The 46,850-nt window shown below is 59.9% G+C and carries 37 protein-coding genes; 18 read left to right on the forward strand and 19 right to left on the reverse strand.

All coding sequences use genetic code 11. From position 1 onward, the window contains the following. Positions 1-1,305, forward strand: a 1,305-nt coding sequence (gene pyk / locus ACIF4X_RS12515) for a pyruvate kinase (RefSeq protein ID WP_397482347.1), incomplete at its 5' end; no start/stop codon positions are given. A gap of 265 nt (positions 1,306-1,570) precedes the next feature. Here pyk and ACIF4X_RS12520 read toward each other — a convergent pair. From ACIF4X_RS12520 to ACIF4X_RS12530, 3 genes are read right to left on the reverse strand one after another with little or no spacing between them, the layout of a single operon-like run. After that, positions 1,571-2,320, reverse strand: coding sequence for an enoyl-CoA hydratase-related protein (locus ACIF4X_RS12520; RefSeq protein ID WP_397482348.1), 750 nt, complete (start codon positions 2,318-2,320; stop codon positions 1,571-1,573). 29 nt (positions 2,321-2,349) lie between these two features. Then, the gene (locus ACIF4X_RS12525; protein WP_397482349.1) at positions 2,350-3,285 is read right to left on the reverse strand and encodes an iron-sulfur-binding ferredoxin reductase; all 936 of its coding nucleotides are present in this window, start codon (positions 3,283-3,285) and stop codon (positions 2,350-2,352) included. After that, positions 3,278-4,384, reverse strand: coding sequence for a diguanylate cyclase domain-containing protein (locus tag ACIF4X_RS12530; RefSeq protein WP_397482350.1), 1,107 nt, complete (start codon positions 4,382-4,384; stop codon positions 3,278-3,280). Before ACIF4X_RS12530 ends, ACIF4X_RS12525 begins: the two co-directional genes overlap by 8 nt. Before the next feature lie 579 nt (positions 4,385-4,963). Here ACIF4X_RS12530 and ACIF4X_RS12535 point away from each other — a divergent pair. From ACIF4X_RS12535 to ACIF4X_RS12565, 7 genes are all read left to right on the forward strand, one after another. Beyond that, the gene (locus tag ACIF4X_RS12535) at positions 4,964-6,487 is read left to right on the forward strand and encodes a fumarate hydratase (RefSeq protein ID WP_397482351.1); all 1,524 of its coding nucleotides are present in this window, start codon (positions 4,964-4,966) and stop codon (positions 6,485-6,487) included. A gap of 202 nt (positions 6,488-6,689) precedes the next feature. Then, entirely contained in the window at positions 6,690-11,207 is a 4,518-nt protein-coding gene (locus tag ACIF4X_RS12540) for a SpvB/TcaC N-terminal domain-containing protein (protein WP_397482352.1), read from the forward strand. Further along, complete coding sequence (locus tag ACIF4X_RS12545; RefSeq protein ID WP_397482353.1) at positions 11,204-13,927, forward strand: RHS repeat-associated core domain-containing protein; 2,724 nt, start codon at positions 11,204-11,206, stop codon at positions 13,925-13,927. The genes ACIF4X_RS12540 and ACIF4X_RS12545 overlap by 4 nt, the downstream gene beginning before the upstream one ends. A gap of 16 nt (positions 13,928-13,943) precedes the next feature. After that, entirely contained in the window at positions 13,944-16,589 is a 2,646-nt protein-coding gene (locus ACIF4X_RS12550; RefSeq protein ID WP_397482354.1) for an RHS repeat domain-containing protein, read from the forward strand. Positions 16,590-16,673: 84 nt separating this feature from the next. After that, positions 16,674-18,434 carry an ATP-binding protein gene (locus tag ACIF4X_RS12555; RefSeq protein ID WP_397482355.1) on the forward strand — a complete coding sequence of 587 codons (1,761 nt, stop codon included), beginning with the start codon at positions 16,674-16,676 and terminating at the stop codon, positions 18,432-18,434. Beyond that, complete coding sequence (locus ACIF4X_RS12560) at positions 18,434-19,762, forward strand: sigma-54-dependent transcriptional regulator (protein ID WP_397482356.1); 1,329 nt, start codon at positions 18,434-18,436, stop codon at positions 19,760-19,762. Before ACIF4X_RS12555 ends, ACIF4X_RS12560 begins: the two co-directional genes overlap by 1 nt. A 384-nt stretch (positions 19,763-20,146) precedes the next feature. Continuing rightward, positions 20,147-21,466: an MFS transporter gene (locus ACIF4X_RS12565; protein WP_397482357.1), complete on the forward strand. Its 1,320-nt coding sequence runs from the start codon at positions 20,147-20,149 to the stop codon at positions 21,464-21,466. Positions 21,467-21,612: 146 nt separating this feature from the next. Here ACIF4X_RS12565 and ACIF4X_RS12570 read toward each other — a convergent pair whose 3' ends face one another. After that, complete coding sequence (locus ACIF4X_RS12570) at positions 21,613-22,368, reverse strand: hypothetical protein (protein WP_397482358.1); 756 nt, start codon at positions 22,366-22,368, stop codon at positions 21,613-21,615. A 341-nt stretch (positions 22,369-22,709) separates the two neighbouring features. Here ACIF4X_RS12570 and ACIF4X_RS12575 point away from each other — a divergent pair, with 341 nt between their 5' ends. Both ACIF4X_RS12575 and ACIF4X_RS12580 read left to right on the forward strand, forming a co-directional pair. Beyond that, positions 22,710-22,985 (forward strand): hypothetical protein, encoded by a 276-nt coding sequence (locus ACIF4X_RS12575; RefSeq protein ID WP_397482359.1) that lies wholly within the window; start codon positions 22,710-22,712, stop codon positions 22,983-22,985. Between the two features lie 274 nt (positions 22,986-23,259). Continuing rightward, a complete protein-coding gene (locus tag ACIF4X_RS12580; RefSeq protein ID WP_397482360.1) occupies positions 23,260-23,889 on the forward strand; it encodes a flavin reductase family protein in 630 nt (209 codons plus the stop codon). Positions 23,890-23,893: 4 nt separating this feature from the next. Here the strand turns inward: ACIF4X_RS12580 and ACIF4X_RS12585 are convergent, their stop codons facing one another. Together ACIF4X_RS12585 and ACIF4X_RS12590 are read right to left on the reverse strand one after the other, a co-directional pair. Further along, positions 23,894-24,136, reverse strand: coding sequence for a hypothetical protein (locus ACIF4X_RS12585; protein WP_016985292.1), 243 nt, complete (start codon positions 24,134-24,136; stop codon positions 23,894-23,896). A 44-nt stretch (positions 24,137-24,180) separates the two neighbouring features. Further along, on the reverse strand, positions 24,181-24,534 hold the full coding sequence (locus ACIF4X_RS12590; protein WP_397482361.1) for a putative quinol monooxygenase: 354 nt from the start codon (positions 24,532-24,534) through the stop codon (positions 24,181-24,183). A 397-nt stretch (positions 24,535-24,931) separates the two neighbouring features. Here ACIF4X_RS12590 and ACIF4X_RS12595 point away from each other — a divergent pair, with 397 nt between their 5' ends. Then, entirely contained in the window at positions 24,932-25,861 is a 930-nt protein-coding gene (locus ACIF4X_RS12595) for an AraC family transcriptional regulator (protein ID WP_038366799.1), read from the forward strand. Positions 25,862-26,072: 211 nt separating this feature from the next. On the opposite strand, the gene ACIF4X_RS12600 is transcribed toward ACIF4X_RS12595, so the two are convergent. The 6 genes from ACIF4X_RS12600 to ACIF4X_RS12625 all read right to left on the reverse strand — a co-directional run bounded on the left by ACIF4X_RS12600 (position 26,073) and on the right by ACIF4X_RS12625 (position 33,488). Continuing rightward, the gene (locus tag ACIF4X_RS12600) at positions 26,073-27,128 is read right to left on the reverse strand and encodes an ABC transporter ATP-binding protein (protein ID WP_397482362.1); all 1,056 of its coding nucleotides are present in this window, start codon (positions 27,126-27,128) and stop codon (positions 26,073-26,075) included. 13 nt (positions 27,129-27,141) lie between these two features. Continuing rightward, the gene (locus ACIF4X_RS12605) at positions 27,142-27,990 is read right to left on the reverse strand and encodes an ABC transporter permease (protein WP_311882821.1); all 849 of its coding nucleotides are present in this window, start codon (positions 27,988-27,990) and stop codon (positions 27,142-27,144) included. Continuing rightward, positions 27,987-28,895, reverse strand: a complete 909-nt coding sequence (locus ACIF4X_RS12610; protein ID WP_397482363.1) for an ABC transporter permease — start codon at positions 28,893-28,895, stop codon at positions 27,987-27,989. The genes ACIF4X_RS12605 and ACIF4X_RS12610 overlap by 4 nt, the downstream gene beginning before the upstream one ends. A gap of 186 nt (positions 28,896-29,081) precedes the next feature. Next, complete coding sequence (locus ACIF4X_RS12615; RefSeq protein WP_093430534.1) at positions 29,082-30,185, reverse strand: ABC transporter substrate-binding protein; 1,104 nt, start codon at positions 30,183-30,185, stop codon at positions 29,082-29,084. Between the two features lie 217 nt (positions 30,186-30,402). Next, a complete protein-coding gene (locus ACIF4X_RS12620; protein WP_397482378.1) occupies positions 30,403-31,851 on the reverse strand; it encodes an aldehyde dehydrogenase family protein in 1,449 nt (482 codons plus the stop codon). Further along, the gene (locus ACIF4X_RS12625) at positions 31,851-33,488 is read right to left on the reverse strand and encodes a 5-guanidino-2-oxopentanoate decarboxylase (RefSeq protein ID WP_397482379.1); all 1,638 of its coding nucleotides are present in this window, start codon (positions 33,486-33,488) and stop codon (positions 31,851-31,853) included. The genes ACIF4X_RS12620 and ACIF4X_RS12625 overlap by 1 nt, the downstream gene beginning before the upstream one ends. A 137-nt stretch (positions 33,489-33,625) precedes the next feature. On the opposite strand from ACIF4X_RS12625, the gene ACIF4X_RS12630 reads away from it, so the two are divergent. Then, complete coding sequence (locus tag ACIF4X_RS12630) at positions 33,626-34,507, forward strand: LysR substrate-binding domain-containing protein (protein ID WP_397482364.1); 882 nt, start codon at positions 33,626-33,628, stop codon at positions 34,505-34,507. 196 nt (positions 34,508-34,703) lie between these two features. On the opposite strand, the gene ACIF4X_RS12635 is transcribed toward ACIF4X_RS12630, so the two are convergent. Then, positions 34,704-35,318, reverse strand: coding sequence for an NAD(P)-dependent oxidoreductase (locus ACIF4X_RS12635; RefSeq protein WP_397482365.1), 615 nt, complete (start codon positions 35,316-35,318; stop codon positions 34,704-34,706). A gap of 45 nt (positions 35,319-35,363) precedes the next feature. Beyond that, positions 35,364-36,242 (reverse strand): MBL fold metallo-hydrolase, encoded by an 879-nt coding sequence (locus tag ACIF4X_RS12640; protein WP_397482366.1) that lies wholly within the window; start codon positions 36,240-36,242, stop codon positions 35,364-35,366. Positions 36,243-36,355: 113 nt separating this feature from the next. Here ACIF4X_RS12640 and ACIF4X_RS12645 point away from each other — a divergent pair, with 113 nt between their 5' ends. Both ACIF4X_RS12645 and ACIF4X_RS12650 read left to right on the forward strand, forming a co-directional pair. Next, positions 36,356-37,261, forward strand: coding sequence for a LysR family transcriptional regulator (locus tag ACIF4X_RS12645; protein WP_397482367.1), 906 nt, complete (start codon positions 36,356-36,358; stop codon positions 37,259-37,261). Positions 37,262-37,391: 130 nt separating this feature from the next. Continuing rightward, entirely contained in the window at positions 37,392-37,568 is a 177-nt protein-coding gene (locus ACIF4X_RS12650; protein WP_008085463.1) for a hypothetical protein, read from the forward strand. 133 nt (positions 37,569-37,701) lie between these two features. Here the strand turns inward: ACIF4X_RS12650 and ACIF4X_RS12655 are convergent, their stop codons facing one another. After that, entirely contained in the window at positions 37,702-38,586 is an 885-nt protein-coding gene (locus tag ACIF4X_RS12655) for a helix-turn-helix domain-containing protein (protein ID WP_397482368.1), read from the reverse strand. Between the two features lie 186 nt (positions 38,587-38,772). Here ACIF4X_RS12655 and pobA point away from each other — a divergent pair, with 186 nt between their 5' ends. Together pobA and ACIF4X_RS12665 are read left to right on the forward strand one after the other, a co-directional pair. Further along, positions 38,773-39,957 carry a 4-hydroxybenzoate 3-monooxygenase gene (pobA, locus tag ACIF4X_RS12660; protein ID WP_397482380.1) on the forward strand — a complete coding sequence of 395 codons (1,185 nt, stop codon included), beginning with the start codon at positions 38,773-38,775 and terminating at the stop codon, positions 39,955-39,957. 79 nt (positions 39,958-40,036) lie between these two features. Next, positions 40,037-41,554, forward strand: a complete 1,518-nt coding sequence (locus ACIF4X_RS12665) for an MDR family MFS transporter (protein WP_397482369.1) — start codon at positions 40,037-40,039, stop codon at positions 41,552-41,554. A gap of 86 nt (positions 41,555-41,640) precedes the next feature. Here ACIF4X_RS12665 and ACIF4X_RS12670 read toward each other — a convergent pair whose 3' ends face one another. The 4 genes from ACIF4X_RS12670 to ACIF4X_RS12685 form a co-directional block, all read right to left on the reverse strand. After that, positions 41,641-42,489, reverse strand: coding sequence for a cache domain-containing protein (locus ACIF4X_RS12670; protein WP_397482370.1), 849 nt, complete (start codon positions 42,487-42,489; stop codon positions 41,641-41,643). A gap of 130 nt (positions 42,490-42,619) precedes the next feature. Further along, positions 42,620-43,474, reverse strand: coding sequence for an ATPase (locus tag ACIF4X_RS12675; RefSeq protein ID WP_397482371.1), 855 nt, complete (start codon positions 43,472-43,474; stop codon positions 42,620-42,622). A gap of 116 nt (positions 43,475-43,590) precedes the next feature. Continuing rightward, positions 43,591-44,583: an NAD-dependent epimerase/dehydratase family protein gene (locus ACIF4X_RS12680; protein ID WP_397482372.1), complete on the reverse strand. Its 993-nt coding sequence runs from the start codon at positions 44,581-44,583 to the stop codon at positions 43,591-43,593. 97 nt (positions 44,584-44,680) lie between these two features. Next, on the reverse strand, positions 44,681-45,580 hold the full coding sequence (locus ACIF4X_RS12685; protein WP_397482373.1) for a LysR family transcriptional regulator ArgP: 900 nt from the start codon (positions 45,578-45,580) through the stop codon (positions 44,681-44,683). 96 nt (positions 45,581-45,676) lie between these two features. Here ACIF4X_RS12685 and ACIF4X_RS12690 point away from each other — a divergent pair, with 96 nt between their 5' ends. Continuing rightward, entirely contained in the window at positions 45,677-46,078 is a 402-nt protein-coding gene (locus ACIF4X_RS12690) for an ACT domain-containing protein (RefSeq protein ID WP_397482374.1), read from the forward strand. 5 nt (positions 46,079-46,083) lie between these two features. Next, positions 46,084-46,686: a LysE/ArgO family amino acid transporter gene (locus tag ACIF4X_RS12695; RefSeq protein WP_397482375.1), complete on the forward strand. Its 603-nt coding sequence runs from the start codon at positions 46,084-46,086 to the stop codon at positions 46,684-46,686. The last annotated feature ends 164 nt before the right edge of the window (positions 46,687-46,850 follow it).

The raw sequence follows: 46,850 nt of genomic DNA on the forward strand, positions 1-46,850 counted from the left end.
AAGCTGGTGCGTGACCTCGCTGCCAAGCACGGTCGCTTCGTCGCCCTGCTGGGTGACCTGCAAGGCCCGAAAATCCGTATCGCCAAATTCGCCAACAAGAAGATCGAGCTGAAGATCGGTGACAAGTTCACCTTCTCCACCAGCCATCCTCTGACCGAAGGCAACCAGCAAGTGGTCGGCATCGACTACCCGGATCTGGTCAAGGACTGCGGCGTGGGCGACGAGCTGTTGCTCGACGACGGCCGTGTGGTGATGCGCGTTGATACCCAAACTGACGATGCGTTGCATTGCACCGTGACCATCGGCGGCCCGTTGTCCGACCACAAAGGCATCAACCGTCGCGGTGGCGGCCTGACTGCTCCGGCCCTGACTGAAAAAGACAAGGCCGACATCAAGCTCGCCGCAGAAATGGAAGTCGACTACCTCGCGGTGTCCTTCCCGCGTGACGCCGCCGACATGGAATACGCCCGTCAACTGCGCGACGAAGCCGGCGGTACTGCCTGGCTGGTAGCGAAGATCGAACGCGCAGAAGCCGTGGCCGACGACGAAACCCTCGACGGCCTGATCAAGGCGTCCGACGCGGTGATGGTTGCCCGTGGTGACCTCGGTGTGGAAATCGGCGACGCCGAACTGGTGGGCATTCAGAAGAAAATCATTCTGCACGCACGCCGCCACAACAAGGCTGTGATCGTCGCGACCCAGATGATGGAGTCGATGATCCAGAACCCGATGCCGACCCGCGCCGAAGTGTCCGACGTGGCCAACGCCGTACTCGACTACACCGACGCCGTGATGTTGTCTGCCGAATCCGCTGCCGGTCTGTACCCGCTGGAAGCGGTGCAAGCGATGGCGCGCATCTGCGTCGGCGCTGAAAAGCACCCGACCGGCAAGACCTCCAGCCACCGTATCGGCAAGGAATTCACCCGCTGCGACGAAAGCATCGCGCTGGCGACCATGTACACCGCCAACCACTTCCCGGGCGTTAAAGCGATCATCGCGCTGACCGAAAGTGGCTATACCCCGCTGATCATGTCGCGTATCCGTTCTTCGGTGCCGATCTACGCGTTCTCGCCGCACCGTGAAACTCAGGCGCGCGCAGCAATGTTCCGTGGCGTGTATACCGTACCGTTCGACCCGGCTTCGCTGGAACCGCACGAAGTCAGCCAAAAGGCGATCGACGAGCTGGTCAAGCGCGGCGTTGTGGAAAAAGGCGACTGGGTCATCCTGACCAAGGGCGACAGCTACCACACCACCGGCGGCACCAACGGCATGAAGATCCTGCACGTGGGCGACCCGCAGGTCTGAGTGACGCGCTGAAAAGCAAGAGCCCCGGCATGTGAATGCCGGGGCTTTTTGTTGTCTGCGTTGAATCGAAAGCCTCTCACCCTAGCCCCCTCCCAGAGGGAGAGGGAACCGATCGAGGGATATTGCAGAATTGCACCGACCTGATAGCTCTGCGCTGAATCCGACCGGTTCTTCCAGGTCGATGTAAAACGCATCACACCTCGGTTGGCTCCCTCTCCCTCCGGGAGAGGGCTGGGCGGGCGGCGTTCCGATGAGGGTTGGCTTTTCAATGCCGTTTGATAAACCCGCTCAATGCAGCCAACGCTTCCGGTGACCTGAGCCGCTGGGTAAACAAAGCACCCTCCTCCTCAATCACCTTGCGAATCAACTCGCGATCCGGCGCCCTCATCAATTGCTTGCTGATACGTACCGCTTCAGCCGGCAGTTCGTCAAACCGCAGCGCCATTTCCCGCGCCTTGCTCAACACCGCATCGCCGCTGCCGAGCGCCTCGGTGGCAATGCCCCACGCCGCTGCTTGTTCACCGGTAAAGCCTTCGCCGAGCAACAACAACTCCGCCGCTTTGGCCTGCCCGAGCAGACGCGGCAGAATCAGGCTGGAACCAAACTCCGGACACAATCCAAGATTGACGAACGGCATACGCAACCGCGCATCGCGGGTCACATAGACCAGATCGCAATGTAGCAACAACGTGGTGCCGATGCCCACCGCCGCGCCGGCTACAGCGGCAATCACCGGTTTGCGGCATTCGAGCAGGTTAAGCATGAAGTGAAACACCGGACTGTCGAGGTCGCTTGGCGGTTGCTGGATAAAGTCGGCGATGTCGTTACCGGCGGTGAAGCACTCGTTACTGCCGGTGATCATCACGGCATTGATCTCAGGATCGCTATCGGCCTGTTTCAGCGCCTCCGCGAGACGGCTATACATGGCCCGGGTCAGGGCGTTTTTCTTGTCCGGGCGATTGAGGCGCAGGGTCAGCAAACCGCGTTCGCGTTCCAGCAGGATGGCATCGGTCATGGCGTGTCTCGCGTCTGAAATATCAGCGCTCAACCACGGCTCAAAAATACGTCGGCCAGCAGTTGGTTGCGCGGCAATCCGGCCAGGTACAGACGCCGGGCGAAGGCGTCGACACTGGCCGTCGAGCCGCAGACTAAGGCCAGGGTTTGCCGGGAAACAAGGCGCAGTTGCGCCAAAGCGGCGGCTGACTCGGCCGCCGTCCACAGCTCGACGCTGAGGTTTTCCCGCTGTGCGGCCAGTGCTGCAAGGGGTTTGGCCAGATAGTGCTCGCGCTCGTCATGGGCCACGTGAATGACACGGATGGCGCCTTGGTGATCCTGGCGCAAGGCTTCGCGCAACACACCGAACAACGGACCTAAACCGGAGCCGGCGGCCAGTAACCACAGCGGCCGGTTATGCCAGTCCGGGTCGTAGTGCAAGGCGCCGCCGCGCAGTTCGCCGAGGCGGATCGGGTCGCCGATCTGCAAGCGCCGCGCGGCATCGCTGAATTCACCGGGCTGACGGCAGTCGAGGTGGAATTCGAGAAAGCGGTCTTCTTCCGGCAGGCTTGCCAGCGAATACGGCCGCGCAATGTGATTGATCCACAGCACCAGGTGTTGCCCGGCGCTGTAGCGCAACGGCCGCTGCGGGGTCAGACGCAAACGCAGGACGCTGTCGCTGAGCCAGTCCAGCGCTTCGACCACCGCTGGGCGACCGTCGGTGATCGGGTCGAACGTATGCACCTGCAAATCTTCGACGACCTGACACTGACAGGCCAGACGCCAGCCTTGCTGACGCTGTTCGGCGCTCAAGGCGTCCGGCCGATTGTCGGCGGGCAGGCCTTGCACGCATTGCACCAGACAGGCATGGCAACTGCCGGCGCGGCAACTGAAAGGCACAGCGACGCCATTCTGATTGAGGGCATCGAGCAGATTGCTGCCCGTGGTCACTGACCATTGTCGCTCACCGACGCGAAGTTCAGGCATCGACGTTCTCCCAAGCGGCCGCACAACGATTGCGTCCGTCACGCTTGGCCCGATACAGCGCCTGATCGGCGCGTTGCAAGGCCTCGTCCAGATCATCGCCCAACGCCAACAGTGTCATGCCGGCCGACAGGCTGAGGTTGCGCACATTCAGGCCGACCAATTCGACGTCGGTAAAGGCGATGCGCAGACGCTCGCAGCAAGCAGTCAGCCGTTCGGCATCGCAATCAGGCAGCAGCACGACGAATTCCTCACCACCATAACGCGCCAGCACATCGCCGTCGCGCAGGCATGCTTGAGCAACGCCGGCGAAGGCCTGCAACACCTGATCACCCGCCGCGTGACCGTGCAGGTCGTTAATGCGTTTGAAGTGGTCAAGGTCGATCAGTGCCAGACCGTGCACGATGTCGTCGTCCATTGCATTGAGCTCACGCGAGGCCAGACGCAGAAAATGCCGACGATTGAACAGCCCGGTCAGCTCATCGGTGGCGACCAGATCTTCCAGCTGACGCATCATCCCGCGCAGGGTGTCCTGATGTGCCTGCAAGGCAAACCGGCGCTGCCGCTGGCGTTGTCGCGAGACCTGGACGAAGCGCGCGTAAAGCACCAGCCACGCCAGCACCATCGCCAGAATGCACACCTGCAAGGCGGCAAGCGCCGGTTCGCGCAAGCGGAAGTGGTAGCCGTCCCACAACGTGATCGCGCAGAAGCTGAAGAACACCAGCAGCGCGCAACGAACAAACGCCCGTCGACTGAGATGGAACAGGCCGAACAGCAGGATCAACACGTAGAACACCAGAAAGGCGCCGCGGGCTTCATCCAGATGGGCGATCAGCCAGGTCTGCCAGCCGAGACCGATCAATACCTGCGCTTCGGTCAGACTGGGATCGGCAAAGCGCAGGTTGCGCCCGCTCCAGAACAGCGCGAACAGCACCGACTGGCTGATCACCACCAGCGCACTGCCGACGGCCACAGAAGTCAGGGACTGCTCGTAATGACCGGTGAAAAACGCCAGCCACAGCAGCAGCAAAGCCAATCCATAGGTGGCCGCAGCGAGGGCAAAGCGTTTGAGCAAAAGACGTTGAATGGCGTTATGGGTCAATCGTTGACTCACCGTGCGATAGGAGGCTGACCGAGTGTCCTACTCTACAGACCGGCTGCCACTTTAGAGGCGTAGTCGATAAATGACCACCGATTTTCGGGCTCGAAATTTGACGTCAAAAGTGTGGCCTGCGTATACCGCCAAAAGCCCCTCACCCTAGCCCTCTCCCAGAGGGAGAGGGGACTGACCGCGTTGTTTATCCGAGTTGCACCGACCTGAAACATCGCGCCGAACTCAAGTCTGGAAACGGAAAAAATCAGCTTCCTTTTCCTGAGCCGGACTTGGTTTTTGAACAACATGAAGATCGGCTCCCTTTCCCCCTCGCCCCCCTGGGGGAGAGGGCTGGGGTGAGGGGGTAGATCTTGAAGTGCCAACCCGCTGTCCGATATTCGCCCAACCATGCGACCAACGAATGACTGCCGGCGCGTGTACGCCCCACCGAGGCGCGGTATACTGCCGCGCCTTTTTAGCGTCGCGCCAGCAGCCCCGGCGTGCCTTGAAAGGTGCTTGCGACCGACCGATGCACCCAAGCCGCAGGCACCTTATTGAATGTTCCCGTCTTTTAGAGGAGCGCGACTCATGACCGTGATCAAGCAAGACGACCTGAGTCAGAGCGTTGCCGACGCCCTGCAGTTCATTTCCTATTACCACCCCGTGGATTTCATCCAGGCGATGCACGAAGCCTACCTGCGCGAAGAATCGCCAGCGGCCCGTGACTCTATGGCACAGATCCTGATCAACTCGCGTATGTGCGCCACCGGCCACCGCCCGATCTGCCAGGACACCGGTATCGTCACCGTGTTCGTGCGCGTCGGCATGGACGTGCGCTGGGATGGCGCCACCATGGGCCTGGACGACATGATCAACGAAGGCGTGCGCCGCGCCTATAACCTGCCGGAAAACGTCCTGCGTGCCTCGATCCTCGCCGACCCGGCGGGCGCTCGGAAAAACACCAAGGACAACACCCCCGCCGTAATTCACTACTCCATCGTCCCGGGCAACACCGTGGAAGTGGACGTGGCGGCCAAGGGCGGCGGTTCCGAGAACAAGTCGAAAATGGCCATGCTCAACCCGTCCGACTCGATCGTCGACTGGGTATTGAAGACCGTTCCGACCATGGGCGCCGGCTGGTGCCCACCGGGCATGCTCGGCATCGGCATCGGCGGCACCGCCGAGAAAGCTGCGGTCATGGCCAAGGAAGTGTTGATGGAATCCATCGACATCCACGAACTGAAGGCCCGTGGCCCACAGAACCGCATCGAAGAAATGCGTCTGGAGCTGTTCGAGAAGGTCAACCAGTTGGGCATCGGCGCCCAGGGCCTCGGTGGCCTGACCACCGTGCTCGACGTAAAAATCATGGACTATCCGACTCACGCAGCCTCGCTGCCGGTGTGCATGATCCCGAACTGCGCCGCCACCCGTCACGCGCACTTCGTGCTCGACGGTTCCGGCCCGGCTTCGCTGGAAGCGCCGCCGCTGGACGCCTACCCGGAAATCGTCTGGGAAGCCGGCCCGTCGGCCCGTCGCGTCAACCTCGACACCCTGACCCCGGAAGACGTGCAGAGCTGGAAGCCGGGCGAAACCGTCCTGCTCAACGGCAAAATGCTCACCGGTCGCGACGCGGCGCACAAGCGCATGGTCGAGATGCTCAACAAGGGTGAAACCCTGCCGGTCGACCTCAAGGGTCGCTTCATCTACTACGTTGGCCCGGTTGATCCGGTCGGTGACGAAGTGGTTGGCCCGGCTGGCCCGACCACCGCAACGCGGATGGACAAGTTCACCCGGCAGATCCTTGAGCAGACCGGCCTGTTGGGCATGATCGGCAAATCCGAGCGCGGCCCGACTGCGATCGAAGCGATCAAGGACAACAAAGCCGTGTACCTGATGGCGGTCGGCGGCGCGGCTTACCTGGTTGCTCAGGCGATCAAGAAGTCGAAAGTGCTGGCGTTTGCCGAACTGGGCATGGAAGCGATCTACGAGTTCGAGGTCAAGGACATGCCGGTCACCGTTGCGGTGGACAGCAAAGGTGAATCGGTGCATATCACCGGTCCTGCGATCTGGCAACAGAAGATCAGCGAGAGCCTGGCGGTAGAAGTGCAGTAAGCCCTTCGCCTGCATGAAAACGGCCGGTTCATCCTCAGGGGTGACCCGGCCGTTTTTGCATGGGCAAACCGATCGCGATAAAAAACCTGCCGAAGCACACAAAATGATCTTGCGCACCTGTCAGATCTGACAGGTTCATTTCAACGCTGTTCTTGTTAGCGTCAGTCCATTCACGCCCACCCCGCGCGCAATGGATTCGAGCATGCCTGATCAACAAGAGCTGAGCATCACCACACCCTCGATCGCCAAAAGCGCATCGATCGCTACCATCGGCAAAAGCTGGGGCGCGGTGGGGCCGACCGGAGCGGCATCGTTCGAACTGCCGATTCCGACGTCTGCCGGGCGGGGCTGGGATCCGCAGTTCTCGCTGACCTACAGCAGTCAGAGTGGCAACGGTCCGTTCGGTCTGTCCTGGCACTTGGGTGGCGCGGGTCAGATCAACCGTAGAACCAACAAAGGCGTGCCGCGCTACACCGATCACGACGAGATCATCGGGATCGATGGCGAAGTGTGGATGCCGGAGCTGGAGGAAAACGGTGAACTCAAGTTCCGTGAGGAAAGTGTCTACAACGGCGTCGACATCGGTCCGCACAGAGTCGTGCGCTACTGGCCTCGAGTGGAAAGCGATTTTGCCTTGCGCGAGCGCTGGCAGCGGCAGACTGGAGAAGCCGATCCACCGATATTCTGGCTGATACACGGCGCTGACGGCTCGCTGCACCTTTACGGTAAAACCGCAGCGACACGCATCGCCGACCCCGACGCACCTGGACGAATCGCCGCATGGCTGCTGTGCGAAAGCATGAACGCCCGCGGCGAACATATCTGCTTCGAATACAAGGCCGATGATCAGGATCCCGACCCGCTGCACGACTACCGCGCCCAGCGCTATTTGCGCCGCGTGTGCTACGGCAACTTCACCGCCAGCAGCAATCTGTACAGCTGGACGACGGATAATCCCGCCGACCTCGATTGGCACTTTCATCTGTTGTTTGATTACGGCGAGCGCAGCACGTCACTGACCGACATTCCGGCGTACGACGGTGAAGCACTGAAACCCTGGACGGTCAGACCGGACAGTTTTTCAACCCATGGTCGAGGTTTTGAGCTGGGTACCCGCCGACTCTGCCAGCAAGCATTGCTGTTTCATTACTTCCCCGAGCAATCGACAGACCAACCGAAACTGGTGCGCCGCCTGCTATTGGAATATCGCCAGGCGCAGGAAGACCAACAGTGGACCTACAGCCAGATCAGCGCGGCGCACTATCAGGCCTTCGATGCCCAAGGCATTGTCGAAAACACACCACCGGTCGAGTTCGACTACGCCCCCTTCGAGATCAGTAAAACCCCGGCCCGACTCTTCGAACTCGATGTACAGCCGGGTATCGAGGACGGTGGTTTTTACCAGTGTGTGGATCTGTATGGCGAGGGTGTACCGGGTTTTCTGTGTCGCTATGATCAGGCCTGGTACTACCGCGAACCACGGCGTGCGACCGAGGGCACCGATGAGATCGGCTACGGGCCCTGGATCGAGCTGGCCAAGATTCCAGTCGCTGATCGCAATCGTCCGGTCCAGCAACTGCTGACCGACCTGACGGGTGACGGTCGGCTCGATTGGGTCACCGCGCAACCGGGTATCAGTGGTTTTCGCACGCTGACAGAACAACGCACGTTTGCCGACTTCGTGCCCTTCGGCAAATTCCCACCGGAGTTTTTCAACACCCTGTCGACACTCGGTGACTTGAGTGGCGATGGCTTGAGCAGCGTGGCGTTGATCGGACCTGACTCGGTGCGGCTCTATGCCAACGTGCGCGAACAGGGCTTTGCCGCACCTGAAGAGGTGCTTCATGAACCCGACGACGATCGCTTGCCACTGTTCAGCAATTCGCCGACAGAACTGGTGCTGTTGGGCAACCTGCTGTGCAGCGACATGCCCGAGCTGTGCCGGATACGCCACGACGAAATCCGTTGCTGGCCGAACCTGGGCCATGGCCGCTTTGGCAAGGGTCGCAAGATCAGCGCATTGCCGTTCAGCTATGAGCAATTCGACTCGTCACGGGTACGCCTTGCCGACCTCGACGGCTCCGGTGCCGCGTCGCTGATTTATCTGAAGTCAGAGGCCTTTGATATCTACCTGAATCGCGGCGGCAATGGCCTGGAGCAGACACCGATCAGCGTGCCGTGGCCCGACGGCGTGCGCTACGACCGTTTCAGCCAGGTGAGTTTTGCCGACCTTCAGGGGTTGGGCTGCGCCAGCCTGATCCTGACGGTACCGCATGTGCAGCCGCAGCACTGGCGCTACGATTTCGTTTCGGCCAAACCGTATCTGCTGACCAGCAGCAATAACAACATGGGTTGCAGTGCCAGCGTGGTCTACCGCAGTTCGGCGCAAGAATGGCTGGATGAAAAACGCCGCTTGCCCACCCATAGACGCTTTCCGGCTTGTCACCTGCCGTTCCCGGTTGCAGTGGTCAAAAAACAGCGCCAACTGGATGAAATCACCGGTAACTGTCTGACACAGACTTTTACGTGGCGGGAGGGTTACTACGACAGCCGTGAGCGCGAGTTCCGTGGTTTCGGCCTGTTGCAGCAAACCGACAGTGAGAGCGCCAGCGACGATGAAGGCGAAGGTTTCAGCGAGCCGATGCGGGTCTTCACCTGGTTTCATACCGGGCAAGCGATGGACCGGTCGCGCTATGGATATTTCAATCAGGATGCCCAAGCGGTAGCACTGGGCACCACCCTGTTCAGTCGCCATTTCCCGGAAGACGACGTCGATCAAATCATTCCTCCGCACACTGAAGACACCCGATACCAAAGCGCCCGGGCACTGGTCGGCCGCCCTGCACGCATCGAAACCCATGCCGATGCAGACGTGGATGCCCTCGAAATCGCCACACCTTACGCAATCGAAGAGTTCCGTTATCTGGTGCGCGAAGTGCGCGAGCAAGGTGCTTATACCGCGGCCGTATTGCTGCCGCTGGTGGTCGAGCAGATCAGCTATCAGTACGACGGCTTCGTCGAGGATCCACTCTGTCGCAATCAGGTAAACCTGCACTGGAACAGATACGGCCAGCCGACGCATTCAATCACGGTGAGCTACGCCCGGCGGCTCACCGAAACCGATGAGCCACCCTTCGACGATCCTGATGAGAAGCAGTGGTGGTACGACGCCCATGACCCGGCCCAACGCTCGTTCTACCTGAATGAAAGCCGGGCAACGTTCATCGATATCGACACGGACGTGCAGCATTGGCGCCTCGGGTTGCCCTGGCAACAACGCGGTAATGCGCTGGTCCTGGCCAAAGGCAACCTGCCTACCGGGCTAACGCCTGCGCAGGTGTCCTATGAGTGCCTGATGGAACATGGAGATTCGCCGCACTGGAATGCCGAACGGGTGCTGACTACGCAGTCCGTACAGCGTTACCTGAGTACCGACGGCACTTTGCAGGACGACGGCATTGCCGGCTTCGAAGCCCTGGCCGGTCCACTGGAAGTGGCACAACTGGACAAGACCGCGCTGGACGCTTACAGCGTGCTGTCGAATTTCGACGTGAGGGCAGAACTGGCAGCGATTGGTTACATACCGATGCCGTTTCTGTTCTGGATTCACCCTTTGGGCAGTGCAGAACAGGATCTGTGGTCGGCGAATTTCGGTTACGCCGAATATGCCAGTCTCGACGGGTTCCACCAGGTACTGCGCTATCGCGAAACCCTCAGCCATGGCTACACACGCGCCGAATACGACACGTATGCGCTAGCGGTCAAACACGTAGAACTACCGGATGGCTGCACCACGCGAATCGAGTACGACTACCACGCGCTGCAACCGGTGAAAATCATCGATGCCAACGACAACATTCACGAAGCGATCTACGAACCCTCCGGTCAGCCGTTGGCCACCAGTTTTTACGGCACCGAGAACAACAAGCCAGTGGGTTTCAAGCCGCTGAGCGACTTCATACCTGCGCAAGATCGGCGTCCGGCAACGGCGATTGCCAACCCGCCCGCCGCCGTACAAGAAGCCGCGACTACCCTGCGCAAGGATCTGTTCAGCTGGATGGGGCAGACCGCCAACGACACCCGCGCCGCCCGCGCATGGATTGCCCAGGGTTATCTGCTGCCCAGCGGCCACATCCGGGCCAGCGCCCGTCGCCAACTGGCCCAACGCAGTGGCGCCCTGACGCCTGATGAACAGGCATTGCACGAGGCTATCGCAGCGGTGCATCGCGAACCGGTTCACAGCGTCATTCTCAGTGCTGACCGCTACCCCGATGATCCGGTGCAGGCGCAGATCCAGATCAGCAAAGCCTGCGTCGACGGTTTTGGCCGTCCCCTGCAAACCCAGCAACTGGCCGACCCGGGCAAGGCCTATGCGGTGGACGCCGACGGCTCGCTGATCGTCGAGAATGGCCAGTTCAAAGAGGTCGATGCCGACCCGCGCTGGCGGATCAGCGAGCGGGTCGAATACAACAACAAGGGCTTGCCGGTGCGTCAGTTCCGCGCGTTTTTTGCCGATACCCATAGCTACGTCAACGATCAGTCCCTGCGCACACTGGGCAATCACGACCGTATTTTCTATGACACCCAGGGCCGAACAATCCGCGTGGTCAATGCCAAGGGCGATTTTTCCCGAGAGACGTACCACCCTTGGTACCACGCCAGCGAAGACTTCAACGACACCGCTGAACCGGCATCACCCACAAAGGCACCACGGTCATGAATGCCAACGTGCATCGACGCACACCCGCGCTGGCGGCGAGCGATGCGCGTGGTCTGCCGGTGCGGCAGATCGGGTACTTGCGTAGCGCCGCCAATGACACGCCTGAAGCGCTTGTCAGCCGTCAACAGCATGACCTCGCCGGACGCCTGGTCGAGCAATGGGACCCGCGCCTGTCAGCGCCTTGCCAGACCACGGTTTACAGCCTGAGCGGCGCGGTATTGCAGTCCGACAGCGTCGATGCCGGCTGGCGTCTGACGCTACCGGGGCTGGCCGGTGAGCCTTTGCAGCGTTGGGATCAGCGTGACCATCATTGGCGCACGACCTTCGATGAGCAGCTGCGGGTGATCGCGGTCGATGAAAATGGCGAACCCGGTGTTGATGTTTTTGTCTACGCCGACGCCTCGGCAGAGGTGGGGTACAACCAGTGCGGACAGTTGCTGGAACAGAAAGATCGTTCCGGCTCACTGCTGACGGACAGCTTTTCCCTGGCCGCTGAGCCGCTCAGGGAAACCCGCACGTTCCACGATGAGCAAGCATTCACCAGCAAGCAAGTGTTCAGCCCGCTCGACGCGCTGCTGGAACAGACCGACGCCGGCGGGCATCGGCGACGCTCGCTCTACGGCCTGGCCGGGCAACTCAAACAAGCGGATCTACTGATCAAAGACACGTCTGACTGGCAACCGGTGTTGCTGGACGCGCAGTACAACGCCAATGACCAGATCATCGAGCAACTGGCGGGCAATAGAGTCCTCAGTCAGTGGGCATATGACCCGGCGGACGGTCGTTTGCACACCCAGTCCAGCCGCAAGGATGGCGGCGGCAGCCTGCAAGATCTCGAATATTTCTACGACCGCGTCGGCAACATCACCCGCATCGAAGACCACGCCTTTCAACCGCGCTACTTCGCCAATCAACTGATCGACGGGCACCGCGATTTCACTTACGACTCACTCTATCGGCTGACCAGCGCCACCGGTTACGACGACGCTCCGCCCTCGGACATTCCCGGCCTGCCGCAACCGAGCGACCCAGGCAATCGCCTCAACTACAGCCAGACGTATCAGTACGACCATGGCGGCAACCTGATCGAACTGTGTCACGTTCGGGCCGGCAATAATTCCACCCGGCAAATGCGCATCGACCCGAAGAGTAATCGTGGGGTGCGCTGGAATACAGGCGAGCCCGAGCCGGTGTTCGACGATCTGTTCGATCGCCATGGCAATCAACTGACCGTACAACCGGGACAACCGTTGCAATGGAACGCCCGCGATGAACTGGCGGGCGTGACCCTGATCCAGCGCGAGAGCGGCCTCAATGACGCCGAGCACTACCGCTACAGCCAGGGCATGCGCGTGTTCAAACGCCACGAAATCCACACCCCCACGGCCGAACATTTCCATCAGGTGCGCTACCTGCCGGGGCTGGAAATCCGCACCCGCGACAACGGCGAAGCACTGCATGTCATCAGCCTCGGCAACGCCCGCTGCCTGCATTGGGAAGCAAACAAACCTGACGGGATCGACGACGATCAACTGCGCTACAGCCTTGAAGATCACCTCGGTTCCTGTGTGCTGGAACTGGATCAACAGGCGCAACTGATCAGCCAGGAAGGTTATTACCCCTTTGGCGAAACAGCATGGATGCTGGCTCCGTCAGCGATTGAAGTGAGCTACAGGTTCATTCGCTATTCGGGCAAGGAGATGGATGTCAGCGGGTTGTATTACTACGGCGCGCGATATTACGCGCCGTGGTTGCAACGCTGGGTCAGCGCCGATCCGGCGGGGGATGTGGATGGGTTGAACCTGTATGGGTTTGTAGGCAACAATCCAATGAGTTACATCGATACTAGTGGTACGACAAGAACACCATCGCAGCTCAAAGATGTCATCGCCGAAGAATCGAAATTTCTTGCTCATATTCCAGGCGGAATGAGTGAAGTACAGAGTACGTTGGCGGATTTGACCTCTCCTAAAACCTTTCGAATAAAACTTATAAAAAACTTCATCTATCTTGCAGGACGAGCGACTGTAGGTTTCTTCAGCGGTTATGGTACGACCAGTATGCTTCCATCAAGTATGCCAGGAGAACTACAAGGCTTGACCGTAGGCAACGAGACCGCCGACTACGCGAATAGGGCCTACTCAAACATCACATCACAGCTGAACGCATCTATTCTTCCGCGACACTCGGATCTGGATGTGCAATTACTACACGATCAAAGCTCTGGAAAGACCGCCAGCCCCTTGGACAGATACTCTGTAGCGCCAACGACCTGGCAGGAAAGATCTGAAAATATTAGAGCGTTGTTCAGTTTTGGACGTGATTCGGTTGGCGGAGCCCTGATTCCCGGAGTCTCTGAACTCGCTGAGCTTTTCCAACTATCGAAGGACACGACCAAAGCCGAGCAACTACTGAGCAAATTCGAATTAGATGTGTATGACTCAATGCTCGACAGCCTGCGCGAGGGCATTGTCCGTTCATCAGAGGCCATTAACGTCGCGTTCAACGAACTGGGGGTCGAGCAGGTATATACGAACTCTATCAATTACCTGAAAGACCTTGGACAAGGACGGGTCGCCGCTTCGAATTCAAGGATGATTGAACTCTCGGCAATCAGACTTTCAACAGAAAGTGCACTGCGCAGCGTAGACCAAACCAAAGCCGTACTCGCCAGATATCGAGTCTACGCAGCGGAAAAAGCTGTTAAGCGGGCAGCCTGAGGCCATGAGGACGCACATGGACTCATTGCATTCAGGCACCCCGACCCTCCATAGCTGGGATCCGCGCAAGCTGCCGGTCAGAACAGTGGGTTACTTGCGCACTGTGACCAATGATGCATCCACTGCCCTGGTTTCCCGTCAACATCATGACCCAGCAGGATGGTTGGTCGAGCAATGGGATCCGCGTCTGTCTGTCCCGTGTCTGACCACGGCTTATCGTCTGGACGGCGAGGCATTGAAGATCGAAAGCGTCGACGCCGGCTGGCGCCTCAATTTGCCGGGGCTGGCCGGTGAGCCGTTGCAACGCTGGGACGCGCGCGATGCACATTGGCGCACGACCTTCGATGAGCAACTGCGGGTCGTCGCAGTCGCGGAAAACGACGAAGCCGAGGTGGATGTTTTCACCTACGCCGATGCCAAGGCTGACGCGGGGCACAATCAGCGCGGCCATCTGCTGGAACAGCAAGACCGTTCGGGTTTATTGCGCACCGAAAGCTTCGCCCTCACCGGCCAGCCGCTGACAGAAACCCGCACCTTTAGCGATGGCCAGGCGTTCACCAGCCAGCGGCGATTCAGCCCGCTCGGCGCGGTGCTGGAGCAAACCGACGCCGGCGGTCATCGACAACAGTCGCGCTACGGTCTGGCCGGGCAGCTCAAGCAAACGCACCTGCAAATCAACGGCAAGAGCGACTGGCTGCCGGTGCTGCTGGATGCGCAGTACAACGCCGCCGATCAGATCATCGAACAACTCGCCGGCAATCAGCTACGCAGTCAGTGGACCTACGCCCCGGCGGACGGCCGTTTGCACACCCAGTCCAGTCGCAAGGACAGTGGCGCTGTCCTGCAGGATTTCGAGTATTTTTACGACCCTGTCGGCAACATCACCCGCATCGAAGACCACGCCTTTCAACCGCGATACTTCGCCAACCAGCTTATCGACGGCCATCGCGATTTCACTTACGACTCACTCTATCGGCTGACCAGCGCCACCGGCTACGACGACGCCCCGCCCTCGGACATTCCCGGCCTGCCGCAACCGAGCGACCCAAGCAATCGCCTCAACTACAGCCAGACGTATCGGTACGACAACGGCGGTAATCTGATCGAACTGCGTCACGTACGAAACGGCAATCCATTTACTCGACAGATGTGCATCGACCCGAACAGCAACCGCGGCGTGCGCTGGAAAACCGGCGACGATCTGCCGGACTTTGACAGGTTGTTTGATCGCCACGGCAATCAACTGGAACTCAAGCAAGGGCCGACGTTGCACTGGAACGCGCGCGATGAGCTGGAAAGCGTGCCGCTGGTGACTCGAAAAAACAGCAACAACGACGCCGAGCATTACCATTACAGCCAGGGCCAGCGCGTCTTCAAATGCCATGAATGGTTTACCGACACGACCCGTCACTTTCATCAGGTGCGTTACCTGCCCGGCCTGGAAATCCGCACCAAAGACAACGGCGAAGAACTGCACGTCATCATCCTTGGCAATGCAAGTTGCCTGCACTGGGTCAGCGCAAACCCCGACAGTATCGAAAACACTCAACTGCGCTATAGCCTGAAAGATCACCTCGGTTCCTGTGTCATCGAGCTCGATCAACAGGCAGACGTGATCAGCGAGGAAGGCTATTACCCCTTCGGCGAAACAGCGTGGATGGCCGCACGACACGAAGTCGAAGTGCGCTATAAATTCATCCGTTATTCGAGCAAGGAGATGGATGTCAGTGGCTTGTACTACTACGGCGAGCGCTACTACGCGCCGTGGTTACAGCGCTGGATAAGCGCCGACCCGAATGGCGACGTAGACGGCCTGAACCTGTACGCCATGGTTGGCAACAATCCACTCCTGTACGTCGACAGGACCGGCGGCAAAAGAGCCGTATTCGAATTGCTTGGCGACTTTCTCGGGATGCTGGACAAGGCTCAGACAGCGGCGAACCAGATACATAATCTGGCGACTGAATTCGACGGGCTTGTTCCGGAAAACGCCGACATCAACGAGCTGCGTGCAAGTATGACTTTCGGCAAATTCCTCAAGTCAAAACACGGCATCAAATCGGTCCTCAAGGGGGTCGCTGCGGGAGGTACGGTAGTCGGGCTCTTGGGCAGCGTCGTACCGGGTGCCGGAAATGCCATCGGCCTGGCAGTCGGTGCGGTTGTCGGAGCGGTGGCGATGCCTTTGTTACGCTACCACTTCTTCAAGAAAGGTTTGAAGTTGGCGCAAACGCTACACACCCAGGAACTCAAGGACGGCCTGAACACACTCGGCGAGACTGTTTCAAACGGGGTCGAAACAGTAAAGGATCTGGTCAATGGCGGCTTCGCCCTGATCGACGGCATCAAAACCTTCACCAATAACCTCAACGCCTACTCTGAGGATATTCAGCAAAGGTTCTACAAACAGTTGGACTCACTGGATGACGAAAAACAACGTCAAGTCATGAAGCTGGCAAGGACTGGAGTCGACCCGTTCGATGCCATCGACAGGATAAAGGAAACAGCTCAGACAGTACTCGACGTGCGTAGCGAAGCCGAAGGGGTTACCGAACGTCTGCAGCAACTGGAACAATCAATCGCAGAAGAACCGAGACCCAGACCGGTCCCGAAACCACGGCTGAATCTTCAGCGTCGACGTCAAATACAGGAAACGTCCGTATGACCAATGTGGCCCGCGCGAACAGCACGCCGGGCTAGCTCGGCGCATGCTATCGTGCCCGCCCGACCTGCCACCCGTTCGCCCAGCATGCTGCCGACTTCCCGTACCCTGCGTCTGTCGTTGTATACCCTGCTGATCATCGCCGGCGCGGCACTTGCCGCCACGCTTGCGATCCGCCACGCCGAACGTCAGGCGCTGGAGGAGGACGCCGCCCGCGCCAACCAGCAACTGGCGTTGTACGCCAACTCTCTGCACACCCTGATCGATCGCTACCGCGCCCTGCCGGCGGTGCTCGCGCTGGACCCGCAATTGCGCTCGGCGCTGGCCGGGCCGGTCGCTGCCGACGAACAGGCGGCGCTGAATCTCAAGCTGGAAAAGATCAACGGCGCGGCGCAATCCTCGACCCTCGAACTGCTCGACCACACCGGCCTCGCCGTGGCGGCGAGCAACTGGCGTCTGCCGAGCAGTTACGTCGGCCACAATTACGGTTTCCGTCCCTACTTCAGCCAGACCCGCACCCAGGGCACCGGGCGTTTTTATGCGGTGGGCGTGACCAGCGGAATTCCCGGCTACTTCCTCTCCAGCGCGGTACTTGGCGATAACGACGAGTTCCTCGGTGCGATGGTGGTCAAGCTGGAATTCCCGGAACTGGAACGCGAGTGGAGCCAGGGCAATGACACGCTACTGGTCAGCGATGCGCGCGGGATCATCTTCATCGCCAATCAGCCCGGCTGGCGTTATCGCGCGCTGCGGCCGTTGGGCGCCCGCGACATGGATGAGATCAAAGCCACCCGCCAGTACGACAAACAATCACTGCTGCCGTTGACCCATTTGTCGCTGCGCCGCTTCGATGACAACAGCGATCTGCGCCGTGTCGAAGGCCCCGAGGGCACAGCGGATTATCTATGGGAATCGCTGCCCCTGAGCGCCGAAGGCTGGACCCTGCACCTGTTGCGCCATCCGCAAGTGGCCTTCGAAGACCTGCGCAACGCCGGGCTGGCTGCCGCCGGTGTATGGCTGGCATTGGTGTTTCTGTTGTTGTTTCTCAACCAGCGCTGGCGCCTGTCGAAAATCCGCCAGCGCAACCGCGAAGAGCTTGAACAGTTGGTGGAAGAACGCACCCGTGATTTGCGCACCGCGCAGGACGGTCTGGTGCAATCGGCCAAACTCGCCGCGCTCGGTCAGATGTCCGCCGCGCTGGCCCATGAAATCAACCAGCCGCTGACCGCTCAGCGCATGCAACTGGCGACCCTGCGCCTGCTGCTCGACCACGGTCGTGTCGACGATGCCTATAAAGCGTTGAAACCGGTGGACGAAATGCTCACGCGCATGGCCGCCCTCACCGGCCACCTCAAGACCTTCGCACGCAAAAGTCCCAGCGGCTTGCGCGAGCGGCTGGACCTGGCGACGGTGGTCGATCAGTCGTTGCAGCTGCTCGATGCGCGACTGCGCGACGAACAGGTCAGTCTGGTGCTGCACCTGGCCCGTCCGGCGTGGGTGCGCGGTGATGCGATTCGACTTGAACAGGTACTGATCAACCTGCTGCGCAACGCCCTTGATGCGATGCAGGGCAAAGCGTGCAAGCGTCTGGAAATCCGTGTGGAAGCCGATGAGCAACTATGGCGTCTGAGCGTCAGCGACAATGGCGGCGGGATTGCCGAAGACCATTTGGGCCAAGTGTTCGATCCGTTCTTCACCACCAAACCGGTGGGTGACGGCCTGGGCCTCGGTTTGGCGGTATCCTTCGCTATCGTGCATGAATCCGGCGGACGTCTGAGCGCCGAGAATGGCGACAGCGGCGCAGTGTTCAGCCTGACTTTGCCGATCGATCTGGAGGCACACATCTGATGCTCAATTCGGTAATGGTGGTCGATGACGAAAGCAGCATTCGCAGTGCCGTCGAGCAGTGGCTGAGCCTGTCCGGGTTCGAAGTTCAACTGTTCAGCCGCGCCGAAGACTGCCTCGCTGCCCTGCCCGCGCACTTTGCCGGGGTGATCCTCAGCGACGTGCGCATGCCCGGCATGGGCGGCCTGGCGTTATTGGCCGAAGTGCAGAAACGCGATGCCGATCTGCCGGTGATTCTGCTCACCGGCCATGGCGACGTACCGATGGCGGTCGAGGCGATGCGCGACGGCGCCTACGACTTTCTGGAAAAACCGTTCAGCCCGGAAACCCTGCTCGGCAGCTTGCGCCGGGCGCTGGACAAACGTCGTCTGATTCTGGAAAACCGCGCCCTGCACGAGCAAGCTGATAACCGAGCAAAGCTCGACGCGACGTTGCTCGGCGTGTCCCGTGGTTTGCAGACGTTGCGTCGGCAAGTGCTGGACCTGGCGGCGTTGCCGGTCAATGTGTTGATCCGTGGCGAAACCGGCAGTGGCAAGGAGTTGGTCGCGCGTTGCCTGCATGATTTCGGCCCGCGCGCGGCCAAGCCGTTCGTGGCGCTGAACTGCGCGGCGATTCCTGAGCAGTTGTTCGAGGCCGAGTTGTTCGGTCATGAAAGCGGCGCGTTTACCGGCGCCTCGGGCAAGCGCATCGGCAAACTCGAATACGCCGATGGCGGAACCTTGTTTCTGGATGAAATCGAAAGCATGCCGCTGGCGCAACAGGTCAAACTGCTGCGCGTGCTGCAGGAGCAGAAGCTTGAACGGCTGGGTTCGAACCAGAGCATTCGTGTCGACCTGCGGATTGTAGCGGCGACTAAACCGGATCTGCTCGACGAGGCTCGGGCCGGACGTTTTCGCGAGGATCTTGCCTATCGCCTCAACGTCGCCGAACTGCGTTTGCCGCCATTGCGCGATCGCCGCGAAGACATTCCGTTGTTGTTCGACACCTTCGCCCACAATGCCGCTGAACGCTTGGGGCGTTCGTTTCCACCCTTGAGTGGCGCGCAATTGAGCCATCTGCTCAGCCACGACTGGCCGGGCAACGTGCGCGAACTGGCGAACGTTGCCGAACGTCAGGTGCTGGGGCTGGATGAGCCGGCGCCGGGGATCGATCCGGGGCAATCGTTGGCGGCGCAGCAGGAGGCGTTCGAGGCGCAGTGTTTGCGTGCGGCATTGACTCGGCACAAGGGTGATGTGAAAGCGGTGCTTGAAGAGTTGCAACTGCCGCGTCGTACGTTCAATGAAAAGCTGCAGCGGCATGGGTTGAGTCGGGAGATGTTTCTGGCTGAGTGAGGCTGACTCGGGATTTTTGGGTGTGGCTGAAATCCATCCCCCTCACCCCAGCCCTCTCCCCAAGGGGGCGAGGGGGAAGGGAGCCGATCTTCATGCTTTTCGAAACCTGAGTTCGACTCGGTATCTCAGGTCGGCGTAACTATCAAAAGCACCTCGGTCAGTCCCCTCTCCCCCTGGGAGAGGGCTAGGGTGAGGGGCTTTTGATCTTCGCCCCAATAAGCGGAAATCCGCTCATCAAACCAAATCCTTCGGCGATATCCCGCTCAGCCGCGCCTGATACCCCCTCTAAACCGGCCCTCCCCCCGTTGGCACACCTCCTGCTATAGCCCTCGCAGGCTGCGTTCCAACGCGCTCCACAAAAACAATTAAACGAAGGATCCTTCAATGGATAACTCCAACGCCCTGCCACTTGGGTCGGCTGCCGTGCCCGCCAAAGAAAGAACCACCGCCAGCCGGATCAAATCGATCTTCAGCGGTTCCGTCGGCAACATGGTCGAGTGGTACGACTGGTACGTGTATGCCGCCTTCTCCCTGTATTTCGCGAAAACCTTCTTCCCCGCCGGTTCCACCACCGCCCAACTGATGAACACCGCCGCGATTTTCGCCGTCGGCTTTCTGATGCGCCCGATCGGTGGCTGGCTGATGGGCATGTACGCCGACAAGGTCGGACGTAAAAAAGCCCTGATGGCCTCGGTCTACCTGATGTGCTTCGGCTCGTTGCTGATCGCCCTCAGCCCGAACTACGAAACCATCGGCATCGGTGCGCCGATCCTGCTGGTGTTCGCGCGACTGCTGCAAGGCCTGTCGGTCGGTGGCGAATACGGCACCTCGGCGACCTATCTCTCGGAGATGGCGACCAAGGAACGTCGCGGCTTCTTCTCCAGCTTCCAGTACGTGACCCTGATCTCCGGCCAGCTCATCGCGCTCGGCGTGCTGATCGTGCTGCAGAACGTGCTGACCACTGAACAGCTGTACGCGTGGGGCTGGCGTATTCCGTTCGCCATCGGCGCGCTGTGTGCGGTCGTGGCGCTGTACCTGCGTCGCGGCATGGAAGAAACCGAGTCGTTCACCAAGAAAGAGAAGTCCAAGGAAAGCGCCATGCGCACCTTGATGCGCCACCCCAAAGAGCTGTTGACCGTGGTCGGCCTGACCATGGGCGGCACCCTGGCGTTCTACACCTACACCACCTACATGCAGAAGTACCTGGTGAACACTGTCGGCATGAGCATCTCCGACTCGACCACCATTTCTGCCGCCACGCTGTTCCTGTTCATGTGCCTGCAACCGATCATCGGCGGCCTCTCGGACAAGATCGGCCGTCGTCCGATCCTGATCGCCTTCGGCGTGCTGGGGACGATCTTCACCGTGCCGATCCTGATGACCCTGCACACGATTCAGACCTGGTGGGGCGCGTTCTTCCTGATCATGGCAGCGCTGATCATCGTCAGCGGCTACACCTCGATCAACGCCGTGGTGAAAGCCGAACTGTTCCCGACCGAAATCCGCGCGCTGGGCGTCGGCCTGCCGTACGCACTGACCGTGTCGATCTTCGGCGGCACCGCCGAATACATCGCGCTGTGGTTCAAGAGCATCGGAATGGAAACCGGTTACTACTGGTATGTGACGGCGTGCATCGCGGTGTCGTTGTTGGTGTATGTGACCATGAAGGACACCCAGAAGCATTCGCGTATCGTCACTGACTGATCGGGTTTTCACAGCCACTGCAACGGTGGCTGTTCTGGCCCCATCGCTGGCAAGCCAGCTCCCACAAGTTTCGCGTCGTACACAAGGTCTGTGAACGGTGCTGTCATTGTGGGAGCTGGCTTGCCAGCGATTGGGGCGACCCGGTATCAGGTCATTTCGGCAACCTGCGGTTTGCCATAGCGCTTCTGCGCATAAGACGCGCCGACAATCATCACCAGCAAAATCCCCGCCAGCACCGCAGAAGAACCGATGGTGCCAAAGTCCAGCCCACCCTTCTCATGGGGTTTGGTCATCAAGTCACCCAAGGTCGCGCCGAATGGCCGGGTCAGCACGAACGCCACCCAGAACAACACCACCGTGGAAATCCTGGTGAAGTATTTCAGCAGCACGACTGCCGCGATGGTCGAGCCAATCAGCAGCGCGCCACCGGCAAAACCCAGCCCTGAATCGTCAGCCAGGTAATCGCCCAGCGCGGTGCCGAGGGTGTTGGAAAACAGAATCGCCATCCAGTAGAACATCTCGCCACGGAAGGTCTGCACCTTGCTGACGTTGAGCGAATCACCGCTCAGGCGCCACGCGGCGAAGATCGCCAGCAGAATGGCGATAAGGATCATCGAGCCAGTGGCGTAACCCAGTCCGAGGGTGCGATCCATGAAGTCCGACATGGTCGTGCCGGCGGTGCTGGTCGACAGGATCACCAGCCAGTACAGCAATGGCTTGTAAGTCTTGGCCATCAACTGGGTGATCAGCGTCATCACGAACACACTGATCAGGATCAACGAGCTCATGGCGTAACCGACGTTGAGGGTCATCGACAGCAAATCCCCCGCGGTTTCCCCCAGGGTCGTCGCGCAGATTTTCATGACCCAGAAGGCCAAAGTGATTTGAGGAAGTTTATTCATCGCGAGGAAAGCTCCAGTGTGTGACGGCCGGTTCTTGGTTTTCTGGCCACGGGCAGACTGGCGTTGCAACGGTGAAAAAGCGGTCGGTAAAGTATGAAAAATCTGTCACACGGCGCAAAACAGCGATTAATCGCTAATTAATGCTGCCCCTGCATTCTGCAATCACCTGATCGATGACCTGCGCGACGCTCGCTCCGACGACGAAAGCGAATTGAATGCGTCGCCCTTAACATCAAGTTAATCGATAGTTTTTAGCATTAATTTGCGCTTTTTAATCAATTTAGTTGGCGTAGCATTAAACCCATGCAAGACACACCGCCAACGAATCTGGAGCAACCGACATGAAAACCAAACTGATCCTCGCCCTGGCCCTGTCCGTACTGGCTGCCAATACCTTCGCTGCCGACGGCTCGGATCGCACCAAATCCGCCGACTTCATCAGCGGCGCCAGCGCCGCCATCGAAACCAGCCACACCGGTACTTACGCTGCTGATGGTTTTGATAAAACCAACATTGGTAAAGCCGTGGCTGCTGATGGTTTCGATAAAACCAACCTGGGTAAAACCGTCGCTGCTGACGGCTTCGACAAGACCGGTACCGCCGCTGCCATCAGCTAAATATCAGCAGTCCTCCCACAGCCCGGCTTCGGCCGGGCTTGGTTATTTCTGGGGCATGACATTTTTTATAAAACCGACACAAAACCCTGTGGGAGCTGGCTTGCCAGCGATGACATTTTGTCATTCAAAGTCATTGTCGACTGACAGGCCGCCATCGCTGGCAAGCCAGCTCCCACAGGTTTTCCATTGGATGGAATATCAGTGACTGACTGGAAATTGTTTGACGGCACTTGCACTATTGCCCACTGACTCATGCCCTCCAGGAACTTCAGACATGCCCGATGACATCCATTTCTACGAACCCGCCAACGGCCACGGTCTGCCCCACGATCCGTTCAACGCCATCGTCGGCCCGCGCCCGATCGGCTGGATTTCTTCGCAGGATGCCAACGGCCAGCTCAACCTGGCGCCGTACAGCTTCTTCAACGCCTTCAACTACATTCCGCCGATCATTGGTTTCTCCAGCGTCGGGCGCAAAGACAGCCTGAACAACATCGAGCAGACCGGCGAATTCGCCTGGAACCTCGCCACTCGCCCGCTGGCCGAGCAGATGAACCAGAGCTGCGCGATGGTCGCGCCTGAGGTCAACGAGTTTGAGTTGGCTGGATTGACGACGGTGGCGTCAAAAGTGATTTCGGTGCCACGGGTGGCCGAAAGCCCGGTGTCCTTCGAGTGCAAGGTCACGCAGATCATCCAGTTGCAGCGCGCCGATGGTGAAACCGTGCCGAGCTGGCTGGTCCTCGGCGAAGTGGTCGCCGTGCATATCGCCAAGTGGCTGTTGAAGGACGGCATCTACGACACCGCCGCGGCAGAACCGATTCTGCGCGGCGGCGGGCCGGCGGATTACTTCCAGCTGGGGCCTGAGGCCCTGTTCAAGATGTGGCGTCCGGGCGCAAACAAGTAACGCGTTACCAGATCAACTCGGCGTCATCAGTGACACCTTTGAGGTTATCCAGCTCGTTGATGGCAGCCTCGTCGGCAGCGATGGCGCCGGGGAAGACCTGATCATTCAGCAGTTTGTGAAAGCGTGGTGCACCGCCATCGACCAAAGCCTTGACCGCGATTGCCGCGTGATAGCCCTTGTTGCCGCCCAACTCGACGGGAACGACTGCGGAAACTGCTTCGAAGTGTTCGAACTCTTTACGTGCCATGTCACACATCCCGGCTCAGACAAATTAAGCCGGACATTAAACCCTCAACCGACGAGTTTGTGTACCGGCGCCGGGCATTGACCGAGGGCTTGTGCCGCCGACACGTCCTTGAACGTGTGGAAGTCGAGGCTGTTGACCACCAATTCCTGCACCAGCTCGACGAAGATTTCCATCGACGGGCTGTTGAAATAGTTGGTCATCATTTGCTGGCTGCTCCAGAAGCCAGAGACCAGCCACAACTCGGCATCACACTGCGAATGCTGCAGGGCAAAGCTCAGGCAACCGGGGGCGGCGCGGGACGGCTCGATCAACGCACTCAGGCGTACACCGAGTTCCGCCGAACGCCCGGCGAGCGCTCGAACGAAGGCCATATGACTGACGGGAATCTGCTTGGACATGTTCAACCCTCCCAGGGAGTCGCGTGGCAGCCGGGGGACGGGCTGCGACAGGATTAAAGGTTAAGGGCCGCACACACTGCGCCGTTAGTCGATTCCTGCCGCCGCGTTGCACAATCCTGCGAGACTGCACCCAAGACCTGTAACAACCTGTAAACCTGTGCAACACGTCTGTCATACGCGTTTTGTGTAGGAGTTGCCGAAGGCTGCGATCTTTTGATTTTGCTTTAAATATCAACAGATCGCAGCCTTCGGCAGCTCCTACAGGGTTGAATCGCGACAGGCGCGGAAACACCCCGGGGCAGAATCAGGCAAGCATTTCGCAGGATGTGTCTACCGCTCGCGCTTGCACAAACATATGCTCTGCTCCATTCCACCTCCCCTGCCGAGGATGCCGTGCATGACGTCATTCGATCGTTTTCAAGCCGAACCCACCGCTGACATGGAAAAACAGCGGGCGGAACTGGCGGCGATCATCCGCCGCAACACCACCGACGATGGCAGCTACGAGACCGCCATTGGTTCGCTGTTCATGTCGCGTCACACCCGATCCCACGACTTCGCCCCGGTGCTCGCGCAACCGGCGCTGTGCATCATGGCGCAGGGACGCAAAGAGGTGCGGCTGGCCGATGAGTACTTCAATTACGACCCGCTGAATTACCTGGTGGTGTCGGTTTCGATGCCGTTGAGCGGGCGCGTGGTTAACGTTTCGCCGGAAGAACCGATCCTCGCCGTGCGCCTGGATATCGACCCGACAGAAATCACCGCACTGATCGCCGACGCCGGCCCCATGGGCGTGCCGACCCGTCCGACCGGGCGTGGTTTGTATGTAGAGCAGATCGACAGTTCGATGCTCGATGCCGTGCTGCGTCTGGCACGTTTGCTCGATGCGCCGAAAGACATCGCCATGCTCGCACCGCTGATTCGCCGGGAGATTCTTTATCGCCTGCTGCGCAGTCCGCAGGGACATCGCTTGTATGAAATTGCAATTGCCAACAGTCAGAGCCATCGCATCAGCCAGGCGATCAAATGGCTTAACGGCAACTTTGAACAGCCGCTGCGCATTGATGATCTGGCCAAGGAAGTGAACCTCAGCGTCTCGACTCTGCATCACCGGTTCAAGGCGATGACGGCGATGAGTCCGTTGCAGTATCAGAAGCAGTTGCGTTTGCAGGAAGCGCGGCGCTTGATGTTGGCGGAGGGGCTGGAGGCTTCGGCAGCGGGGTATCGCGTGGGGTATGAAAGTCCGTCGCAGTTCAGCCGCGAGTACAGCCGCCTGTTTGGCGCGCCGCCGTTGCGGGATCTGGCGCGGTTGCGGCTTTCGGTGTGACCTTTTCGAAGCCCCTCACCCTAGCCCTCTCCCAGAGGGAGAGGGGACTGATTGGGGGATATTGAAGAGGTACACCGACCTGAAAGTGCTTTACCGAATCCATAATCGACTCGGTCTCTCAGGTCGATGGATAGCGCCAGACACTTCGGTCTGCTCCCTCTCCCTCCGGGAGAGGGCTGGGGTGAGGGGCGATTTGGAGTCAGCCCCCAATCTAAGCCCCCAACACCCGACAAGCCTCCGCCGGCAACGTCACCGACACCGGATGCCCGATCCCCAATCCGATCCCCTGACACGGCGTACTCAACGCCGTAAACGTCACGCCGGAACACTCCACCGTGGTCTCGATGGTCGCGCCGATATCGCGCACAAACGTCACTTTGCCAAGCAACCGATTCCCCGCCGTCGCTTGCGGTGCCGACAGTTGCAGGTCTTCCGGGCGAATCAGCATTTTCACTTTCTGCCCGACGACAATGCTGCTGCAGATCGGCACTTGCAGCGCATCACCACCCGGCAGGCTGACCTTGCCGTCGCCCAGTGCCGTGGCCGGAAAGATGTTGCCCGAACCAATGAAGTCAGCGACAAACTCGTTGGCCGGATGCCGATAGATTTCGATCGGCGTACCGATCTGCTGCACCTTGTGCTCGCCCAGCACCACGACGATGTCGGCCATGGTCATCGCTTCGCGCTGGTCGTGGGTGACCATGATCGTGGTGATATTCAAGCGCTGTTGCAGTTGGCGAATTTCCACCTGCATCGACTCACGCAGCTTGGCGTCGAGCGCCGACAGCGGCTCATCGAGCAGGAGGATTTTCGGGTGCGAGGCAATCGCCCGGGCAATTGCCACGCGCTGGCGCTGGCCGCCGGAGAGTTTTGCCACCGGGCGATCGATCATCGCCTGCAACTGGATCAGCTCCAGCAATTCCACCACCCGTTTCTGCTGATCAGCCTTGCTGACGCCGCGCAACTTCAGCGGGTAGGCGATGTTCTCGCCGACGGTCATGTGTGGGAACAGCGCCAGCGACTGAAAGACCATGCCGAAGTTGCGCAGGTGCGCCGGGGTCTGGCCGATGTCTTCGCCGTCCAGACGAATCTCGCCACCGCTGAGGGTTTCCAGCCCGGCGATCATCCGCAGCAAAGTGGTTTTGCCGCAGCCGGAGGGGCCGAGGAAACACACCAGTTTGCCCTCCGGCAAATGCAGGTTGACGTCTTGTACCGCGCACGCCGAGCCGTAGAATTTCTCGACGTTTTCCAGAATCAGACCAGTCATGTTGCACCTCAAATCAAAAGGAAACGCCACCCTCGCCCACCAGCTTCTCCAGCGCCCAGATCAGGACGAAGTCGATCAGCACGATCAGCACGGCAAACGAGAACACGGTAGGGTCGAGCGATGACACGGTGCGGCTGTACATCCAGATCGGCACGGTCATGACGTCGATGGTGTAGAGAAAATAGGTCACGGTGAATTCGTTGAACGAGACGATGAACGCCAGCAGCATGCCCGCCAGAATCCCCGACTTCATCAACGGCACCACCACATCGACAATCGCGCGCAGCGGCGAGGCACCAAGCATCCGTGCTGCTTCCTCGACTTCACTGCCGATGGAAAGCATCGCCGCGGTGCAGTTCTTCACCACAAACGGCAAGGCCAGAATCACGTGGGCAATCACCAGCCGCGAGGTGGTCATGTGGAACGGCAGGCTGTCGAACACCAACAACAACGCCAGGCCCAACACCACCATCGGAAACACCAGCGGCAGCGACATCAGTTGCAGCGCCACGGCTTTGCCACGGAACTCGCAGCGGGTCAGCGCATAAGCGGCGGGCACCGCAATCAGCGTGGCAAAAACCATGGTCAGGCACGATACCAACAGACTGGTGGCCATCGCCTGGCCGAGGCTGAGCACGTCGCTGGCATCCGGCGACACGAAGGTGTGCCAGGCCGCTTTGTACCATTGCAGGCTGTAGCTGCTCGGCGGGAAGTCGAGGTTCGACGCGCCGCTGAACGACATGACGATCATGGTCAGGATCGGCAACACCGCCAGCAGTAAAATGAAGCCGGAGAGGATGCCGGCGAATTTGCCGGTTTCGCCGGGCAACAGCGCCATGCGCTTGTTGGTCAGGGCACTCATTGCGAAGCCTCCAGCAGACGCCGACGACGGCCAGTGATGTATTCAGAGAGCGTCATGATCGCCAGCGTGGTGACAATCAGCACCACCCCGGCAGCAGACGCGGCAGGCCAGTTCATCAGCGGCGCGATCTGGTCATGCACCATCACCGCGAGCATCGGCACGCGCCGGCCACCGAGCAGCAACGGCACCACGAAGCTGCTGGCGTTGTAGGCGAACACCAACGTTGCGCCGGTGATGATCCCGGGCAAACTCATCGGCAACACCACTTGGCGGAACACCTGAAAACGGCTGGCGCCGAGGGTCGCCGCAGCCTCTTCGTAGGTGCGGGCGACACCGCGCATGGCGCTGGCGATCGGCAGCACGGCGAGCGGAAACGCTGTTTGCACCAAGCCCATCAGGACGCCGTTCTGGTTGTACAGCAACATGATCGGCCGCTTGATCAGGCCGAGGCCCATCAGCGCCTGATTGAGCATGCCGGCGGGGCCGAGAATCACCAGCCAGCCGTAGCTTTGCAGCAGCAGATTGACCAGCAACGGCAGCAGCACCGCAGCGAGAAAAATCCGCCGCAGGAACGGCGAGGTCAGCCGCGACATGGTGTACGCCACCGGGATCGCCAGCACCACGGCAATCACCGCGCTGATCAGCGCCAAACGCAGGGTCAGCAGCAAGGACTTCAGGTAATAGGGTTCGAGCAACTGGGCGTAGCTGGCCAGGCTGAAACCTGTCCACTCGGCGCCTTTGGTGCCGACGCTCATGCGCAGCACCAGCAGGCTGGCGGCAATCAGCACGCCGAGAAACAGCATCGACGGCGTGAGGAAAAGCCACGCCCGCGCGGTCGGAGAAACGCCGCGCGCCGCGCGCACGCCAGCGACACCGACCGGTTGGGTCAGGGATTGATGTTCCATAGCAATGATCTCGTCAATGGAAAAACAACTGACAAACACAACTCTCCAAACCACCGAGCCCCTGTGGGAGCTGGCTTGCCAGCGATAGCAATCTGTCAGTGACATCATTGTCGACAGGTAGGCCGTCATCGCTGGCAAGCCAGCTCCCACAAGGGTTTTTTGGTGTTTTGAAGGTTTGTGTTCGGCTCAGGAAGAAAAAATTTCCGTATAGCGACGAATCCATTGGTCATGCACGGTGGCCAGGAAGGCGTTGTCGTGCATGATCGCCTTCTCGGCAATCTGCTCCGGCGTGAGGATGAACGGGCTCTTGCGCGCTTCGGCGGAGATGATCGCCTTGGCGTTGACCGGGCCGTTGAAGATGTCCTCGGCCATCTTGCCCTGCACCAGCGGATCGAGGGAGTGGTCGATAAACGCGTAGGCCAGATCGGTATCGCCCGGACGATTCTTCGGCATCACCGAGAGCATCAGGTCGGTGTAGAACCCTTCCTTCATGCCGAAGGTAGCGCCGAGGCCATAGTTCGGATCGCGAATCTGCTTGGGGAAAAATGCCGGTGCATAGAGGCCGCCCATGTCCAGCGAACCGGTGCGGAACAACTCGGCAATCTGGTTCGGATTTTCACCCAACGTCACCACGCGATCCTTGAGTTCGGCGAGTTTCTTGAAGCCTGGCTCGATGTTGTGTTCGTCACCGCCGGCCAGTTTCGCGGCGATGATGATCAGGTCCATTGCTTCGGTCCAGTTCGGCGGCGGCAGGAAAATATTCGGCGCCAGATCGGCGTCCCACAGCGCGGCGTAACTGCTCGGTGCCTCTTTCTGCGTGCGGGTGCTGTAGACCAGACTGTTGCACCACAACAGGTAACCGATACCGTGGCCATTGGCGCCAGTGCGGTATTTTTCCGGGACGTCGACCAGGTTGGGAATGCGGTTGAGGTCGGGTTTTTCCAGCAATCCGGCGGCGGCCAGACCTTCGGCGCCGACACCCGCCAGGGTGATGATGTCGTACTGCGGACGGTCACCACCGGCCTTGAGTTTGGCGACCATTTCCGAGGTGCTGCCGGTGCGGTCAGCGATGACTTTGGCGCCGGTCTTGGCTTCGAACGTGGCGGCGATGTTGCGCAGTGCGGCGAGGCCGGTGTCATCCGACCAGGTCAGCAAGCGCAGGGTCTTGCCGGCGAACCGCGTGTCGCTGGCACTCGCCCGGATGAAGGGCATGCTCAGGGCGGCCGCCGCCACCGAGGCGACGCCGACGGTTTTAATGAATTGACGCCTGTTCAGATCGTGCTCGCCCATGACGGACTCCCTTTGTTCTTTTAAGTATGAGGTTGGTCGCAACCGTTGCATCCGCGCGGCCGGATCCGCGCCAAGCCCCGTTTTACAAGGGCTTGAGCGCTGCCGACGGGTTCATCCTGAGGTCGTGCAAAACACCTGACTATCGATAAAAACTCATTGAAGCCATGACGCCGACGCATGCCTCGTTGCGAGGCATGCGCTGACCTTTTTCGGGCGTTCAGAGCGCCCGGATCACGTGTTTGATTTCCTGAAATGCGGCCAGGCCCCACGGCCCCAATTCGCGGCCGATGCTGCTCTGCTTGTAACCGCCCCACGCGGTTTGCGGGAAGATCACTTGCGGCGCGTTGAGCCACACCAGCCCCGCCTGCAGGGCGTTGGCGACTCGGTCGGCCGTTTCGGCGTTACGCGTCACCACACTGGCGACGAGGCCGAACTGGCTGTCGTTGGCCAAGGCGATTGCTTCGGCTTCGCTGCTGAAACGGCGCACGCACAGCACCGGGCCGAAAATCTCTTCGCACCACAGCGCACTGTCCAGGGGCACGTCGGTGAACACCGTCGGCTGCAAAAAATAGCCGCGCGGCAAATCCGCCGGACGATTGCCGCCACAAAGCAGCTTCGCCCCAGCGCTCAGACCGCGATCGATGTGCCCGAGCACACGCTGGTATTGCGCCTGATTGACCAGTGCGCCCATCTCCACGTCCGGGTCGAACGGATCCGCCACGCGAATTGCTTGCGCACGCTTTTGCAAACGCTCGAGGAATTCATCCGCCAGTTCATCGGCCACCAGTACGCGACTGGTGGCCGAGCACATCTGGCCGGCGTTGAAGAAACCGCCACCGCAGGCCAACTCGACCGCCAGCTCCAGATCGGCATCGTCCAGCACCAGCAGCGAGGATTTGCCGCCCAGTTCCAGGCTCACGCCCTTCACCGTTTCAGCAGCGCGCTGCATCACTTGGACACCGACGGCGTTGCTGCCAGTGAACGAGATCTTGGCAATACGCGGATCCGCCGACAGCGGCGCGCCCACCGCCAGACCGGTGCCGCAGACGACGTTGAACACACCGTTGGGCAGGCCGGCTTCGGCGATGATCGCCGCCAGCTCCAGCTCTGGCAGCGGCGTGACTTCCGACGGCTTCAGCACCACGCAGCACCCTGCGGCCAGCGCCGGGGCGAGTTTCCACGCGGTGGTGACCATCGGGAAATTCCACGGCACGATCAGCCCGACCACACCGCACGGCTCGCGGCGCAGGCGTGCGCTGAAATCATCGCTGGGCAGCAGCACGTTGCTGTCCTGCTTCGCGTCGAGGCCTTCGGCGAGTTCGGCGTAATACTCGAACGTGGCGATCACGTCGTCGACGTCGATGGCCGCTTCGAACTGCGGTTTGCCGTTGTTGCTCGATTGCAGGTTCATCAAATGATCGCGACCGTTGCGCACGCCATCGGCGATATTGCGCAGGATCGCGCCGCGTTCGGCACCGCTGGTTTGCGACCAGTCCCTGAACGCTGCAGTGGCAGCAGCAACCGCTTGCTCGACCGCTTGCTCGTCACCGCCATTGACCGTGGTCAGCAGCGCTTCGGTGGCCGGGTTGATCACCCGCAGATGTTCGCGGCCGGCCGACCATTGGCCATTGATGTAGAGACCGTCGAGTGTGGTTGGAAAACTGATCATTGGGCCACCGCCTGCATCCACTGGTTCTGGTCGATTTCGATCACGGTCGGGCCTTGGCGATCGGTCGCCGCACGCAGTGCGCCACGCAATTGTTCCACCGAGCTGATCGCTTCGGCAGCGCAACCGAGGGCCCTGGCCACACCGATAAAGTCCGGGGTGTAGATGTCGACACCGACCGGCTCAATGGCGCGGTTGACCATGTATTTCTTGATCTCTTCGTAGCCCTGGTTATTCCACAACAGGACGATCACCGGCGTGCGCGCTTCGACGGCGCTGGCCAGTTCCGGCAAGGTGAATTGCAAACCGCCGTCGCCGATCAGGCACACCACCGGTGGCCGCGCGCCTTTGTCGAGCTGTCCACCGAGCCAAGCGCCAATCGCGGCCGGCAACGCATAGCCGAGGGTGCCGTAACCGGTCGACGAGTTGAACCAGCGACGCGGACGCTCCGGGTTGAAGGTGAGGTTGCCGGTGTAGACCGGTTGCGTGGAGTCGCCGACGAACACCGCGTCCGGCAATTCATGCAGCACGGTTTCGAGGAAACGGGTTTGCGCCAGCGTCGGGGCATCCCAGTTCGCGGCCAGGTCCTCACGCAGACGCGCCGCGCGCACCTGGCCCCAATCGTTGCGGCGCTCGGCCAAAGGTTTGTGCGACAAGGCGCTGAGCAGCGCTTGCGCGGCGTTGCGCGAATCGGCAACCAATGCGACGTGTGGCGGATAGTTACGCACGGTCTGATCAGCGTCGATGTCGATGCGCAGCAGTTTGCCGGGAATCTCGAAGCCGCCAGCGAAGGTCACGTCGTAATCGGTTTCGGCCAGTTCAGTGCCGATCGCCAGCACCACATCGGCATCGGCAACCAGCGCGCGAGTGGCGATGAGGCTTTGTGTCGAGCCGATCAGCAGCGGATGCGTCGACGGTAACAGGCCTTTGGCGTTGATGGTCAGCGCCACGGGAGCATCGAGCAGTTCGGCCAGTTCGGTGAGTTCGGCTGCAGCATCGATTGCACCGCCACCGGCGAGAATCAATGGCCGTTGAGCACCGGCCAGCAACTCACTCATGCGGCTCACCGCAACGGGGGCGGCACCGGCGCGGTCGATGTTGACCGGAACACTGGCGAGCAGTTCATCGGCGTCTTCGACCAATACGTCCAGCGGGATTTCGATGTGCACCGGACGCGGGCGCCCGGCCTGGAACAACGCGAATGCGCGAGCGAGCACGCCCGGCAATTCCGACGCCGACATCAGCGTGTGGGAGAACGCCGCAACGCCAGCGACCAATGCGCTCTGGTTCGGCAACTCGTGCAGCTTGCCGCGCCCGCCGCCCAACTGGTTGCGGCTCTGCACGCTGGAGATCACCAGCATCGGGATCGAATCGGCGTAAGCCTGGCCCATGGCGGTGGTGATGTTGGTCATGCCCGGCCCGGTGATGATGAAGCACACACCCGGTTTGCCGCTGGTGCGCGCATAACCGTCGGCCATAAAGCCAGCGCCCTGCTCATGCCGTGGGGTGACATGGTTGATGCTCGAACGGGCCAGCCCGCGATACAGCTCCACGGTATGCACACCGGGAATGCCGAACACCTGCTCGACCCCATAATCTTCGAGTAACTTGACCAGTACTTCGCCACACGTCGCCATGTCGTTGCCCTTCTTGTTCGTTTGAGACACAAGGCCCATGCGGGCCTTCGATGGGCTCATTGAACGGTCGGCAGGTAGCGGCAACAATCGATTAAAAGTCATACTAGCCATGTCCTCACGTCATACCTTGGATCCACATGAAACGACTGCCTCCCCTGCCCGCCCTGCATACGTTTCTGATCACCGCGCAGTGCTGCAACTTCACCCGGGCCGCCGAGCAGTTGCACATCACTCAGGGCGCGGTGAGCCGGCAGATCGCCGGGCTGGAAGATCATCTGGGGTATGAATTGTTCATTCGTCTGGCCCGGGGTCTGGAGCTGACGGCTGAAGGACGTGAGTGGCTGCCACAAGTGGAGAAGGTCTTCGGTCTGATTACCGAGGCCACCGAGCAAATCGGTCTCAAGCGCGAAACCCTGCAACTCAAGGCGCCGAGCTGTGTCATGCGCTGGCTGGTGCCGCGCCTGCTGCAATGGCAAAAGGAGCGCCCGGATGTGCCGGTCAAACTGACCACCACGTTGGCCCATGGCGTGGATTTTCAACGTGAGCAATTCGATGCAGCGGTGATTTATGGAACACCACCGGATAACTCGTCGACTGCGCTGCATCTGTTCGATGAACAACTGACCCCGGTCTGTTCACCGGCACTGTTGAAAGGCCCGCCAGCGTTGTCCGAAACAGCCGATCTGCAACAGCACTTGTTGCTGCATCCGACTCCCGACACTCAGGACTGGAAGGTGTGGCTGACGGCGGCCGAGTTGCAGCTGAATAACGTGAACATGGGCCAGCATTTCGAAACGCTGGATCAGGCGATGTCGATGGCGTCGCATGGGACGGGGGTGGCGATTGGCGATTGGTCGTTGATCGGCGATGACCTGCGTGCCGGGCGGCTGGTGATGCCGTTTGAGTTGAAGGTGAAGACGGGGTTGGCGTATTTCGTCGTGGTGCCTGCCGGAACCGAGCCTTCGCCGCAGCTGGAAGAGCTGATGATCTGGCTGGTTGAGCAGGCGCATTTGCGGTGAAGCCTTTTCCCTCACCCTAACCCTCTCCCAGAGGGAGAGGGGACTGATTGGGGGATGCTCTAGAAATGCGCCGACGTGAAATTACTGTGTTGAATCCATAATCGACTTGATCGCTCAGGTCGATGTACAACGCCAGACACCTCGGTCGGCTCCCTCTCCCTCCGGGAGAGGGCTGGGGTGAGGGGAAAGCTTTAATTCAATACCCGACAGTAAACCGCTGACGCGAATGCTTCGGCGTTTCCACTTCGTCGATCAGCGCAATCGCGTAATCGGCAAAGGTGATCCAGCTACGTCCTTCAGCGCTCACCAGCAAATGATCCTTGCCGACACGAAACTTGCCGCTGCGCTCACCTTCGACAAACTCCGCCGACGGCGAAAGGAACGTCCAGTCCAGCGCCTGCTCCTGACCCAACGCCTCAAGAAACGCCGCACCCGCACTGGCCTCAACTTTGTACTCCGCCGGGAAACCCGCACTGTCGATCACTCGCGTGTCGTCCGGCAGCAACAACGAACCGGCACCGCCGACCACCAGCAAACGCTTCGCTCCCGCCTGCTTCACCGGCCCGACAATCGCCGCCGCAGGGACGGTGGCGAAATGTGCGGCGGTGATCACCACATCGTGACCAGCCACCGCGTCTTGCAACGCTGCTGAATCCAGCACATCGACATTTTTGCTGACCACACCGGCACGCGCGCCGATCTTCGAGGTGTCGCGTGCGATAGCGGTAACACTATGGCCACGACGCAGGGCTTCTTCCAGCAGTTGGCTACCGGCGCGGCCGGTGGCACCAATGATTGCGATCTTGCTCATGACATTCTCCAGTTGGCTTGAGAGTGCTGCGTTTTCAGAATCGGCTTACCACTGCATTTCACCCTTGGCGACTTTCGCGCTCAGCTCCAGCGAGCTTTCCTCGCCGAGTGTCGGGTAGCGTTTTTTCATCGCCTTGATCAGTGCGACGGAATCTTTGGCCTTGGCGGTTTCCACGTCGAAAGCTTTAATGTAGTCGGCGGTGAATTTCACGCTGGCCAGCGAACGGCTGCTGTTGCCAAGGTAATGACCCGGCACCACGGTGTTTGGCTTGAGGGTTTCAATCGAGCGCAACGTTTCCAGCCAGTCGGCGTGGGATTGCGCGGTCTGGGTGTCGGCCATCCACACGTGGATCTTCTCGGCGACAACCACGCCACCGACCACGGCTTTGAGCGACGGAATCCACACAAAGCTGCGATCCGGCTGCTTGCCCTCAAGGCCGACCACCTGCAACTTCTGCCCTTCGAGCACCAGGCTGTCGCCCTTGAGCACGCCCGGCACGATGGTCTTCGCCGGAACGTCGGCGCCCATTTTCGGGCCCCAGAATGCCAGTTTGCCGGCGACGGTTTTGTTGATGTGGTCGACGGTCGGCTGCGAAGCCAGCACCTTGGCGTCAGGGAACGCCTGGGTCAGCGTGTCGAGACCGAAGTAGTAATCAGGGTCACCGTGACTGATGTAAATGGTGGTCAGGTGCTTGCCGCTGGCGCGGATTTTTTCCACGACTTGTTCAGCCTGGGATTTGCCGAATTGCGCATCGACCAGGATCGCGTCTTTCTCGCCGCTGACCAGCACCGAGGTCACCGGGAAAATCGCGTTGGTTCCGGGGTTGTAGACGTCGAGGGTCAGGTTGGCTGCCGCTGCATGCGCGGCGAAACCCAGGGAAGCGCTGGCGAGCAGAACGCGTTTGAGTGTGGTGAAGCCGATCATGAGTTGCTCCGGTGTCCGAATGCCTTCTTGGCGATGGGACAGAGCTTAGTTGCCTGACTCAGTACAAAAAATGCGATGCTTGAACATAGTTTGTTTCTGAAAGCGGGCAAATCATGGATCGTCTCCAAGCAATGCGGGTATTTGTCACCGTGGTGGATCTGGGCAGCCAGTCGGCCGCAGCCGATCATCTGGACCTTTCGCGACCGGTGGTTTCACGTTATCTGGCAGAGCTGGAAGATTGGGTTGGCGCACGCCTGATGCACCGCACCACGCGCAAATTGAGCCTGACCGCCGCCGGCAGTGAAATTCTGCCGCGCTGTCGGCAAATGATCGAACTGTCGACAGACATGCAAGCCGCCGTCAGCGAACCCCATGATGCCCCGCGCGGGTTGCTGCGGATCAGCGTCAGCACCTCGTTCGGCCAGGCGCAACTGGCCGATGCGATGGCCGCTTACGTCAAACGTTATCCCGGTGTCAGCATCGACATGCAAATGCTCGATCGCACGGTGAATCTGGTGGATGAGCGCATCGATCTGGCGATTCGCACCAGCAACGATCTCGACCCCAACCTGATCGCCCGACGCCTGACCGTTTGTCGCTCGGTGGTGTGTGCCGCGCCAGCGTATCTGCAAGAACACCCGGCGCCGTTACAGGTCGAGGAGTTGAGTCGACACAACTGCCTGACGCACTCGTATTTCGGCAAGAGCCTGTGGCATTTCGAGGAGGATGGCGAACCAGTTTCGGTGCCGGTGCAAGGCAATATCAGCGCCAACGAGGCCAGCACATTGTTGCGTGCGACGCTGGCGGGCGCGGGGGTGGCGATGCTGCCGACCTATCAGGCCGGCGTGCATATTCATAGCGGTGAACTGGTGCGACTGCTACCGAATGCCGAGCCGCGGCAGATGAACATCTACGCGGTGTACGCCTCGCGCAAACACATGCCGGCAGCGTTGCGCAGCATGCTGGATTTTCTGGTGCTCAGATTCCCCGAAAACCCCGAATGGGATACTGGATTCTAAAAATCAAAAGATCGCAGCCTTCGGCAGCTCCTACATGGATCGGTGTAGGAGCTGCCGAAGGCTGCGATCTTTTGATCTTGTTCTATGCTGAAAGTAATACCGCAGGGTATGTCGTTCAGAGGTCTATGCCATGAACATCAAAACAAGAAGGTACTTCGCGATTTTCATTACCTGCGCCGCCACCCTGGCGCTGTACGGCACCGCTGCCTGGCGGGTCGAACAGCTGCGACAGCTGCCGCGCGAGTATGCGAGCTGCAACTTCGAGCGGTGCATTCCGCACAATGCCACATTGAACGCGCTGCGCTGAGGCTTAGGTTGACTCATTACCTGTGGGAGCTGGCTTGCCAGCGATTGCGGTCTGACATTCAGCATTGAAGGTGACTGGGCCATCGCTATCGCTGGCAAGCCAGCTCCCACAGGTTTTTGCTGTGGTTATGAGATTAATGCTCGGCCTTCAGGCTGTCGCGGAAAGCCTTGGGTGATATCCCCACCCGGCGCCGAAACAGCCGCGTGAAGTTGGTCGGATCGGAAAACCCCAACAATTCCGACATCTCGTAAATCGTCATGCTGGTGTAGGTCAGCAAGCGCTTGGCCTCCAGCAACTGCCGTTCATGCATGATCTGCAACGCCGGCTGTCCCGCCAGCTCACGGCAGGTGCCGTTGAGGTGCGATACCGAAATGCCCAGTCGATGGGCCAGGTCTTCGACTTTCACGTGCTGGCGATAAGTCTCCTCCACCAACTGAATAAAGCCATTGAGGTATTCCCGCTGACGTTGCGGGCGCTGACTGGCTTTGTGGCGCACGATGGCCTGGCGGCTGACCCAGACCATGATCACGCTGACCAGCGAATGCATGAGCATTTCCCGCGCCGGTTGATGGCCGTTGTACTCGGCCTGCAACGCCGAAAACAGGCTGTTGAGATATTCACCGTCGTGGCCGGCAGGGTAGTTTTCCGCCAGGGCCAAGGCATGCACCGCCTCACCCAGTTGCGCCTGCAAGTGATTGATCAGCGGTGTAGCGAGGGTAACGATGAACCCCTCGACGTCTTCGGAAAAACGAAAGCCGTGCACCGATAACGGTGGCAGCACTTGAATGGCCGGGGTCTGGAGTTGCGTGCGTTGCCCTTCGATCTCAAGCTCTGCCTGACCTTTGAAGACGAAGAGTAATTGGCACAAATCAGCATGGCGATGGGGTTTGATTTCCCATTCATGTTCGCGACTGCGGGAGGAAATGGTTTCACAGTGCAGCAAGTCGGGGGTCGGCCAGTCCAGGCTTTCACCGTAGAGCTTGAACACTGGAATCGAAGGCAGCTCAGGCTTGTTCATCACTTCAATCCAGGCCTCGGGGTTGTGGGCGATAATCGCACCGATTGGCAGAATGTACAGGTATCGGCTCAGTTTTCACCTTCAATTGACAGACCCGCAAGGGAAAAATGCAAGCACTCGATCCATAAAAATCATTCACCGGTCCTGGCCGCGTGAAGCTTGCGAGTCATAAAAACAATGAAAACGCTGAAAACCCAAGTCGCCATTATTGGCGCCGGTCCGTCCGGATTGCTTCTCGGCCAGTTGTTGCACAACGCCGGCATCGACACCCTCATCATCGAACGTCAGACACCCGATTATGTCCTCGGCCGCATCCGCGCCGGTGTGCTTGAACAGGGCATGGTAGAGCTGTTGCGTCAGGCTGGCGTGAGTCAGCGTATGGACGCAGAAGGTCTGGTTCACGGCGGTTTCGATCTGGCTCTCGACGGGCGTCAGGTGCACATTGATCTGCACGCATTGACCGGCGGCAAGACCGTGATGATCTACGGCCAGACCGAAGTCACCCGCGACCTGATGGCCGCTCGTCGGGACGCTGGCGCGCCGACCATTTACCAAGCACGCGATGTCGTTCCTCATGGCATGAAAAGCGACGAAGCTTTTGTCACCTTCGAAAAGGACGGCGAAACCTTTCGCGTCGATTGCGACTACATCGCCGGTTGCGATGGTTTCCACGGCGTTGCTCGCCAGTCGATTCCGGCCGATAGCCTGAAAGTGTTCGAGCGGGTTTATCCGTTTGGCTGGCTGGGTATTCTGGCCGACACGCCGCCGGTGCATGACGAATTGGTCTACGCCCGCCATGAACGCGGCTTTGCCTTGTGTAGCATGCGTTCGGCCACCCGCACCCGCTATTACCTGCAAGTGCCGGCGGATGAAAACGTCGATGACTGGAGCGATCAGCGCTTTTGGAATGAGTTGAAAAATCGCCTGCCGATAGAGCTTGCCGAAAAACTGGTCACTGGCCCGTCGATTGAAAAAAGCATCGCGCCGCTGCGCAGCTTCGTGGTTGAACCGATGCAGTATGGGCGGATGTTTCTGGTCGGCGACGCTGCGCATATCGTCCCGCCGACCGGCGCCAAGGGTTTGAATCTGGCGGCGAGTGACGTCAGCACGCTGTTCAATATTCTGCTGAAGGTGTACCGCGACGGGCGTACCGATCTGCTCGAAAAGTATTCGGAAATCTGCCTGCGCCGCGTCTGGAAAGCCGAACGTTTTTCCTGGTGGATGACCTCGATGCTGCACCGCTTCGATGATCACGACGCTTTCAGCCAACGTATCAGTGCCTCGGAACTCGACTACTTTGTCAGTTCAGAAGCAGGGCGAAAAACCATTGCAGAAAATTACGTCGGACTTCCTTATGAGGCTATCGAATAGCCTGCTACCGACTTACACTGGCGAGCATCCCCGCTCGCCTGACGATCTGCGGGACTCTCACTGCCCGCAGGTTTTGCCCGTGACCAATCTCAATCAACCTGAAACGCCCAAACCGGCCATTCGCAGCGTGCTGGTCGCGCTGATGATGGCGATCTTTCTCGGCGCGCTCGACCAGACCATCGTTGCCGTATCGATGCCGGCCATTTCTGCTCAGTTCAAGGACGTCAGCCTGCTGGCCTGGGTGATTTCCGGGTACATGGTGGCGATGACCGTGGCGGTGCCGATCTACGGCAAGCTCGGTGACTTGTACGGGCGGCGCAAACTGATGCTGTTCGGCATGGGCCTGTTCACCCTTGCCTCGTTGTTTTGCGGCATGGCGCAGAGCATGGAGCAACTGGTGCTGGCGCGGATCCTTCAGGGTATCGGCGCTGGCGGAATGATCTCGGTGAGTCAGGCGATCATCGGCGACATCGTGCCGCCGCGTGAACGCGGGCGTTATCAGGGTTACTTCAGCAGCATGTATGCGGTGGCCAGTGTCGCCGGTCCGGTGCTCGGCGGTTACATGACCGAATATCTGTCTTGGCGTTGGGTATTTCTGATCAACCTGCCGCTGGGACTTGGCGCGTATTGGGTGGCGCGACGCAATCTGCGCGGCTTGCCGATTCCGCAACGCAAACCGGTCATCGACTACCTCGGCACACTGTTGATGATCATCGGCCTGACCGCCCTGCTATTGGGCATTACTCAGGTCGGCCAGGGTCATTCGTGGCGCAGCGCTGAAGTACTCGGTTTGTTCGCTTGTGCGGTGGTGGCGCTGGCGGTGTTTGTCTGGCATGAGCGGCGTGCCCGTGAGCCATTGCTGCCGATGCACCTGTTCGCCAACCGCAATGCGCTGCTGTGCTGGTGCACGATTTTCTTCACCAGTTTCCAGGCGATTTCGCTGATTGTGCTGATGCCGTTGCGTTTCCAGAGCGTCACCGGTGCTGGCGCCGACAGCGCCGCCCTGCACTTGCTGCCGTTGGCGATGGGCTTGCCGATTGGTGCGTATTTCGCTGGTCGTCGCACGTCGATTACCGGGCGTTACAAGCCGCAGATCCTGACCGGCGCGATCCTGATGCCGATTTCGATCCTCGGCATGGCGTTCAGTCCACCAGAGGCGACGCTGCTCAGCGGCTTGTTCATGCTGCTCAGCGGGATTGCCGGTGGCATGCAATTCCCGACATCGCTGGTGGGTACACAGAACTCTGTGGAGCAACGCGATATCGGCGTGGCCACCAGCACCACCAACCTGTTCCGCTCCCTCGGCGGCGCAGTGGGCGTGGCGTTGATGTCGGCGTTGCTACTGGCGTTGCTGCAGAATTCCAGTTTTGCCCACCTGGCGAGCAGCTCACTGATGAGCGAAGGGCATTCCGGCAACGTTTTGCTCGACGGTTTGAACGCCGCGCCGGGGGATGCGCAGAACGCCTTGCGTGCGGAATTGTTGGTCACGTTCCGGCATTTGTTGTGGGTGAGTGCGGCGGTGTCGTTGCTGGGATTGGCGGCAGCGATTGCGATGCCGAACAACCTGCTGCGCGGCCGTGAGCACGGCGCCAAATAACCGCAAAAAGATCGCAGCCTTCGGCAGCTCCTACATGGGAATGCATAACCCTGTAGGAGCTGCCGGAGACTGCGATCTTTTGATCTTCAAGGGCTGTAGTAACCGACTGCAACGAGGAAATGCCCGGCCTTCTTCAGATAGGCATGCTTGTCCTCGACCTTGCCGGTCACCGGGTTTTTCCAGCGGTATTCATATTCACCCTCATCCTGCTTGCCGATCAGCGCCAGAATCGGCTCGCCCACTGGTTTGCCTTCCGGGTCCTTGACCTTGCCGAAGTCGGTATTGATCAAGCGCAGATTGGTGCCGTGAGCGACATAGCGCTGGGTGTTCAGATCGACGACGAACACGTACAAGTCATCCTGCAGGTAGCCGCCCTTGAGCGAGTTGATCGCGCTCAGCGTGCCCTTCTCGTCCTTGCCTAAATCGGCAGCGGCTTTATCGAGCAGGGCTTTGGCCTGCTCGGCCGACGCTCGCGGCAAGTAGTAACCCACCGCCAGAATCCGCTGGCCGATGCGCTGGTAATACACATGCTTGCGCTCGACCTTGCCGTCAGTCTGGTTCTGCCAACGGTACTCGGCTTGCTGAATGCCATTGCCCTCGGGGACCAGCAACGCTTCCTTGAACGCCTTCTGCAAATCCGGGCCGAGTACTTCACTGACGTCACGACCGATCAACGCCGATGAAGGCCCGCCACTGGCAAGCATCACGCCCTTGGTATCGACCACGAATACATAGCGATCCTTGTCGACGAACTCGCCCTGACGGCTGAACGCGGCGAACGCCTTGTCGCCATTGTCGTGGTAATAGGCCAGGGCTTTTTCCAGCAAAGCGATGGCGGCCTGACTGTCATCCTTGGCGGCAGTGGCGGCGCTGGCCTGGCCGAAACCGGCCAGTAACATCACGCCCAACCAGGCCACTTTATGCAAAAACCCCATAGCGCATCCCTCGTTCTTGTTGGTGTTTCAAGAGCGTAGACGGCTTGGAGTCATGTATGGATATTCAGGAAGTTTCTGAACGTGTCGCGAATCCGGTGGTGAGGAAAACCTCACCACCGTTGATCAAGTCTTACGGGCGGGCGTTGATCTGCTGCTGCAGATTCTGGATCTGCGCCTGCAACGTATTGATGTTGCGGGTCATCTGCCCACGGAAGGCGTCGAACTCTGCGGTATTGCCGCCGCCCTGCGGCGCTGCCGGACGGTTGTCCTGCTCGCTTTTAAGTACGACGATTTCCTGCTCGAGGCGATCGATCGCCGCGCTCGGATTGCCCTGTTTCTTCAACGCGGCAATATCGGCGCCGAGGCTTTTGAACTGAGCGTCAAAAGCCTTCAACTGGGCATCGACCTTACTGGTGTCGGCCGGCGTGCTTTTCACCGTCGCCAGTTCCGCAGTCAAGGCTTTGACCTGCGCCTGCAACTGGGTATTGGCGTTCTGTTGTTCGGTGGTCTGCGCGGTCATCTGCGCCAGGCGCTTATCGAGATCGCTGGCCTGCCCTGCTACGCCTTGCTGCTGTTTGCTCTGATCGAGCAGCTTGCCTTCCAGCTGTTTGATTTGCAGCTTCAAGGCTTCGCTGTCACTGGTGACGTTGGACTGACTGGCGACGACCTTGCCGGAAATATCCTGCAGGCGCCCCGCCGCTTCTTCACTGATGCGTGCAAAGCTTTCCTGGGTCGCGACCAGTTGCTGCTCCATCAGGGAAATCTGCTGAAAACTCCACCAGGCCAAGCCGATGAAGGCGAAGAACAACGCGCCGACCAATGCCCACAGCGGCCCGGTGCTCGCGGCTTTGACCTTGACCACCGGTGGCGTGCGCGAGTGCACGGAGGTGCGGGCGGTGGTCGGAATGTCATCGTCGTCGAAGGTGTCGGCACGCAGGCTCGGGACATCATCGAAATCGTCGTGGGCATCATTACGCATGGACATTGAGGCAACCTTTGTGAAACGCGGTGATGGCTAAATGCTGCGAAGTATAACCGCCGCAGCCGCAGGGATTGACCCCCAAGCGGCTACACGGTTCATTGCCGCCCGGCCGAATCGTTTCAACGGATGTCCTGAGCTTTCCACCACGCACAGAACTCATCCAGCGCCGACCACAGGCTGACTTTCGGATCGTAGTCGAGATAATGCCGGGCGCGGCTGATGTCGAGGGTGAAATTTTTTTTCATTACCTGCATGCCCAGGCGCGACAGGGTTGGCTCCGGACGTCCGGGCCAGAGCTTGCACGCACCTTCGTTGAGCGCCGCGACGCTGTAGGCCAGACCATACGAACGGTACTTGGTGACTTGCGGCACTTCCATTTTGCGCATCACGTAATTGACCACATCCCACAGTGGCACCGGCGCGCCATTGCTGATGTTGTAGGCCTTGCCCAGCGCGGAGCCGGCGGCGAGCAAACTGCTGAGCATCGCTTCGTTGAGGTTGTGCACACTGGTGAAATCGACCTTGTTCAGGCCATTGCCGATGATCGCAAGACGGCCCTTGCGTTGCATGTTGAGCAGGCGCGGGAAGATGCTCATGTCGCCGGCGCCGGTGACGAAACGCGGGCGCAGGGCGATGGTTTCGAGGCCGAACTCCTGCGCACCGAAGACCTTTTGCTCGGCCAGGTACTTGGTCGCGGCGTAGTGATGTTTGAAGCGCTTGGGCACTTGCTCTTCGGTCAGGTTGAAGTGATCGCGGCCGTCGAAATAGATCGATGGCGACGACAGATGCACCAGGCGCCGGACGCGCTGCTTCAGGCAGGCTTCGACAACGTTTTCGGTGACCTGCACGTTACCTTGATGAAAGTCTTGATAGCGGCCCCACAGTCCGACGGCGCCCGCGCAATGCACCACGGCTTCAACATCGCAGCACAGCTCACGGACCAGATCGGGATCGGTCAGATCGCCGGGGACAAACTCGGCGCCACGGCGCACCAGATGTTCGACGCTCTCGGCCCGGCGACCGTTGACCCGCACGTCCAGGCCCTGCTCCAGAGCGAAACGCGCAAAGCGTCCGCCAATGAAGCCGCTTGCGCCGGTGACCAGAATTTTCATGCAAAGCTCCAATGAAACCAGCTGCGAGCTTCAAGCTTCGAGCTGCAAGATTAAAACAGTGTGCAAGCGCTTTAACTTGCCGCTTGCAGCTTGACGCTCATGGCTGCTTCCAGGGCACCAGCCATTGCGCCGATGAACGCACCAATTGCTCGGTCAGCAAGCCTAGAAGCTGACCGCCATTGCGCCAATGATGCCAGTACAACGGCACGTCGATCGGTTTATCTGGCAGCAGTTCGCGCAACAACCCACGCTGCAACTGATCGCGCACTTGCAGTTCCGGCACCAGCCCCCAGCCCAGTCCGGCTTCGGTCAGGCGGATAAAGCCCTCCGAAGACGGGCACAAATGGTGTTCGAATCCGCCATCGACGCCCAACGAGGCGAGATAGCGGTGCTGGAGAAAGTCGTCCGGGCCGAACACCAGCGCAGGTGTGCGCGGCAATTGTTCGGCGCGAACGCCATCGGGGAAATGCCGCTCGATGAACGCCGGGCTGGCCAGCGCGCGATAACGCATCGCGCCGAGCAACACACTGCGTGCACCGGCCACCGGCCGTTCACTGGCGCAGAGGCACGCGGCGACTTCACCGGCGCGCATGCGTTTGAGGCCGACGGTCTGGTCTTCGACGATCAGATCGAGCAGCAAATGTTGTTCGGCGCAAAAATTACCCACCGCTTCGGCCCACCAGGTGGCGAGGCTGTCGGCATTCAATGCGATGCGCAGACGCTCTGGCAGCCCCTCTTCGTCCAGCGCGGGCACCAGGGTTTGCAAGTCACGCTCAAGCAAACGCACTTGCTGCACATGGTTGAGCAGACGCCGGCCTATTTCGGTCGGCGACGGCGGCGTGCCGCGAATCAGTACCGGTTGGCCGACCCGCGCTTCGAGCAGTTTGATCCGCTGCGAAATCGCCGATTGCGACAAGCCGAGCACTTGCGCGGCCCGTTCGAAACCGGCCTGCTCGACCACGGCGGCCAGAGCGGACAGCAATTTATAGTCGAACATCAGTTTTCCTAATGAGCGATCAGCACTATTGGTTTTTCTTATACAGGTTTCGACCGGAGAATAGCCAGCAAGCACTCTTTCTCAAGGACCACACTGATGGCTGGCGAAACTTCACTCTCGACGTTGTTGCGCAGCATGAGCCCGCAACTCAACACCGGCGAATACGTGTTCTGCACCCTGCGCGACGATGTATTGCCGAGCGGTCTGGAGGTTGTCGGCAGCTTCCGTGAACAGGAAGGCCTGACAGTGATTCTGCAACGCGCCCATGCCGAACAGGCCGGCTTCAGCTTCGACTACGTCGCGGCGTGGATCACCTTGAATGTGCATTCGGCGCTGGAAGCGGTGGGCCTCACCGCCGCGTTTGCCACAGCGTTGGGCAAGGCCGGGATCAGTTGCAACGTGATCGCCGGTTACTACCACGACCATTTGTTCGTCGGCCAGGCCGATGCCGAGCGCGCCATGCAAGTGCTGCGTGATCTCGCAGCCAACGCGGAGTAATTCTTATGTGGCAAAGCTATGTGAACGGCCTGTTGGTGGCGTTCGGGCTGATCATGGCGATCGGCACGCAGAATGCTTTTGTCTTGGCGCAAAGCCTGCGCCGTGAGCACCATTTGCCAGTGGCGGCACTGTGCGTGGTCTGCGATGCGCTGCTGGTTGCGGCCGGAGTGTTCGGGCTGGCGACGGTTCTGGCGCAGAACCCGACACTGCTGGCGATAGCCCGTTGGGGCGGCGCGACATTTTTGATCTGGTACGGCAGCCAGGCGTTGCGCCGGGCCTGTTCGAAACAAAGCATGGGTCAAGGTGAAAACCAGACCGTGCGCTCGCTGCGCGCGGTGATGCTCAGTGCTCTGGCAGTGACACTGCTCAACCCGCACGTTTATCTGGATACGGTGTTGCTGATCGGCTCGCTCGGCGCACAGCAATCGGTGCCGGGTGCTTATGTGGTCGGTGCGGCGAGTGCTTCGCTGCTGTGGTTTTTCACCTTGGCATTGGGTGCAGCGTGGTTGGCACCGTGGCTGGCGCGGCCAAGTACCTGGCGGATCCTTGATCTGGTGGTGGCGTTGATGATGTTCACGGTCGCCGGACAACTGATATTGGCATCCTGATTTATTCCAAACAGCTCTGGAACCTCTATCCCACACAGTTGTTGCGTGGTTATGGCGCACCCCCGGTGCTATGATCGAAACCCTGCGCCGCAAAGAGTAAAAACTCGCCGGTGCATTTCTGGCCGGGTCGAGCATCCGGTGCTGAACAAACTCGCCGAGCGCGG

This window comes from Pseudomonas sp. NPDC085632 (assembly GCF_044541255.1).
GTDB lineage: Bacteria > Pseudomonadota > Gammaproteobacteria > Pseudomonadales > Pseudomonadaceae > Aquipseudomonas.

Bases quoted from the DNA above. Each gene is read 5' to 3' on its own strand.
- ACIF4X_RS12520 (WP_397482348.1), bottom strand. From the start codon at position 2,320: ATGACCGATGCCATCCTGCTGGAACGCGAACGCGGTTTGCTGACCCTG.
- ACIF4X_RS12525 (WP_397482349.1), bottom strand. From the start codon at position 3,285: ATGCCTGAACTTCGCGTCGGTGAGCGACAATGGTCAGTGACCACGGGC.
- ACIF4X_RS12535 (WP_397482351.1), top strand. From the start codon at position 4,964: ATGACCGTGATCAAGCAAGACGACCTGAGTCAGAGCGTTGCCGACGCC.
- ACIF4X_RS12540 (WP_397482352.1), top strand. From the start codon at position 6,690: ATGCCTGATCAACAAGAGCTGAGCATCACCACACCCTCGATCGCCAAA.
- ACIF4X_RS12545 (WP_397482353.1), top strand. From the start codon at position 11,204: ATGAATGCCAACGTGCATCGACGCACACCCGCGCTGGCGGCGAGCGAT.
- ACIF4X_RS12550 (WP_397482354.1), top strand. From the start codon at position 13,944: ATGGACTCATTGCATTCAGGCACCCCGACCCTCCATAGCTGGGATCCG.
- ACIF4X_RS12555 (WP_397482355.1), top strand. From the start codon at position 16,674: ATGCTGCCGACTTCCCGTACCCTGCGTCTGTCGTTGTATACCCTGCTG.
- ACIF4X_RS12560 (WP_397482356.1), top strand. From the start codon at position 18,434: ATGCTCAATTCGGTAATGGTGGTCGATGACGAAAGCAGCATTCGCAGT.
- ACIF4X_RS12565 (WP_397482357.1), top strand. From the start codon at position 20,147: ATGGATAACTCCAACGCCCTGCCACTTGGGTCGGCTGCCGTGCCCGCC.
- ACIF4X_RS12570 (WP_397482358.1), bottom strand. From the start codon at position 22,368: ATGAATAAACTTCCTCAAATCACTTTGGCCTTCTGGGTCATGAAAATC.
- ACIF4X_RS12575 (WP_397482359.1), top strand. From the start codon at position 22,710: ATGAAAACCAAACTGATCCTCGCCCTGGCCCTGTCCGTACTGGCTGCC.
- ACIF4X_RS12580 (WP_397482360.1), top strand. From the start codon at position 23,260: ATGCCCGATGACATCCATTTCTACGAACCCGCCAACGGCCACGGTCTG.
- ACIF4X_RS12585 (WP_016985292.1), bottom strand. From the start codon at position 24,136: ATGGCACGTAAAGAGTTCGAACACTTCGAAGCAGTTTCCGCAGTCGTT.
- ACIF4X_RS12590 (WP_397482361.1), bottom strand. From the start codon at position 24,534: ATGTCCAAGCAGATTCCCGTCAGTCATATGGCCTTCGTTCGAGCGCTC.
- ACIF4X_RS12595 (WP_038366799.1), top strand. From the start codon at position 24,932: ATGACGTCATTCGATCGTTTTCAAGCCGAACCCACCGCTGACATGGAA.
- ACIF4X_RS12600 (WP_397482362.1), bottom strand. From the start codon at position 27,128: ATGACTGGTCTGATTCTGGAAAACGTCGAGAAATTCTACGGCTCGGCG.
- ACIF4X_RS12605 (WP_311882821.1), bottom strand. From the start codon at position 27,990: ATGAGTGCCCTGACCAACAAGCGCATGGCGCTGTTGCCCGGCGAAACC.
- ACIF4X_RS12610 (WP_397482363.1), bottom strand. From the start codon at position 28,895: ATGGAACATCAATCCCTGACCCAACCGGTCGGTGTCGCTGGCGTGCGC.
- ACIF4X_RS12615 (WP_093430534.1), bottom strand. From the start codon at position 30,185: ATGGGCGAGCACGATCTGAACAGGCGTCAATTCATTAAAACCGTCGGC.
- ACIF4X_RS12625 (WP_397482379.1), bottom strand. From the start codon at position 33,488: ATGGCGACGTGTGGCGAAGTACTGGTCAAGTTACTCGAAGATTATGGG.
- ACIF4X_RS12630 (WP_397482364.1), top strand. From the start codon at position 33,626: ATGAAACGACTGCCTCCCCTGCCCGCCCTGCATACGTTTCTGATCACC.
- ACIF4X_RS12635 (WP_397482365.1), bottom strand. From the start codon at position 35,318: ATGAGCAAGATCGCAATCATTGGTGCCACCGGCCGCGCCGGTAGCCAA.
- ACIF4X_RS12640 (WP_397482366.1), bottom strand. From the start codon at position 36,242: ATGATCGGCTTCACCACACTCAAACGCGTTCTGCTCGCCAGCGCTTCC.
- ACIF4X_RS12645 (WP_397482367.1), top strand. From the start codon at position 36,356: ATGGATCGTCTCCAAGCAATGCGGGTATTTGTCACCGTGGTGGATCTG.
- ACIF4X_RS12650 (WP_008085463.1), top strand. From the start codon at position 37,392: ATGAACATCAAAACAAGAAGGTACTTCGCGATTTTCATTACCTGCGCC.
- ACIF4X_RS12655 (WP_397482368.1), bottom strand. From the start codon at position 38,586: ATGAACAAGCCTGAGCTGCCTTCGATTCCAGTGTTCAAGCTCTACGGT.
- ACIF4X_RS12670 (WP_397482370.1), bottom strand. From the start codon at position 42,489: ATGGGGTTTTTGCATAAAGTGGCCTGGTTGGGCGTGATGTTACTGGCC.
- ACIF4X_RS12675 (WP_397482371.1), bottom strand. From the start codon at position 43,474: ATGTCCATGCGTAATGATGCCCACGACGATTTCGATGATGTCCCGAGC.
- ACIF4X_RS12680 (WP_397482372.1), bottom strand. From the start codon at position 44,583: ATGAAAATTCTGGTCACCGGCGCAAGCGGCTTCATTGGCGGACGCTTT.
- ACIF4X_RS12685 (WP_397482373.1), bottom strand. From the start codon at position 45,580: ATGTTCGACTATAAATTGCTGTCCGCTCTGGCCGCCGTGGTCGAGCAG.
- ACIF4X_RS12690 (WP_397482374.1), top strand. From the start codon at position 45,677: ATGGCTGGCGAAACTTCACTCTCGACGTTGTTGCGCAGCATGAGCCCG.
- ACIF4X_RS12695 (WP_397482375.1), top strand. From the start codon at position 46,084: ATGTGGCAAAGCTATGTGAACGGCCTGTTGGTGGCGTTCGGGCTGATC.